Here is a 41,911-nt window from a genome sequence, read left to right as displayed (position 1 = left end):
TCGGCGGCGCAGTATGTTCTACCGCATCGGCGACCGGATCGATGGTTTCCGCGGGTGGTGAAACAGCGACCAGCAAAATACCCGACCCGAAAATAAAAATGCCAGTCAGCTTAACTGACTGGCATTAGCCCTGTGCCGGGCTTTTTCGTTTTTCATGAACCAGGTTCGCTAACCTGTCGCGGTCCCTGTGGGAGCGGGTTTACCCGCGAAGAGGGCAACGAGGTGGATGGCACCGGCTACGCCGGTGTTCGCGGGTGAACCCGCTCCCACAGGTAATATGCTTGCCTTCACTACCTGAGCTCAATTCAAGTTGCTTCCACATTACCAACCACAGGCCACACCTTGACCAGAGAACAACTCGAGACCCACCAGATCCCGATCTACTTCGCTGCCGTGCTCGCAGCCGTTGCCTTCGGCTTGATGGCCAGTGACAGCGGGCGCCACCTGGAGACCCTGGTCACCCCCGCCATTGCCGTGCTGATGTACGCGATGTTTCTGCAAATCCCTTTCCTCGACCTGCGCCAGGGCCTGGGTAATCGCCGTTTCATGGGCGCCCTGCTGCTCGCCAACTTCATTCTTGTGCCGCTGCTGGTCTGGGCCATCACCCGTGGGTTGGTCGAACACCCGGCGCTGCTCATCGGCGCCCTGCTGGTACTGCTTACACCCTGCATCGACTACGTGGTGGTGTTCACCCACATCGGCAAAGGCGACTCGCGCCTGACCCTGGCCGCCACCCCCGTGCTATTGCTGGTGCAATTGGCACTGCTGCCGATCTACCTGGCCCTGATGCTGGGAGACAGCAACAACGTGGCCATTTCCATCACCCCGTTCGTGGAAGCCTTCGTACTGCTGATCGTGGTGCCCATGCTGCTTGCGGTGCTGACCAGCGCCGGTGCCCGCCACTCGCGCACAGTCGCGACCTGGAACGACGCCTGGGCGTGGTTGCCCGTGCCGGCGATGGCCTTGGTGCTGGTGGTTGTGATCGCTTCGCAGATTGCCACGGTACTGCGTGATTTCGACCGCTTGCTGCCGGTGATTCCGGTGTACATCGGCTTCATGCTGCTGGCGCCAGCGCTCGGCTTCATCGCGGCGCGGCTGCTGCGCCTGCCGGCCACCGCAGCACGCTCGGTGACCTTCAGCGCCGCCACGCGTAATTCGCTGGTGGTGTTGCCGCTGGCGTTAGCGTTGCCGGAGGAGATTCGCGGGCTGGCCGCAGCGGCAGTGATTACCCAGACGCTGGTGGAACTGGTGAGTGAGCTGGTTTATGTGCGCGTAGTCCCCGCATTAGTGCGAGGCTGATGAGCAAAGGCAGGTTCAGGGAAGCTGAACCTTTTGCTTGTACGCGCGCGACCCTATCCTGATAGAATGCGATGAATTCTCATTAACATTCATTCTATCCCGTGCAATCCACTTCATCGGTAAACCACCCCCAACATCAGGCCATCGATCAGCTCTACAGCCACCATCACAGTTGGCTGCAGAGCTGGTTGCGCAAGCGCTTGGGCAGTGCCGCCGATGCCGCAGACCTGGCCCAGGACACGTTCGTGCGGCTTCTCTGCAGTGCGGCTGGCGAACCGCTGAACTGCTCGGCTCCACGCGCCTACCTGGCCACCATTGCCAATCGCCTGACCATCAACTTCTACCGCCGCCGGTCACTGGAACAAGCCTATCTGGCCGCGCTGGCGGAAACACCGGAAGCACTGGCACCGTCGTTGGAACATCAGGCGCTGGTGCTTGAAGCCCTCGACGAAGTTGACCAGGTACTTGCGTTGCTGCCAGCCCAAAGCCGGCAGGCGTTTCTGATGGCGCAGCTGGAAGGTTATACCCAAGAAGAGATCGCCAGCCGCCTCAAGCTCAGCGTACGCACGGTACAACGCCACCTTGCGCGGGCGTTTGAGGAATGCATAGTGCTCGCCAGCCTGTGTGTGCAACATGAGTAATACGCCCATCGACCGGCGCATTGCCCGTGAAGCGGCCAGTTGGTTCGTGCGCTTGCAGAACAGCAGCGCCGGCGCCGCAGAGCATGCGGCCGGTGCCGAGTGGCGAGCGCGGCACACTGACCATGAACGCGCCTGGCAACTGGCCGAGCGCTTCAGCAGCCGGGCCCAGCAGCTTACCGGTGAGCCCGCAAGGGCGGCCCTGGAGCGCCCGCGCAGCCTGGAACGCCGGAACGCGCTCAAAACCCTTGCGCTGCTGATCGCCGCCGCTCCGCTTGGTCTCGCTGCCTACCGAGGGCTGCCGTGGCGCGAATGGCAGGCGGACGCGCGCACCGCCGTCGGGGAGCTACGCACCGTGCACCTGCCGGATGGCGGGCAGATTCGTCTGAATACCGGCAGCGCCATCGATATCGCCTACGACGACAGTGCTCGCCGCGTGCACCTTATCACCGGTGAGATGCTGGTCGAGGTGCTGAGCGAGCCTGCAAGGCGCCCATTCATCGTCGATACCGCCGAAGCGCAAATCACCACGCTCGGTTGCCGTTTGCTAGTGCGTCATTACCCAGGCAGCACGTTACTCGCCGCACTGGAGGGCGCTGTCGAAGTGCGCCCGCGGTTGTCACCGGGTGATGATGGCCTGGTGCGCCTGGCTGCCGGCCAGCAAACCCATGTCAGCATCCACGCTGCACAGCCCCCCATGCCGCTGGCCCAGCATCATCTCGACTGGCTCAGCCATGTGCTGCGGGTAGAAAAGACGCGCCTGGATGACTTCATCAGCGAGCTGGGGCGCTATCGACCCGGCCTGTTGCGATGCGATCCGGCCGTGGCCGGGCTGCTGATTTCCGGCACCTTCCAGTTGCGCGACACCGATCAGATTCTGCGCGCCCTAAGCCAGACATTGCCGGTGGATGTCCACTACCGGACGCGTTACTGGGTCACCCTCACCGCGCGTGCCAACGCGTAGAAAGAATCGTTGTCGTGTTTTCCTGAAGCTGCGTGTCCCTTCCGTAAGCACATCACTTTCACAGGGCGGGGACGAACACATGGCGACGACACAGGGCATGCAACCATTGGCGCGGGCAGTGCATGCTGCTGCACTGGGCCTGATCATCTCAGGTGGCAGCCTGGCGGCAGTTGGGGCGCAAGCCGCCGGGCAGACCGCGCAGCAGAGCCGTACCTTTCAGGTACCAGCCGGTAACCTGAGCAGCGTCCTCGCCGAGTTCGCCAGCCAGGCGGATATCACCCTTCCCATCGAACCGGGGATGGTGGAAGGTTTGCGCAGCCCTGGCCTGAACGCCGCCACCAGCGTGCAAGACGGCCTGCACCAACTGCTGCAGGGCACAGGCCTGCAAGCTTCACCACAAGGCAATGGTCTGTACCTGCTGACACCGCAGGTTACAGGCACAGGCATGGAGCTGGGCGCTACCAGCATTACCGGGCAGGGCCTGTCGGCAACTACCGAGAACAGCGGCTCTTACACCACCGGCACGATGCAGACTGCCACCAAGCTGCCCCTGAGCCTGCGCGAAACGCCGCAGTCGGTCAGCGTGGTTACGCGCAAGCGCATGGACGACAAGGCCATGACGACTATCAGCGATGTGGTCAAAAGTGCGCCGGGGATTTTTCTCAGTAACTCCGGTGGCGCTGGGCGGCCATCTTTCAGCGCCCGCGGTTATGACGTCGACAACATCATGTACGACGGGTTTCCCACCAGCTTCCTGACCTACCTGCCCAGTGGGGAAGCAAACCTGGCCATGTATGACCGGGTGGAGATCGTACGCGGGGCCACCGGGCTGGCCCAAGGCGCCGGCAACCCCGGTGGTGCAATCAACCTGGTTCGCAAGCGCCCCACCCATGAATTTCAGGGCACGCTCACCGGCAGTGCTGGTAGTTGGGACGATTACACCGGCACGCTGGATGTCGGCGGCCCGCTCAATGAAAATGGCACCCTGCGTGCCCGTACCGTGGTATCGCGGCAGGACGCCAAAAGCTTCCGTGATTCGGTAGAGAGTGATCACGACCTGTTCTACGGCGTGGTCGACGCCGACCTGAGCGAAAGCACCACCCTGACCTTGGGAGCCTACCGCCAGAAGAACCACACCAACTATATCTGGGGCGGGTTGCCCATGGCCCGGGGCGGCGGTCACCTCGGGCTGCCGCGCGACACCTTCCTGGGCCATGACTGGGAATACTCGGACAATCGCACCACCGGCTATTTCGCCACCCTGGAACATGCCTTCGCCAACGACTGGTCGCTTCGCCTGGCGGCCATGCAGACGAAAACCGACACCGACGTATTGGCCTCTTCGGTATGGGAATACGATCGCCACTATCTATGGACAGAAGCCATGGAGCAAAAGGAAAAAGGCTACGACCTGGCACTCAGCGGCCCCTTCCAGTTGCTCGGCCAGACACATGACCTGACCCTGGGCGTCAGCAAGCGCCAGCTGGACTATCGCTCTGGCAAGGCCTGGAGCGACTACATCGACACGGGTAGCAACCCCTTCGAATGGAACCCCCGTGGTCATGCCAAACCGGATTACGTTACCGGCCCTGACGGCCTGCCCGAGACCACCACGCAGGACAGCGTTTATGCCAGCAGCCGCCTGCGCCTGACTGAACCACTGTCGCTGATTCTGGGTGGCCGTCTCGACTGGTATGAATTCGATGACAGCGAAAACAGTGAAGGCAACTACAAAATCACGCGTAACCTGACCCGCTATGCCGGCCTGATCTACGACCTGGACTCCCATCACTCGGTCTATGTCAGCTACACAGATATTTTCAAGCCGCAGACCAGTAAAGGCATGGACAGAAAAGTGCTCGACCCTGTGGTGGGTGAGAACTACGAGGTGGGCATCAAGGGCGAGTACTTTGGTGGCGCACTGAACGCCAGCCTGGCTGTTTTTCAAATTGACCAGAAGAACCGCGCCCAAGAGTTACCTGACAACAAGGGTTGCGGTTCAGGCGCCGCCAGCGCCTGCTACGAGGCGGCCGGCCTGGTACGCAGCAAGGGCATCGACCTGGAAATTCAAGGCGCCCTGACCGACAACTGGCAGCTGGCTGCGGGCTACACCTACACCCAGACCAAGTACGTCAGCGACGCCAACAAGGCCCGCGAAGGCGAAGACTTCGACCGTGCCAAACCGCGCCAGCTGTTCAAACTGTCCACGATCTACAACCTGCCCGGCGAGCTGCAGCGCTGGCGCGTTGGCGGTGATATCTACCAACAGAGCCGCATCCGTACCTCTGGGGGCGCCGGTGCTACTGCATGGCAAAACCAGCAGGGCTCGTACACGGTGGTCGGCCTGGTGGCAGGCTACAAGGCCAGCGAGCAGCTGGACCTGCAGGTGAACGTCAACAACCTGTTCGACCGTACCTACTACAGCAGTGTGGCCAACGGTGGATGGAGCCCATACGACATCTACGGTGACCCACGTAACGTGAAACTGACTGCCCGGTACAGTTTCTAGTAGCCGGTTAATCGCCGCGCACGTGCTGGAGGTGGCTGGTGCAGCGATGTCAGCGTTGCGGGAGTCAAGTCTGCCGGTTAGAACCGGGCCCGCAACGCCACGTTGAAGTTGCGTGGTTCGCCATAGAAGTTCCAGTAATTGGGGTTGCCCAAGGTCTGGTAGTACTTCTTGTCGAACACGTTATCCAGGTTGTACTGCACTTCAAGGTTCTTGTTGATCTCGTAGGTCGCATGCAGGTTGGTCAGGTGGTAAGCGTCCTGCTGGATCTTGTAGTCTGCCCCAACCTCGGTCTGGGTCATCTTGCTCTGCGCATAGAAGCTGCCAGGCTACGCGTAAGTGAAAATAATCAGCGCGGCGGCCAGCAGGATGTGAATTACCAACAGACTCACCAGCAGTCGTCTCATGCTTGAGGGGAAACGTTTGACTTCATCGAAGTCAATCAACCCCCTGCGCACGAAGAGGCTCGGTATAGCCAGCACCATGGAGATCAAACCCGTACGCATAACCTTGCCCAGAAGGCCTGCATGTTGAAACGTGATTTTATTGCCGGTCACGAAGCTACAGCGCGTTAGCAAAGACTCGTAGTACTCAGTGTATTTATGTGCGATGAAACACTGTACGACCATCGCCAGCATCATGGGTGCAAGAATCAGAATCGCAATTAGCCCAGGCTCAACTTCATTCACTCCGATACCTCGCCATACAAAAAGTCACCAAATATCTCGCCCCCCTTGCCCCCGGCATCTCCGAGGACTTTACCGCCCACTGCTCCTCCGACGACAGCACAAGCAAGTGCACCGGGGCCGCCTGTAGTGACCCCCAGAACGATGGCACAAATACCGGTGCCTGCCATACCCCCCAAATAGCCCCCAGCGCTACCGCCCGCCAGGCTACCCATCAACGTCGAGGTTTCGACATACTTGGCGCGCCGACACTGATCCTCCCGGCCCGTGGTGCAGGCCTTATGAATTGAGAGGCCGGTGGACGCCACATCCAGCGCAGTACCGATATAAGTGCCCCTCTTCACCAAGTTCGACGCCCTGGCAACGCCAGACACCTTTTCGGCATAACCCGAAATCTCGCCGGTATGCAGATAACTGCGGGTCGAGATGCCCAATGCCTGCTTGATCTTGCCCTGACGGCGTAAACCAGAACCATACGCAGCAACGTTGCCCAATTGCTTTTCAAGCTTCATGAAAAGTGCAGAGCGCTTGGCGTAGAAAGCATCACGGGCAGCGAGAGTGCCAGAACTGAGGTAGTCGCGGTGCAGTTTCTCGATTTCTTCAAGGGTGGTCTTGATATTGGTCAGGTGCTTGCTCCAGCCCTCGCTAGCGGCGCCCGCCCCAATCGAGGCGTTAGCCAGCAAGCTCTGCAGCAAGTCGAAGTGCTCGAGAAAAAAATCATCCGCGTCTACGCCGCTAGTCAGCAGGCCAGCGTGCACCTCGACAGCCTTGGCCATCAGAAATGCTTCGTGGCTGGTGCAGGAAGGAGTACCAGCGTCACCCAGGATGATCAACTCCCCGGCCATGACCACGCTGTTGGCAATGTGGGCATTCAACACATCGAACTTGCCTTTGGCATACCCCGACAACGGTGTGCTGGCTTTAAGCGACTGATAAGACTGGGTTCTGGGGTTGATGAAGCTGCGTGCTTCGGACATGGCCCTACCTCACGCGTACTTCTTGTTGTTGATCCGGTCCCAACCGCCGGCGACATTACCGCCACCGCTGCCGTCGGAGCGTTTCTGGCGGGTATATGTGGTCTTGATACGCCCATAGTTCAACTGGACGATTTCGATGGGAACGCCCGAGCTTGCGCTCTGCGAGTAGTCGGCGATTATGACCTCTTCCAGCACGATCTCGTAATATTTGAGTTTGTCGGTGCCTGCCCGGCAAAGCGCAAGTTTTACTTCCTTGAGATGCTGGCCCGAGCAGCTGGCTTCCAGCAGCTTGCAACTCGCGCTGTCGAGAAACTTGGTGAACGTGAAGTTGGTCAAGGTGGTACGTCCCGATGTTGCACCGCCGGAAGAGCTTGCGGTAGCCGACGTGCTTTGATTGACACCGAAGTTGTAGCCGTTGATCTCGATCCAGTTGGTGTACTGCTCATCCAGCGCTTCGCCAGCGATGTCGTCGATTTGGATGAAAGCGTCGAAAGCCATGCCTACCTCTCCTTGGTAATGGTGGGTCTGAACCCCAATGAACGGGTGTGACAGGTACGGAGGCAAAATGTTCCCCCACTGCCCGAGCCGCCACACCCGATGCATGACGCTTCAAGCCCTACAACGCCTTCATCTCGGCAATATCCCGCGCCACCTGGTCTGCAGAGTGGTCGAACATCGCCTGCTCCTGCGCATCCAGCGGCAATTCGATAATCCGCGCAAGCCCCCTCTCTGCCAGTACGCAGGGCACACCCATGGCGATATCCGTTCGCCCATACTCGCCCTCAAGAATCGCCACCGCCGGCAAAATACGGTTCCGCCCATTGGCGATGGCGTCGACCATCTGCGCGATGGCCACGCCCGGCGCATCGCAGGCGCTGCCCAGCTTCTTCAAGCCAAGAATCTCCCCGCCACCCTTGCGCGTGCGCTCGACAATCTGCTCGATCTGCTCGCTGGACAGGAAGTGCGACAGCGGCACCGAGCCGATCTGGCAGTAGCGCATCAGCGGGACCATGCTGTCGCCATGGCCGCCCAGCACCAGCGCGGTGATATCCCGGGCAGAAAACCCGGTTTGTTCGGCGATGAAACACTTCATGCGCGCGGTATCCAGCACCCCCGCTTGCCCGAACACCTTGTCCCGCCCAAGGCCGCTGACGCTCCAGGCGCGGTAGGTGAGCACGTCGACCGGGTTGGACACCACCAGCACCGTGGCTGCCGGCGCATGGTGCCTGATGTCGGCCATGATGCTGTCGAGGATTGGCAGGTTGATGCTCAGTACATCCTGGCGCGACTGGCCGGGCTTGCGCGGCACGCCTGCGGTAATTACCACCAGCTCGGAGCCGTCCAGCATGTCGGCTTTGCCCCCGCCGTAAACACGGGTATCGGAGCCTGATTCCACGGCTGCCTGCCACACGTCCAGCGCCTTGCCCTGCGCCAGCTCACCCTGCACGTCCATCAGCACCAGCTCACGGCACAACTCGTCCCGGGCAATGATCTGCGCCGCCGCCTCGCCGACCAAGCCGGCGCCCACGATTGTTAGCTTGTTCACCTGACACCTCCCAGCGGCGCGTGCCACCAGGAACACGCCTGCGTATATAGGGAAGTATTGACCGCTGAGGCGAAAAGACCACCCGGGATGATGCCTGGCTGAATCCAAGCCTCAACCTGGCTTTGCTGGCCTTGTCCTTCACCATCCCGAAGCCGCGCGGATCCAGTCCCGGATGGGCGCACCGTTCAGGTCAGCTTAGCCTGTCCGTCTTGATCACCAACCGGAAAAACACCATAGCCGATCACAAGAACCTGTCACTCACCGCAATCCTGCAAATTGCCGGCTGCCCCCTGAATACCCTGGGCAGCATGTGCACAGGGCTTATTATTCTCAGCAGTCCCATCGACAGCCTGGATCCTGCCATGGATGGCAGCCGCGCCATTGGCATGTTCAATTGCTCAGACGACGATTGGCAACTAGGTAAGGACAGCGGGCTGTTGACCTTTGACAGGCGTCCCAGTGCGCAATCGCTGCTTCTGTATTTCCGCCATTTTGATGGCGGCTATCGGCTTTACCTACGCAGCGGCGCGCATCTGGGCGAAGGCGTGTTCACCAATGCCAACGGCTTGATAACTGTGCAGCCCATAACAGCCAGTGATCCTTCCCTATGGAGCATTATCGATGCCCAAACCGGTCAACCTTTCGACCTGACGCAGTGCGAAGGCCCTGATTGTGATATCAAGCTTACAAGCGCCGACGGGCACCCAGTCGAAGCTCATTACCTCTACCCAGTCGGCGCATTCCTGGCTTGTTATTCCTCCGCCCATCAAAGTGACCTGAGCTTGATCATTCAGGAGCGGGAAGTCGACTGGCTCAATGCAGACTGACCAGCCTCGGCCAGAGCGTCCGCCGCTTCGATTTCAACGTAGTTTGACTCCCCACCACCCTGTGCCCCCGACAACCAACCCCATACAAAATGAAGCGTAGTACGCCCCGCATCATCGACCCCGACCCTGCCACGTGACCAACCGGCGAGCATTTCACCGTCGTTAGTGACGCAGTGGTAAAGCAGCTCGATGGTATCGGGGCCAGTTACTCGACCCACCTGATGGCCGGTCCGAATCCGGCCACCCTGGTAGGTGCTGGTGATCGCAACACCATCGACCTGGTAATGGAAAGCCGTGCCAGTGCCAGACAAGCCCTGGGAATTGTTGGCGACTGCGAAACGACGATTGTGCAGCCGGTCTTTGACTTGGGCGAAAGTGCTTTCCATAGCGATGTATTCTCGATGTTGGATGGAACTGGGGGCAGGTAGCTGCCGGTAAATCAACGGACCAAGCTACGAACCACAACAAACAGTACTACCAGGCCCACAAGCCCAGAAGCAACCAGCCACCCGGCCGAGGCCATTGCCTGGAAAAACCCCGGGAAGAAAGGAGTCCTCCCAAGCTTGACCAGCGCCAGGCAAAGCCATGGCATCAGGATGATGTAAAGCAGCGGGATATAAACGATTGCCTGAAGGACTAGCGTCAGTCCGCCGGCCCAGTCATTCCAGTGGTGATTGGACATGGTGATTTCCTTTTCTTGAATGTGACGGGGAATCGTCCGCCTCTTGTACCCATACCGCCGGTAGTACACAAGGCATGAGGTCGATGCGGCCGGTGTAGGCGCTGGCTTGCCTGCGATGGGCTGCGCAGCAGCCCCATTCACCATACCTGCAAAAATATCCCCAACTCGCCCCAACGCGGTCATTTGTAGGAGCGGCCTTGTGTCGCGAAAGGGCTGCAAAGCAGCCCCAGTAATCTATACCTCCGCACCAAACACCGGGTGTACGGCAGCTGCCCTGCTCAACGCCTGAGACCTGGCACGCTCCCTGTGGGAGCGAGCGAGCCCGCGAACACGGGCGCAGCCCGTGCCATCCACCGTGACGCCTGCTCAACGGCTAGCCGGCGGCGCACTGCGCAGGAAGCGCCAAACAGCAAAGGCCCAGCCTAACCAGCCGGGGCCTGACCACTCTGCTCCATCACCTTCCCACACTGCTCACTGGCCAATCGACTGATGATCCGGATTGCTTGGTGAATGCCGGCAGTGTTGCGGAAGCTCAGTTGCGGGTTGTGTTCGCATTCCAGCATTTCGTCATGCTGGACCAGGGCCTCGCCTAGCAGTTCGAGGGTCCAGGCGTAGCTTTGGATGGTGGATAGGCGTTCTTGATCAGTCATGGCGTGCCTCCGATTGGGCGGAGACGAAGCGGGATTGGCTAACGGTGAAATAGCTGAGGGTCGTCGAGGAACGACGGAGGAGAACGGATGCGAGGTTCAGTAACGGACTTACGGTGGTCATGCATGAGTTCCTTTCGTGATGGAACTGCCACCGCTCGCGGCCAAGCAAGTTAAGGTGGCAGCAGTACGCGGGTTGGCCGACCGGGACGAAAGGAGCCCGGCACACCCGAAGGTGTCCCGCGCACCACCGCCATAACACGACATCGCGGGCACAAAAAAAGCGCCTGCGATGAAGACTGGGCGCTGATGCGCCTTTCGATTCCGACCGGCCAAGGTCGCGTCGCCGATGCTTCGGCGACTGAGGGACTTTATTCCTGGGTGGCTGTTTTCGCAAGTTTTCGAGGATACGAAAGGGCTGCGCGTTTCGTAGGAAATTGCTCGCCACAAGTAACGCACACACTCCAGGCCATATGCGGTCCGTGTAGGAGCTGGCTTGCCTGCGATGGGCTGCGCAGCAGCCCCATACCCCGGCCTGGCAGGATTAACCCACCATCGGCCTTCAACAGAAAGAGCCAGCTGCAACCCCCGACATCTGGCCCACCACTCATCAACGACCTCCCCTATCCCTCCAACTCATGGCCGTTCCGCTCCATCACCTTCCCACACTGCTCACTGGCCAATCGACTGATGATCCGGATCGCCTGATGGATACCGGCCGTGTTGCGAAAGCTCAATTGCGGGTTGTGTTCGCACTCCAGCATTTCATCGTGCTGGACCAAGGCCTCGCCTAGCAGTTCGAGGGTCCAGGCGTAGCTTTGGATGGTGGATAGGCGTTCTTGGTCAGTCATGGCGTACCTCCGATTGGGCGGAGACGGAGCGGGATTGGCTGGCGGGGAAGTAGCTGATGGCCGTCGAAGAACGACGGTGGAGAACGTATGCGAGGATCCTGGATGGACTTGAGATGAGCATGCATGCGGTCCTTTTCGATTGAAGCACCACGCTAACCGTCGCCAAACGATTAGGGTGGCAGCTGTACGCAGGTTGGCGAACCGAGGAAAAGGAACTCGGCAGACCCGAAGGTCTCCCACGCACAGCCGCCATTACACGAAACTGCGGACGCAAAAAAAGCGCCTGCAATCGTGGTCGGGGGCGCCGATGCGCCTTTCCGTCCGGGTCGCCAAACCCGGTCGCGGAATTGTCCGCGACTGGAGTACGGTATGGCTACGGGGGTTACAGTGCAAGGTTCGGGGCTATGCGAATGGCCGCTGAGTATCGTAGGAAAAATCAGGGAGCATGGCGTCTGATGTCAAGCAGCAGGACCAAGTTCAGCAGACGGAGATCGTGATGAGAAGATGTGGCCATCTAAAAACTATCTCTAATCGGCAAACACTATCTCTAAATTGTCTGCAAAACAGCCTGTAGTCATTGGGCGAAATGCAGTTAGCTGCCAAGCAGTATCTCAAAAATCGTGCATCTCTAAGTGGAAATTCGCTAACGGCCAAGTTGAAAAAGTCACGGTAAGTGATTGGATGGAGGGCATAGCTGCGAATAGCAGAAACAAAAATGCCCGCGCTAGGCGGGCATTTTTGGGGAAGACAGTATGCAACCAAAGCTGCATAAACCTGCTGAACTGGTGCCGGAGACAGGAATCGAACCTGCGACCTTCGCGTTACGAGTGCGCTGCTCTACCGACTGAGCTACACCGGCGTGTAGCGCAACGTACCACTGCTCACACCCGCAACGCAAACCCCTGTTTCCGCTAGTTATTGCCCTGCCCTCAAGCCCCCTTGCACCCCTTGGGTGCCAGGTCTTCCTCGATGTCGGTGGTGCACGCCCAGCCGCTGGCCGAGCGGGTCAGGGTCAGTGCCTTGCCCAGCACGTTGGCCGGCGCATCCACCAGCGTGCAAGCAATGCTGGCGCTGCCATCCGCCGCCTTGCCGCTAGCGGTGATCGCACAATGCGCCGTCGCCGGCTGGCCACCCAGTTCGGCCACGGCCGCTACGTCTTTACCGTCATTCAACCGCAGGTCCATCGCCGTCTTCAGCGCGCTGATTTCCAGCAGGCCGGCCGCGGCCTTGGAGCGTGCCTGGTGGTTGGTGTACATCGGTAAGGCGATGGTCGCCAGAATGCCGATGATCGCGACAACGATCATCAGTTCGATCAGGGTGATACCGCGTTGCCCTTTCATGAACATCTTTCCTTTTTGATTCGCTTACACATTGAGGTGGGTTGCGCCCCAACCGGCAGCGGCGCAGTAGGCCTGAACAGACGCCTTTTGTCACCCCTGCCCGCTTGGGCGTCATCTTCGCTGAACTACTCTAGTGAGCATCACGGACGCGCGCCCTTGCATGGACGCGGCAAGCTGTTTCCAGGCTTGTCGCCGGGGCAGAAAAAGGACCTCTGCATGACTTCAACTTCACTGCTTTACCGCTGGCACGGCACCGACGCCAACGGCACGCCGGTCAGCGGCCAAACGCGTGGCCGCAGCCCGGCGTATGTGCGCGCCGGGCTGATTCGCCAGGGCATCACGGTGGCCAGTCTGCGGCCGGCCAGCGGGCTGGGGTTCAGTTTGCCGAAGCGGCGGGTGAAGGCGGACCCGGCGGGGTTCAGCCGGCAGTTGGCGACCTTGCTCAAGGCCGGGGTGCCGCTGTTGCAGGCGTTCGAGGTGATGGGGCGCAGTGGTTGCGATGCGGCGCAGGCGGCGTTGCTGGATAGATTGAAACAGGATGTGGCCTCGGGCCTGGGGCTGGCGGATGCGTTGCAGCGCCACCCGGTGTGGTTCGATGCGTTGTACTGCAACCTGGTGCGGGTGGGTGAGCAGTCCGGCACGCTGGACCGGCAGTTGGAGCAACTGGCGGGCATGCTGGAACAGCGCCGCGCGCTGCACAAGAAGGTGCGCAAGGCGATGGTCTATCCGCTATTGCTGTTGCTGACGGGGCTGGGGGTGTCAGCGATCTTGTTGCTGGAGGTGATCCCGAAGTTCGAGAGCATGTTCTCGGGCATGGGCGCGGCGTTGCCGGCATTTACCCAGTGGGTGATCGACTTGTCCACAGGGCTGAGCCGGTTTGCGCCGCTGTTGCTGGTGATGGGGGTGGTGCTGGGTTTTGCCGTGCGCCAGCTGTATCGGCAGCATGCGCCAGCGCGCCTGTGGATATCTCGACGGGTGCTGGGCTTGCCGGTGTTTGGCAAGTTGCTGAGGGAAGCGGCGCTGGCGCGGTTTGCGCGTAGCCTGGCAACGTCGTACGGCGCCGGGGTGCCGTTGCTGGATGCGCTGGGCACGGTGGCCCGGGTGACGGGGGGCGAGCTGCATGAGCAGGCGGTGTTGCGGCTGCGCCAGGGGATGGCCAATGGGCAGGGGCTGAACCAGGCGATGGCGGGCGAGTTGCTGTTCCCACCGCTGCTGGTGCAGCTGACGGCCATCGGTGAGTCCAGCGGCACGCTGGACCAGATGCTGGAAAAAGCCGCCAGCCATTACGAGGAACAGGTCAGCCAGGCGCTGGACCAGTTGACCAGCCTGCTGGAGCCGGCCATCGTGCTGATCCTGGGCCTGCTGGTGGGTGGCCTGGTGGTGGCGATGTACCTGCCGATCTTCCAGTTGGGTAGCTTGATCTGAACATGACTTTATGGACTTTGCTGGCTGAGCAGCCGGCGTACTTCCTCACCCTGGCCACGGTGCTCGGCCTGCTGGTGGGCAGCTTTCTCAACGTGCTGGTGTATCGCCTGCCGATCATGCTGGAGCGCCAATGGCAGCGTGAGGCGCAAGAGGTATTGGGGCTGCCGATTGCGCAACACGAACGGTTCGACCTGTGCCTGCCGGCATCCCGCTGCCCGCATTGCGCGCATCAGATTCGCGCGTGGGAGAACATTCCGGTGCTCAGCTACCTGGCGTTGCGCGGGCGGTGCTCAGCCTGCAAAGCCCGTATCAGCCCGCGCTACCCACTGGTTGAGGTGGCCAGCGCGCTGCTGTCGCTGGTGGTGGCCTGGCGTTTTGGCGCTTCGGCCGAAGCCTTGCTGGCATTGCCGCTCACCTGGTGCCTGCTGGCCCTGAGCCTGATCGATGCGGACCACCAGCTGTTGCCGGATGTGCTGGTGCTGCCGATGCTGTGGCTTGGGCTGATCGTGAACGCCTTTGGCCTCTATGTACCACTGGCCGACGCGTTGTGGGGCGCGGTGGCCGGGTATCTCAGCCTGTGGACGGTGTACTGGGTGTTCAAGCTGGTCACCGGCAAGGAAGGCATGGGCTACGGCGACTTCAAGCTGATGGCGCTGATCGGGGCCTGGGGCGGCTGGCAGGTGCTGCCGTTGACGCTGCTGCTGTCGTCGGTGGTGGGGGCGCTGGTTGGCCTGTGCCTGCTGCGTTTGCGCCGGCATGCGATGGGCACGGCGATACCGTTTGGCCCTTATCTGGCGATTGCGGGGTGGATTGCTGTGCTCTGGGGTGATGAAATGTACGCCTCTTACATGCAACTGCTTGGATACTGATGGCCACTGCAGCCTTTACCCCCTGGATTCTCGGCCTGACCGGCGGCATTGGTAGCGGCAAGAGCGCCGCTGCCGAGCGTTTTGTCGAGCTTGGCGTGCACCTGGTCGACGCCGACCAGGCGGCGCGCTGGGTTGTCGAACCTGGCCGCCCCGCCCTGGCCAGCATCGTCGAGCGCTTCGGCCCGGGTGTGCTGCAAGCTGACGGCCAGCTTGATCGCGCCGCCCTGCGCCAGCTGATCTTCGCCGACCCGGCGCAGCGCAAATGGCTGGAGCAGCTGCTGCACCCGCTGATCGGGCAGGAGATTTTCAGCTACCTGGCCAAGGCGCAGTCGCCGTATGCGGTGTATGTGTCGCCGCTGCTGATCGAATCGGGGCAGTACCAAAAGACCCAGCGCGTGCTGGTGATCGATGCGCCGCAGGAGCTGCAAATAGCCCGTACCCTGGCGCGGGACAACACCAGTGCCGAACAGGTGCAGGCGATTCTGCAGGCCCAGCTGGCCCGTGACGAACGCCTGCGCCATGCCGATGATGTGGTGGTCAACGACGGCGACCTGGCCACGCTGCATGAGCAGATTGACCGCCTGCACCACTTTTACCTGACTTTGAAAGGAGGCCAGCCATGAGCCAGCCGTTGACCGTCGATTGCCCTACTTGTGGCGCACCTGTGGAATGGGCCGAAAAAAGCGCGTTCCGGCCGTTTTGTTCGGACCGTTGCAAACTGATCGACCTGGGGGCCTGGGCGGCAGAGGAGCACAAGATTGCGGGGTCGGAAGAGTCCGAAGATGAGCTGTATTCGGGGGACCTGGAGCCGCGGCACTGAGCTGATTACAAGGTGGCTGCGCCGGCCCTTTCGCGGGTAAACCCGCTCCCACAAATATCGCGTGCGCCCGAAACCTGCGCGGTACCTGTGGGAGCGGGTTTACCCGCGAAGAGGCCGGCACAGCCACCACACATTTACCGCTCATCATCCTTCCAGGGCGCCTGCAGATACCGTGTGCGGTTGAAGGTTTCCAGCCACTCCGGGCAAAACACCACCAGCGCACTGATCACCATGCCGTTGATGAACGCCTCGGGGAACATCATCAGCCACAGGTAGCCGACAAAGTCGCTGAGCCACTCCGGCAGGGCAAAACGCCCGTCCAGCCACAACAACCCTAGCGCCGCCGGTACGCAAACCAGCACGGTGAGCGCTGCCGGGAAGAACCCCGAACAGAAGATATAAACGAACAGGTTTCGCGGCTGGGCACGCTCGACCGCTATCGCGCACACCTCGGTAATCAACACAGGCAAGGCAACCAGCAACAAGCCGTTCACTCCCAGCGCCGCCAGGTCCTGTCGCCCCAGTGCCAGCAAACCAAGCTGGGCCAGGAACCCGCCCAGCACCGCCAGCGGCCAGTCCAGCAACAGGGTGACAGCGGTCATGCCAATAAAGTGGTACGACACCCCGGTATCAAAATCGCGCCTCACCAGCCACAGCGCAAACAGGCAGAACACCGTGCCAAACAGCAAATGCTGGCGGCGCCGGTCGGTGAACAGTTCAACCCAGCGAACCCGGCTTACCGCCCAGATCAGCAACGGCACATAACCCAGCCAGCCAAGGCTTAGCGTGGTGCCGGACAACACCTGCGCGCTGATCACCTGATCAATACCCCTTGCAGCCATGTGGATAAGATCGAGTCTACACCCATTCTCCCTTTCCTTCGGCAGCGGTGGGTTGGCGCCCTCATTCCATACAGCAAGCATCGGTCATGCCGGAAGAAATCGGGCGCACCTGTGCAAGCGTTGCCAGTACTGCGCTGATTCCCACGCTTAAACAGCATCTTACCGTCATCGATTAGCGGCTAAGCTTGTCTGCATGGATGACTCAGACTACCTGCGCCTGCTTACCATCCAGGCCGAACAAGCTAACGCCTTTCTCTCCAACGCCCGCAAGTGGGAGCGGGAGCGTTGGGTGTGCCAGCGACTGTTGCAGGGGTTGAACATCCCCTACCGCAGCGAAGACTTCACCCCGGCCGGCCAAGAGCCGCCCGATGTGCTGTTCCGCGACGCGGCCTTCGAGGTGTTTTTCGTGCTCGACGAGGGCCGTCGGCTGAACGATGAGTGGCGCGAAGAACTACAGCGCCGGCGCAGTGCGTTTTCCCTGGCACAACTGGTGCGCCGTGAAGCGCGCCCGCGGCGCATCAGTGCCACCGAGCTGCTGGCGCGCCTGGCGCCGACCTTGCGCAAGAAAGCGCACAACTACCGGGAACGCGGGCTGGAGCTGAACGAGCTGGACATCATCGCCTTCGCCAGCCTCAAGCGCGAAGTGCTCGACCTCAACACCCACTTCCCGCCGCCCACCGAATACCTGCGCCAGGGCTGGCGCTCGTTGTCGCTGGTGGGGCCGACGTTTGCCCGGGTGCTGTTCGCCCACCCCGATGCGCCAGACTTCCTGCGCGGCAACCTGGGCCGCAGCATTGTCTTCGACGTGGGCATCAGTCTTTGATCCAGTGCAGCGAGTGTTTGCGATGGCGTACACTCGGCGCCAGGGATAGAAAGCATTATCATTTGTTTCAAGCGCCTGCGCGAACGCTGTAGCGTTTGCGCAGTCACAGACGTCTACCTGACGAGGCCCACCATGACCAGCCGCCTGAACCCGGAAGATCAGCGTCGTGTCGATGAGTATCTGCGAGCCCCCCAGCACCAAGTCGAGCGCAGGCCCTTCCGGCCGTGGCTGCTCCTTGTGCTGGTGGTGGCCGTGACCATCGGGTTGGGTCTCATCAGCCGCCTGCTGAGTGGACTGGTGCTATGAGCTGCTTCGCGCTCGCCCTCCCCTCGTGCAGTTTGCGGCCGGCCCCCAGGGCCACGAATTCCGTAAACCTTATGAGATATCCCCATGACTCATCGCATCGTGATTGTCGGCGGCGGCGCCGGCGGCCTGGAACTGGCGACCCGCCTGGGTAAAAGCCTGGGCAAGCGCAAGCAGGCCGAAATCACCTTGGTCGACGCCAACCTCACGCACATCTGGAAGCCACTGCTGCATGAAGTGGCCGCCGGCTCGCTGAACTCTTCGGAAGACGAACTGAACTACGTGGCCCAGGCCAAGTGGAACCACTTCAACTTCCAGCTGGGGCGCATGAGCGGCCTGGACCGTGAGGGCAAGCAGATTCAACTGGCTGCCACCCTCGATGATGAGGGCCGCGAGCTGCTGCCTGCGCGCACCCTGGGCTACGACACCCTGGTCATTGCCGTGGGTTCCAATACCAACGACTTCGGCACCCTGGGGGCGGCGCAGCACTGCCTGTTCCTCGACACGCGCAAGCAGGCCGAGCGTTTCCATCAGCAATTGCTCAACCACTACCTGCGCGCCCACGCCGGCGACGTGGCCAGCGAGCAGATCAGCGTAGCCATCGTCGGCGCCGGTGCCACCGGTGTGGAACTGGCGGCCGAGCTGCACCACGCCGCCCACGAGCTGGCGGCCTATGGCCTGGACCGCATCCAGCCCAAGGACATGCACATCACCCTCATCGAGGCAGGCCCGCGGGTGCTGCCGGCGCTGCCGGAGCGCATCAGCGTGCCGGTGCACAAGACCCTGGAAAAACTCGGGGTGAAAGTGATGACCAACGCGGCTGTCAGTGAAGTGACCGAGGATGGCCTGAAAACCAAGGACGGCGAGGTGATCCAGGCCAGCCTGAAAGTGTGGGCGGCGGGTATCCGTGCGCCGGGCTTCCTGAAGGACATCGATGGCCTGGAAACCAACCGCATCAACCAGCTGGTGGTGCGCCCTACCCTGCAGACCACCCGCGACGACAACATCTTCGCCTTCGGTGACTGCGCTGCCTGCCCGCAACCGGGTAGCGACCGCAACGTGCCGCCACGGGCCCAGGCGGCGCACCAGCAGGCTTCGATGCTGGCGCACAGCCTGAAGGCGCGGCTGGAGAACAAGACGCTGCCGACCTACGAGTACAAGGACTACGGCTCGCTGGTGTCACTGTCGCGCTTCTCGGCGGTGGGCAACCTGATGGGTAACCTGATGGGCAGCGTGAAGCTGGAAGGCTGGCTGGCGCGGATGTTCTACGTGTCGCTGTACCGCATGCACCAGATGGCGTTGTACGGGTTCTTCCGCACGGCGTTGATGATGCTGGGGAGCAAGATTGGCCGGGGTACCGAGCCGCGCCTGAAGCTGCACTGACAGGCACCCGCTCCTGCAGGCAATGCACTGACCTGTAGGAGCAGCCTTGTGCTGCGAAGAGGCCATTCCCAGCAGAGAAAATCTTTTGCCGTACCGGCCCTTGGGCAGCACAAGGCTGCTCCCACAAGGGCCCGTGTTGCGGTAAGAGGTGGGTTAAATTTGAGGCAAAAGAAAAAGGGCATCTCTTTCGAGATGCCCTTTATTCATGGTGGGTCGTGTAGGATTCGAACCTACGACCAATTGGTTAAAAGCCAACTGCTCTACCAACTGAGCTAACGACCCTAAAAATGGTCGGGGTGAGGGGATTCGAACTCCTGACATCCTGCTCCCAAAGCAGGCGCGCTACCGGACTGCGCTACACCCCGGGTCTTTCAAAAAAAAGGGCATCTCTTGGAGATGCCCTTCTTTACATGGTGGGTCGTGTAGGATTCGAACCTACGACCAATTGGTTAAAAGCCAACTGCTCTACCAACTGAGCTAACGACCCGGAAAATGGTCGGGGTGAGGGGATTCGAACTCCTGACATCCTGCTCCCAAAGCAGGCGCGCTACCGGACTGCGCTACACCCCGAGATTGGCTCCGCGACCTGGACTCGAACCAGGGACCCAATGATTAACAGTCATTTGCTCTACCGACTGAGCTATCGCGGAACTAAATTTCGGTACAACTTACCGATTTACTACTCCGAAGACTGTGTTCGCTTCGGACTCTTTAGCTTCTTAGCTTTCGCTTTGTCGCTGCTGAGGCCGGCTATTCTACATTCTTCGTTTTGCTTGTCAACCACTTTTTTTCATTCAACTTACTGATTTGTAAGTTGTTTTGCGGTCACTGATGCTGCTGGTGATTCGCTTAGTGCCTGACAACGCGGCGTATATTAGGGTCACCCGAATCTTGATGCAAGCAAAAATTTCAAAAATTTCAGCAAGTTATCCTGAATTCCCCGAAAGCCCCGGTTTTACTGGGCTGCACTGGCCTCTTCGCGGGCAAACCCGCTCCCACAGGGGACCCACAGCGGGTGTGAGTAAGCAAAAAAAAGCCCCGCAGAAGCGGGGCTCATGGTGCAACACATTAGCCAAAGACGATTTCGTCGCCTTCCACCGTGGCGGTAATCGACGTACCCGGCACAAACTGGCCTGCCAGGATCAGCTGCGCCAGCGGGTTTTCGATCCAGCGCTGGATAGCCCGCTTCAGCGGCCGTGCGCCATACACCGGGTCGTAACCCACGGCGATCAGCTTGTCCAACGCCTCCGGGCTCAGGCTCAGCGACAGTTCGCGCTCCAGCAGACGGCTGCGCAGGCGGCCGAGCTGGATCTCGGTAATGCCGGCAATCTGCTCGCGGCCCAGTGGCTCGAACACCACCACTTCGTCGATACGGTTGATGAACTCCGGACGGAAGTGAGCACCCACTGCATCCATCACCGCCGCACGCTGTGCCTCGCGGTCGCCTACCAGTTCCTGGATCTGCGCCGAGCCCAGGTTGGAGGTCATCACGATCACCGTGTTGCGGAAGTCCACGGTGCGCCCGTGGCTGTCGGTCAGGCGGCCGTCTTCCAGAACCTGCAGCAGCACGTTGAACACATCCGGGTGGGCTTTTTCCACCTCATCCAGCAGCACCACCGAGTATGGCTTGCGCCGTACGGCCTCGGTCAGGTAACCGCCCTCTTCATACCCTACATACCCTGGTGGTGCACCGATCAGGCGAGCCACGGAGTGTTTCTCCATGAACTCGGACATGTCGATGCGCACCATCGCCTCTTCGGTGTCGAACAGGAACTCGGCCAGCGCCTTGCACAGCTCGGTCTTGCCCACACCGGTGGGGCCGAGGAACAGGAACGAACCGCTTGGCCGGCTCGGGTCGGACAGCCCGGCACGCGAGCGGCGCACGGCGTTGGCCACGGCGGTTACCGCCTCGTTCTGGCCGATTACGCGCTGGTGCAGCAGTGCTTCCATCTTCAGCAGCTTCTCGCGCTCGCCTTCGAGCATCTTGGACACAGGTATACCTGTCCACTTCGACACGACCTCGGCGATTTCTTCCTCGGTCACCTTGTTGCGCAGCAACTGGTTTTCGGTCTTGCCGTGCTGGTCGACCATCTGCAGGCTGCGCTCCAGGTCGGGAATTACCCCGTACTGCAGCTCGGCCATGCGGCTCAGGTCGCCTTTGCGACGGGCGGCTTCCAGTTCCTGGCGGGCCTGTTCGATCTTTTGCTGGATCTGCGCAGAGCCCTGCACTTCGGCCTTTTCCGATGCCCAGATTTCTTCCAGGTCGGAATATTCACGCTCCAACCGCTCGATTTCTTCGGTCAGCTTCTCCAGGCGCTTTTTCGCGGCTTCGTCTTCTTCCTTCTTCAGCGCCTGGGATTCGACCTTCAGCTGGATCAGGCGGCGATCAAGGCGGTCAAGCACTTCCGGCTTGGAGTCGATCTCCATGCGGATACGGCTGGCCGCTTCGTCGATCAGGTCAATCGCCTTGTCCGGCAGCTGGCGGTCGGTGATGTAGCGGTGGCTGAGCTTGGCGGCTGCGATAATGGCACCGTCGGTGATGGCCACCTTGTGGTGCACTTCATAGCGCTCTTTCAGGCCACGCAGAATCGCGATGGTGTCTTCCTCGCTCGGCTCCTCCACCAGCACCTTCTGGAAGCGGCGCTCCAGGGCGGCGTCCTTCTCGATGAACTGGCGGTACTCGTTCAGCGTGGTGGCGCCGACGCAGTGCAATTCGCCACGGGCCAGGGCAGGCTTGAGCATGTTACCCGCGTCCATGGCGCCCTCGCCTTTGCCGGCGCCGACCATGGTGTGCAGTTCGTCGATGAACAGGATGATCTGGCCTTCCTGCTTGGACAGCTCGTTCAGCAGCGATTTGAGGCGTTCTTCGAACTCGCCGCGGTACTTGGCACCGGCAATCAGCGCGCCCATGTCCAAGGCCAGCAGGCGCTTGCCCTTGAGGCCGTCAGGCACTTCACCATTGATGATGCGCTGGGCCAGGCCTTCGGCGATGGCGGTTTTACCCACGCCAGGCTCACCGATCAGCACCGGGTTGTTCTTGGTACGGCGTTGCAGCACCTGCACGGTACGGCGGATTTCGTCGTCACGGCCAATCACCGGGTCCAGCTTGCCTTCTTCGGCACGCTTGGTGAGGTCGACGGTGTACTTGTCCAGCGCCTGGCGCGACTCTTCGGCGTTCGGGTCATTCACCGCCGCACCGCCACGCAGGTTGTTGATGGCGTTTTCCAGGGCCTTCTTGCTCACGCCCTGGCTCAGCAGCAGCTTGCCGAGCTTGCTGTTCTCGTCCATGGCGGCCAGCAGCACCAGTTCGCTGGAAATGAACTGGTCGCCCTTCTGCTGGGCCAGGCGGTCGGCCTGGTTAAGCAGGCGCGCCAGGTCTTGCGACATGTTCACGTCGCCGGTGGGGTTCTGGATTTTCGGTAGCTGGTCGAGCTCTTTCACCAGCGCTTGGCGCAGGTTGTTGATGTCGAAGCCAACCTGCATCAGCAGCGGCTTGATCGAACCGCCCTGCTGTTCAAGCAGTGCCTGCATCAGGTGCACGGGCTCGATGGCTGGGTGGTCCATGCCAACGGCCAGGGATTGAGCATCGGATATTGCTAATTGCAGCTTGCTGGTCAAACGGTCTATTCGCATGGTGTACCTTCCTTTAAAGGGCAGGTCGGAGCGATGGACAGCGCCTGTTTATAAAGAAACCTGCCTGAGATGACCTTATAGATAAGGCTGATTCTGGAAGATTCAAGCGTAGCGGGGTTGACCGGGGTCAGCTTTTGGAATGCTGGGGCCGCTGTGCGCCCCTTTCGCGACACAAGGCCGCTCCTACAAGAGATCGCATTCCCCTGTAGGAGCGGCCTTGTGTCGCGAAAGGGCCGCGCGGCGGCCCCAGTTTCTTGAATTCAGCGAGGTTGCAGCCACACCAAAGAAGCAAACCGCCCACCCTGCGGGGTACGGCGATAGGAGAAGAACCGCGCATCACTCACCGTGCACAAGCCACCGCCATAAACAGCAGTCACCCCACAGGCAGCCAGGCGAATACGCGCCAGCTCATAGATATCCGCCATCAGCTTGCCCGGCCGTTCGCCTTCGACGAATGCCCGAGCCGCCTGTGGGTGCACGGCGGTAAAGGCATCACGCACTTCCAGCCCCACTTCGAAAGCCTGTGGGCCAATGGCCGGCCCCAACCACACCAGCACTTCTTCAGGCGGCAGTGCCAGGCGGTCCAAGGTGGCTTCCAGCACGCCGCCAGCCAACCCGCGCCAGCCCGCATGCGCCGCCGCCACGCGAGTACCGGCCCGGTCGCAAAACAGCGCGGGCAGGCAATCGGCGGTCATCACGGTGCAGGCAATGCCAGGCTGGTCGGTCCAGCTGGCGTCGGCCTCGGCCACCACGGCCGGGTCGGCATCCGCCACCACCAGCCCATGCACCTGCTTGAGCCAGGCCGGCCGGATGGCGAACGCGTCGCTCAGGCGGCGGCGGTTCTCGGCAACGGCAGCAGGGTCATCCCCTACGTGGTCGCCAAGATTGAAGGTTTCGTAAGGCAGCAGGCTAACGCCGCCCTGACGGGTGGTGACACAGGCGCGAACCGAGGCCGGGGCAGGCCAGTCGGGAAACAGCAGCGACTGCGTCAGGCCACTCATCCGATAAAGCTCTCGCGGTCTTCGCTCAGCAGCGACAGCAACCAGAGGAAGTCATCGGGCAGTGGCGACTCCCACTTCATGATTTCACCGGTGATCGGGTGAGCCAACGCCAGGAAGCGTGCATGCAGCGCCTGGCGCGGGAAGGTTTTCACGGCCTCGACCATGGTCGGGCTGGCAGCCGGTGGAATGCGGAAGCGCCCACCGTACGTCTGGTCGCCGACCAGCGGGAAGCCAACGTGGGCCATGTGCACACGAATCTGGTGGGTACGGCCGGTTTCCAGCTTTACCCGCACGTGGGTGTGCGAGCGGAAGCGCTTGAGCACGCGGTAGTGGCTGACCGCCGGCTTGCCGCCGTCGGTGACTGCCATGCGCTGGCGCATACCGCCGTGGCGGCCGATCGGGGCATCGATCTTGCCACCGGAAGTTACCACGCCGATCACGATGCATTCATATATGCGGCTGACCTTGCGCGCCTGCATCTGCTCGACCAGCCTGGTCTGCGCCTGCAAGGTCTTGGCCACCACCATCAGGCCGGTGGTGTCTTTATCCAGGCGGTGAACGATACCGGCGCGCGGTACGTTGACGATGTCTGGCACGTGGTGCAGCAACGCATTGAGCAGCGTACCACTGGCATGACCGGCGGCCGGGTGCACAACCAGCCCGGCAGGCTTGTTGATTACCATGATATGGTCGTCTTCGTAGACGATATCCAGTTCGATATCTTCTGCGATCCACTCGCCCTGGGCCTCTTGTTCGGCCTGCAGTGCCAGCAGCGAGCCACCATAGACGGTGTCTCGAGGGCGCACAACGGCGCCATCGACCGTCAGGCGGCCCTCTTTGATCCACGAAGTAAGCCGCGAACGCGAGTACTCAGCGAACAATTGGGCGGCGACCTGGTCGAGGCGTTGGCCGCCCAGTTCGGACGGTACCTCTGCGCTAAGTTGAATGATCTCGGACATGCTCGATTCGGCGGGCGCACAGCCTTTGGTTTCGGCTGCGAGCTTGTGGTTAAATACGGCTTCTTTTGTCCCGGGGTTGGCCGGGGCGCTCATCATAACAGGACGGCACCGCCCAAGACAGCGGCCGTCAAAGGGACGCAAGCCGCCATGCAAGTGAAACACCTGCTGCTGATCGCCATCCTCGGGCTTACCGCGGCCTGTTCCTCTAATAAAGAGGTCATTGACGAGAACCTCAGCGAAGCCGAGCTGTACCAGCAGGCGCAAGCTGACCTGGACAACTCCAGCTACACCAGCGCCGTGAACAAGCTCAAGGCCCTGGAATCGCGCTACCCGTTCGGCCGCTATGCCGACCAGGCGCAGCTCGAGCTGATCTACGCCAACTACAAGAACTCCGAGCCCGAGGCTGCCAAGTCGGCCGCCGAGCGCTTCATCCGTCTGCACCCGCAGCACCCGAACGTCGACTACGCCTACTACCTCAAAGGCCTGACCTCGTTCGACCAGGACCGTGGCCTGCTGGCGCGTTTCCTGCCGCTGGACATGACCAAGCGTGACCCGGGTGCCGCCCGCGACTCGTACAACGAGTTCGCCCAGCTGACCAGCCGCTTCCCCAACAGCCGCTACTCGCCCGACGCCAAGCAGCGCATGATCTACCTGCGCAACCTGCTGGCTTCGTATGAAATTCACGTGGCCGACTACTACCTGAGCCGCCAGGCTTATGTGGCCGCCGCCAACCGTGGCCGCTACGTGGTAGAAAACTTCCAGGAAACCCCATCGGTCGGCGACGGCCTGGCGGTAATGGTCGAGTCGTATCAGAAGATGCATCTGGACGAGCTGGCCGCCACCAGCCTGGAAACCCTCAAGCTCAACTACCCTGACCACCCGAGCCTGGTCGATGGCGAGTTCCAGCCCAAGCAGACCGAGTCTGACGGGCGCGGCTGGCTGTCCAAGGCCACCCTGGGCCTGATCGAAACCGATACCCCGCTGCCGCCGGGCGAAACCCGCGCCAACCAGGACGTGGTCAAGCAGTTCCAGGACGCGCGTGACGAGATGCCGCAAGAGCTGCTGCCGAAAGACGAAAACGGCGATCCGATCGTGCCGGAAGGCCCGAAACAAGCCGAAAATGACCGCTCCTGGTTCAGCTACATGACCTTTGGTCTGTTCGACTGACCCACAGCGGTACATGAAAGGGAGGCCTTGGGCCTCCCTTTTTTATTGGCCGCGCCCTAGACTGTCAGCTTCTTCAACCGACAAGCTGGACACCATGGTTCGCCTACTTTTCTGGATCGCCCTGATCGCCGCCGCGTTCTGGCTGTGGCGCAAGTTCAAAGTCAGCCAACAGTCTCACCCCGAGGCGAAGCTGGATGCGCCACTGCAGATGGTGCGCTGCGCCCATTGCGGCGTGCACCTGCCCAACGACCGGGCGCTGCAGCAGGGCAAAGAGTGGTATTGCAGCCAGGCGCACCTGCAACAAGGCCCAGGCCGACAAAACTGAATACAAAACCTGTGGAGGAGCGGCCTTGCCGGGGCGCCGGACCGGCAGGCCGCTCCTACAAGGGATCGCGTAACTTCAGGCCAACCGCGTTGCTGGCGCATACGGCGCCGGGTCGATAATCGGCTCGGCCCCGGTCAGCAAGTCGGTAAACAGTTGGCACGAAGCTGGCGCCAGCACCAGCCCGTTGCGGTAATGCCCGCAGTTCAGCCACAGCCCCTTGTGCCCCGGCACGGGCCCGATGTAGGGGATGCCTTCTGGCGACCCCGGTCGCAGCCCGGCCCAGTGCCCCACCACGGTGGCCCCTTCGAGTCCAGGCAGCAATTCCACCGCCGAAGCCTTCAGACTCTCCAGGGCATCAGGGGTCGGGGTTTTGTCATACCCGGCATGCTCCAGCGTACTACCCACCAGAATGTGCCCATCCCGCCGCGGAATCGCATAGCGCCCCTTGGCCAGCACCATGCTCGGTAAAAAGTCCTCGGCGCACTTGAACAGGATCATCTGGCCCTTCACCGGCTCTACCGGCAGCTCAAGGCCCAAGGTACGCAACAGGTCGCCACTCCAAGCCCCGGCACTGAGCACCACCTCATCCGCCGCCAGCACGCCTTCAGCGGTCTGCACGCCGGTCACGCGCCCGCCCTGCTGAACGAAACCCGTGATCTGGCAATTTTCGCGCAAGGTGACGTTGGGCAGCGCCAGCAGCGCCGCCTTCAGCGACTTCACCAGGCGCGGGTTGCGCACGTTGGCTACACCGGCCATGTAGATGGCGCGCTTGAAACCCGGGCCCAGCACCGGCACCGCGTCGTAGGCCGCCGAGATATCCACGGCACTGAGCGGCCGCTGCTCACGTTCGGCCCAGGCCAGCGCTTCGGCTTCGTCATCCAGGTCGAGCCAGTACAAGCCCGTGGTGTGCACTTCCGGGTCGATACCGGTACTGGCGAACAAACGCTCGCCCAGCTGTGGATAAAAGTCCTGCGACCAGTGCGCCAGGGCGGTCACGGCCGGGCTGTAGCGCCACGGGTACAGCGGCGAAACGATGCCCCCACCGGCCCACGACGACTCACGCCCCACCTCACCCTGGTCACACACCACCACCTGCCCGACCTTGGCCGCCAGGTTGAACGCCGTCAGCAGGCCGATCACCCCGCCGCCGACCACCACTACTTGCTTGCTCATCTGTCGATCCAACACCTGAAGTAAAACCGCGATGCACCGGGCATCATTCAACCTTCAGCTCCCCCAGCAGTGCTCGCTGCCGCCAACGGCACCCGGATTGCGCTGCACGCCGGCGTGGTCCAGCTGGAAGTCGCCGCAGCCATCCTGCGCCATCAGCCCATGCGGCAGCCGCCGTGCGCGCAGCGTGAAAGTGTCGCTGTCGCGCTGGGCCTGCAGGCTGTAATAGCGGGTACCGTCGGGCAAGGCTGGGTCGCCCTCGGCATATTGGCCGGTACGCACGCGGTGGCGCTCCAGGCGCAAGGCAGCATCATGCAGCAGGCCAACCACTTCGCTGCGTGCGGCTCGCCGAAGCTGGTCGCTGTAACTGGGGTAGGCAATGGCTGCCAGAATGCCGGTCACGGCCAACACAATCAACAACTCGATCAGGCTCAAGCCTTGCTGCATGTCAGTCTCCTCTCAGTCTTTGCCGCCAGGTGATGCGCCGGGTTGTGTCGCCGGCCACGGCGTAGACGGCTTCCAGCACGTGGCGTGACTGGGTTTGCTTGCTGACTGTGGTTATCCGGAACAGGGTGGCCTGGGCGCGCTTACTCGGGCCAAGATTCTGCAGGTGGAAATAGCCATGTTGCGTGCCCTGCCACTGCCCAGCCAGATCGTGCGGTCGAGCTGGCGGCATGCACGCGGTACACCGATCGGGAGGTGCACGCTTGAGCTCGCCCTCCCCTACTTGCAACGCGGCCTCAGCTTCTTCGAGCGCCAGCAGACCATCGCGCATGTGGCCGGTCATTCGTGTTTCCATCAAGGCATTGCTGAGGGCTGAGGTCGCCAGCAAACCGAGCAGCAGGCTCAGTACCAACGCCGACAGCAGCACGACACCGCGTTGACGCTTCATGGCTGCGGCACCGGGTTGCGCAGCGCCACACTAAGCTCATGGCGCTGTTCGAGTTTGAGCGTGGGTTCGTACAATGTCAGCGTGATATCTACCCTCTCTCCTTGCAGCGTTTGCACACGTTCGAAACGCGCCTCTCGCACATTCTCGACCAGCGGTTGGAAATTGCCTTTTCGCTTGAACCTCAGCCTGTTGTCATGGAACTGATAAACGTACTGGCTGATGGGGAACGTTAGCGGGTAACCCTCTACTGGCTTTTCATCCACGCGCACTTTTTCGATGCAGTCCGTCTGCAAAACCCAGTCACTCTCGCCAGCCTGTCCGGGCAACTCCGCCACAACCAGGCGGAGGGTGGTGGAATCAACTTCCAACGGCCGGGCGAAAGCCAACTGTGAGCCCGGGGCCTTAAAATCGTCTGGCCCGATCTGAAGGCAGCCAAACATCCCCGTCATTCGGATGTCCTGCGCCATACGCAACAACGCATGACGCGCTTCATCCTGCATGCGCACTGCCGTACTTTGCAGACGCCAGGTCTGGTGTGCGGAGGTAAAGAGCTGGCTGGCCGCTGCCAGTAGCATCAACCCGATGGCCAGCGCCATCACCACCTCAACCAGACCGAACCCAATCTGGCGGCGTCTCATCGCCGCCTCCGTTCATGCTCGCTGTGCACCGCCATCGCGGCCTGCCCATCGCGACGCGCGCTGTCCGCAGCCTGCAATGCCTGCAACTGTATCGCTGCCGTTGCGAACATGCCCACGGCCACAACCACGACGGCCAGCAACACTTCCATGAGCGTCATGCCCCGTTGTCTTGCGTGCATCCCTGCACCTCCTGCGACTTTTCCTGCAATAGCCCTGAACCTGGCCGACTAGACCGCTTGGCCAGCGAACGTGAAGCTATAGCCAAGCACTTCCAGGGAGGAATGCACGGTGAAGCAACGAGGGGTAACACTGATACAAATGTTGTCGGCCTTGGCCGTGGCTGTCTTGCTGACACAGCTCGGCGTGCCGGCCTACGCCAGGATGAGCGACGACCTACACCGGGCAGCCGCTGCCCGTGATTTGGCACAGGCACTGCGCAGCGCACGCAGCCACGCCATGCTGCAAAGCCAACCGGTGCTGGTGCAGGCGCTGGACGGTAACTGGGGGAAGGGTTGGCGGGTGGTGCTTGAGCATAACCAGCAGCTGCTGCGCGAGCAGCGCCTTTCGAGGCCGCTCAAGATTACGAGCAATCGCGGGGAACAGTTCAAGTTCAGTGCGCTGGGCGTTCCAATGACGCTGAACAACAGCTGGTTGGGAACAACGCTGGAAGTGTGTGAACGCTCATCTGCCAGCAGCCGATATCAAGTGGTGCTGGCATCGACCGGGAGAGTCAGATTGCTTGCGGAGGACCGAAACAATACTCGCTGTGCAAGTACATAGCCTTGAGCCGACCTTGCCGGCGATGAGGCCAGTACAGGCTTCAGTCAGATCAGCGAGCGAACCCGCAGCTCTTTGGGCATCGAGAAGGTGATGTTCTCTTCACGCCCGTCCAGCTCTTCAGCGCCGGTAGCGCCCCAGGCCTTGAGCTGCTCGATCACGCCACGTACCAGCACTTCAGGGGCCGAAGCACCCGCAGTGATGCCAATACGCGCCGACTGTTCAAACCAGCCCTGTTGCATGTCCTCGGCACCGTCGATCAGGTAGGCCGGGGTGCCCATGCGCTCGGCCAGCTCACGCAGGCGGTTTGAGTTGGAGCTGTTCGGGCTGCCGACTACCAGCACCACGTCGCACTCGCCCGCCAGTTGCTTGACGGCGTCCTGGCGGTTCTGGGTGGCGTAGCAGATGTCGTCCTTGCGCGGGCCACCGATGTTCGGGAAGCGCGCACGCAGGGCGTCGATGACGCGGCTGGTGTCGTCCATCGACAAGGTGGTCTGGGTCACGAAGGCCAGGTGGTCAGGGTCGCGCACCTGCAGCCTGGCTACATCATCTTCGTCTTCGACGAGGTAGATGGAACCACCGTTGCTGGCGTCGTACTGGCCCATGGTGCCTTCGACTTCCGGGTGCCCTTCGTGGCCGATGAGGATGCACTCACGGCCGTCGCGGCTGTACTTGGCCACCTCGATGTGCACCTTGGTCACCAGCGGGCAGGTGGCATCGAACACTTTCAGGCCACGGCCAGCCGCTTCCTGGCGCACGGCCTGGGAAACACCGTGGGCACTGAAGATGACGATGACATCGTCCGGCACCTGGTCCAGCTCTTCGACGAAGATGGCGCCGCGGTTGCGCAGGTCTTCGACCACGAACTTGTTGTGCACCACTTCGTGACGCACATAGATCGGCGGGCCGAAGACTTCCAGCGCGCGGTTGACGATCTCGATCGCCCGGTCGACCCCCGCGCAGAAGCCGCGAGGGTTGGCGAGTTTGATTTGCATGCTCGGCTCCAGGCTTACAGGGCCTTCACCTCGAGGATCTCCACCTCGAAGGTCAGGGTCTTGCCAGCCAGTGGGTGATTGAAGTCGATGGTCACCTGGTCGTCATCGAACGCTTTGACCACACCCGGCAGCTCGGCGTTGGCGGCATCGTTGAAGATGATCAGCAGCCCTTCGGACAATTCCATGCCTTCGAAGTTGGACCGTGGCATGACCTGCACGTTCTGCGGGTTGGGCTGGCCGAAGGCGTTCTCCGGGGCCACCACCACTGTACGCTTGTCACCGGCCTTGAAGCCGAACAGCGCGCTTTCGAAGCCCGGCAACAGGTTGCCATCGCCTACCTTGAAGGTGGCCGGGGCTTTGTCGAACGTGCTGTCTACGGTGTCGCCGTTTTCCAGGTGCAGCGCGAAGTGCAGGGTGACTTCGGTGTTCTGGCCGATACGGGTGTCAGTCATGGACCGGATCCTCGGACTTCTTGCTCTTGAACATATCCAGCGCCAGCATCACCGCACCAACGGTGATGGCGCTGTCGGCCACGTTGAAGGCCGGGAAGTAATGGCGGTTCTGCCAGTGCACCAGGATGAAGTCGACCACATGGCCCAGCACGACGCGGTCGTACAGGTTGCCAATGGCGCCACCCAGCACCAGCGCCAGCGCCACGGCCAGCCAGGTCTCGTTGCGCCCCAGGCGCTTGAGCCACACCACCAGTACGGCACTGACCACCACGGCGATCAGGGCGAACAACCAGCGCTGCCAGCCGGCACCATCAGCGAGGAAGCTGAAAGCGGCACCGGTGTTGTAGGCCAGGGTCCAGCTGAAGTAGTCAGGGATGACGACTATCTGCTGGTACATGGTCAGGGCGTTGTTGAAATACAGCTTGGTGGCCTGGTCGAGGACCAGCACCAGCAAGCTCAGCCAAAGCCATGCAAGGCGCCCGAAGCGCCCCACTGCCGGGTTAGGCATAGTGACGCACCTCGCCCGAGCCGGTCAGGTTGTCGACGCAACGGCTGCAGATTTCCGGGTGCTCCGGGTGGCTGCCGACGTCGGCGCGGAAGTGCCAGCAACGGCCGCACTTGGCATGGCCGGACTTGACCACTTTCAGCTTGAGGCCTTCGACTTCGGTGGCCACGGCGTCCGCCGGTGCCTGCACGAACGGCACCACGCTGGCGGCCGAGGTGATCAGCACGAAGCGCAGCTCGTCGCCCAGCTTGCCCAGGTCGGCGCTCAGGCCTTCGTCGGCGTACAGAGTGACTTCGGCCTGCAGGTTGCCGCCGATGACCTTGGCGGTACGCTGGTTTTCCAGCTCCTTGTTGACCGATGCCTTCACCGCCATTACGCGGTCCCAGTAGGCGCGGTCCAGCTCGGTGCCTTCTGGCAGCTCGCTCAGGCCCTGGTACCAGCCGTTGAGCATCACCGACTCGTTGCGCTCGCCCGGCAGGTATTGCCAGATTTCGTCAGCGGTAAACGCCAGGATCGGCGCGATCCAGCGCACCAGCGCTTCGCTGATGTGGTACAGCGCAGTCTGGCAGGAACGGCGGGCGACACTGTTGGCGCCGGTGGTGTACTGGCGGTCCTTGATGATGTCGAGGTAGAAGCCGCCCAGCTCCTGCACGCAGAAGTTGTGCACCTTGGAGTAGACGTTCCAGAAACGGTACTCGCTGTAGTGCTCTTCCAGCTCGCGTTGCAGTAGCAGGGTACGGTCCACCGCCCAGCGGTCCAGTGCCAGCATGTCTTGCGGGGCCAGCAGGTCGCGGGCCGGGTCGAAACCGGACAGGTTGGACAGCAGGAAGCGGGCGGTATTGCGGATACGGCGGTAGGCGTCGGCGCTGCGCTGCAGGATCTGCTCGGAAACCGCCATTTCACCGGAATAGTCGGTGGCCGAAACCCACAGGCGCAGGATGTCGGCACCCAGGGTGTTGTTGACCTTCTCCGGCTCGATGGTGTTGCCCAGCGACTTGGACATCTTGCGGCCGTTCTCGTCCACGGTGAAGCCGTGGGTCAGCAGCTCGCGATACGGCGCGTGGTTGTCGATGGCGCAACCGGTGAGCAACGACGAGTGGAACCAGCCACGATGCTGGTCGGAGCCTTCCAGGTACAGGTCGGCAACCGGGCCGGTGGCGTGGCCGATGTCGTGCGAGCCGCGCAGCACGTGCCAGTGGGTGGTACCAGAGTCGAACCACACGTCCAGGGTATCGGTGATCTTGTCGTACTGGCCGGCTTCGTCACCCAGCAGTTCGACAGCATCCAGCTTGAACCAGGCTTCGATACCTTCCTGTTCGACGCGCTTGGCCACAGCCTCCATCAGTTCGACGGTACGTGGGTGCAGCTCGCCGGTCTGCTTGTGCAGGAAGAACGGGATCGGCACACCCCAGTTGCGCTGACGCGAGATGCACCAGTCCGGGCGGTTGGCGATCATCGAGTGCAGGCGCGCCTGGCCCCAGGCCGGCACGAACTTGGTCTCTTCGATGGCCTTGAGTGCGCGCTCACGCAGCGGCTCGCCAGTGCTTGGCTGCTTGTCCATGCCCACGAACCACTGCGCGGTGGCGCGGTAGATCAGTGGGGTCTTGTGGCGCCAGCAGTGCATGTAGCTGTGGCTGATGGTTTCGGTGTGCATCAGCGCACCGACTTCGCTCAGCTTCTCGACGATGGCCGGGTTGGCCTTCCAGATGAACTGGCCGCCGAAGAACTCCAGCGACTCGACGTACACGCCGTTGCTCTGCACCGGCGTGAGGATGTCGTCGTTGACCATGCCGTAGCGCTTGCAGGTGACGAAGTCGTCTTCACCGTAGGCAGGCGCGGAGTGAACCACACCGGTACCGGCGCCCAGTTCGACGTAGTCGGCCAGGTAGACAGGCGACAGGCGGTCGTAGAACGGGTGGCGGAAGTTGATCAGCTCCAGGGCCGAACCCTGGGCAGTGGCGATGACCGAGCCTTCCAGGTTGTAGCGCTTGAGGCACGACTCGACCAGCTCTTCGGCCAGCACCAGCAGACGCTCGCCGGTATCGACCAGGGCGTACTTGAACTCCGGGTGGATGTTCAGCGCCTGGTTGGCGGGGATGGTCCACGCGGTGGTGGTCCAGATTACGATGGCGGCTGGCTTGGCCAGCGCGTCCAGCCCGAAGGCGGCAGCCAGCTTGGCCTCGTCGGCAATCGGGAAGGCCACGTCGATGGTCTGGGATTTCTTGTCGGCGTACTCGACTTCCGCTTCAGCCAAGGCCGAACCGCAATCGAAGCACCAGTTCACAGGCTTGAGGCCCTTGAACACGAAGCCTTGCTTGACCATCTCGGCCAGGGCACGGATTTCGCCGGCCTCGTTGGCGAAGTTCATGGTCTTGTACGGGTTGTCCCAGTCACCCAGCACACCCAGGCGAATGAACTCGGTCTTCTGCCCTTCGATCTGCTCGGCGGCGTACTCGCGGCACAGCTCGCGGGTGCGGTCGGCAGACAGGTGCTTGCCGTGGGTCACCTCGACCTTGTGTTCGATCGGCAGGCCATGGCAGTCCCAGCCCGGGACATACGGCGCATCGTAGCCGGCCAAGGTCTTGGAGCGGACGATCATGTCCTTGAGGATCTTGTTCAGCGCATGACCGATGTGAATCTTGCCGTTGGCATAGGGCGGGCCGTCGTGCAGGACGAACTTGGGACGATCCTTGCCAATCTCGCGCAGCTTCTGGTACAGGCCAATGCTGTCCCAGCGCTGCAGGATCTGCGGTTCGCGCTGAGGCAGGCCGGCCTTCATGGGGAAGGCGGTGTCCGGAAGGTTAAGCGTGGCTTTGTAGTCGGTCATTTCAGGCTCTTCGTTAGCGGTTGAGCGTGCCAATGTGCACGTGCGGCGGCGATATCCGCATCGATCGCCGACTTCAGCGCCTCCAGGGAGGCGAATCGCTGCTCTTCACGCAGCTTGTGGTGGAACTCCACCGTCAGACGCCGGCCATACAGGTCGCCGGCATAATCCAGAAGATGAATCTCCAGGTGCGGGCGCCCATCACCGGCAACGGTGGGACGCACGCCAATATTGCCCACACCCGGCCAGGCCTTGCCGTCGATTTCGATGCTGGCCAGGTAGACCCCGGACAGCGGCACGCGGCGGCGCTTGAGCTGGATGTTGGCGGTAGGTGTGCCGAGCTGGCGGGCCAGCTTCTGGCCATGCAGCACGCGGCCGGTGATGCTGTACGGGCGGCCCAGCAGGTGCTCGGCCAGCTCGAAATTGGCTTCGGACAAGGCCTTGCGCACTTCGGTGCTGCTGACCCGCAGGCCGTCCTGGATCACCGTGTTGGCGGCCTCGACGGTGAAGCCGTACTGCTTGCCGGCCTCGATCAGGAAGGCGAAGTCGCCGGCGCGGTCGCAGCCAAAGCGGAAGTCATCACCCACTTCGAGGTGGCGCACGCCCAGGCCGTCGACCAGGATGGCCTTGACGAAGGCATCGGCGCTGAGCTTGCTCAAGCGCTGGTTGAACGCCAGGCACAGCACCCGGTCAATGCCCTCGGCGGCCAGCAGTTCGACCTTGTCGCGCAGGCGGGCCAGGCGCGCCGGCGCGGTATCAGGGGCGAAGTACTCGCGTGGTTGCGGTTCGAAGATCACCACGCAGGTCGGCAGGCCCAAGGCCTGACCGCGCTCGCGCAGGCGCGCCAGGATTGCCTGGTGGCCGCGGTGAACCCCGTCGAAGTTGCCAATGGTGGCGACACAGCCCCGGTGCTCGGGGCGCAGGTTGTGAAGACCTCGAACCAGCTGCATAACGCGCTTCTTGCTCATAAAGTGGCCGATTATAACCACACCCGGGCGCCGGTGACAGGCAGCAACGCCCAAGGGCGGCGTGGAATGCGAAAAACCGACGCCTGACCCGCCTGAAGCCTCAGTGCAGGGCCTTGCGGGCGAAATGCCGGGGCCGGAAGCCGCACAGGTACAGGCAGCCGAAATACGTCACGACGCCTGCCAGGATAAGTGCGCCAAGCCGCATGAAGCGCTCAAGCATGATGCCCTGCTCCCAGGCCGGCATATAGTGCATGCCCGCCAACAGCACTGCCGACATCAGCGCCACTGCCAAGACAAGCTTGAGCAGGAACATTGCCCAGCCTGGCTGTGGCTCGAACAACTGCTGGCTGCGCAGCTTCCAGAACAGCAAGCCGGCATTCAGGCAGGCACCGAGGCTGATCGCCAATGCCAGGCCGGCGTGCGCAAGCGGGCCGACCAGGGCGAGGTTGAACAGCTGGGTGCAGACCAGGGTGAAAATCGCGATCTTCACCGGTGTGCGGATATTCTGCTGCGCATAAAAGCCGGGTGCCAGTACCTTGACCAGAATGATCGCCAGCAAGCCTACGGAATAGGCCACCAGCGCCCGCTGGGTCATGGCCGCATCGAACGCACTGAACTTGCCATATTGAAAGAGCGCAACGGTCAGCGGCTCGGCAAGAATGGCCAACGCCAGGGTGCACGGCAGCACCAGCAGGAAACACAGGCGCAGGCCCCAGTCGAGGATCCGCGAGTACTCCTCGCGGTCCTTGTTGGCGTAGGTCTTGGCCAGGGTCGGCAACAGGATGGTGCCCAGGGCCACGCCCAGCACCCCTGACGGCAGCTCCATGAGGCGGTCGGCGTAATACATCCACGACACCGAGCCGGCCACCAGGAAAGAGGCGAAGATGGTGTTGATGATCAGCGAGATCTGGCTCACCGATACCCCGAGAATCGCCGGCAACATCTGCTTCAATACCCGCCACACCCCCGCGTCCTTCAGGTTCAGACGCGGCAGCACGAGCATGCCGATCCTCTTCAACGCGGGTAGCTGGTACAGCAACTGCGCCAGGCCACCCGCCAGCACGCCCCAGGCCAGGGCCATGATCGGCGGGTTGAAGTACGGCGTCAGCAGCACGGCGAAGGCGATCATCGCCACATTCAGCAGGGTCGGGGTGAAGGCGGGTACCGAGAAACGGTTCCAGGTATTGAGGATTGCACCGGCCAGGGAGGACAGCGAGATCAGCAATATATAAGGGAAGGTCACCCGCAACAGCGCGGTGGTCAGCTCGTATTTTTCCGCATTGTCGACAAAACCCGGGGCTGTTGCCCACACCACCCACGGCGCCGCCAGGATGCCGATGGCAGTCACTAGGGCGAGGACCAGGGTCAGCAGGCCGCTGACGTAGGCAATGAAGGTGCGCGTCGCTTCCTCGCCCTGCTGGGTCTTGTATTCGGCCAGGATCGGCACAAAGGCCTGGGAGAACGCGCCCTCGGCGAAAATGCGCCGCAACAGGTTGGGCAATTTGAACGCGATGAAGAAGGCGTCAGTGGCGACGCCGGCACCAAAGATGCGAGCCAGGATGGTGTCACGCACGAAGCCCAGCACCCGGGAAATCATGGTGATCGAGCTTACTGCAGCCAGGGATTTGAGCAGGTTCATCGAAAAGATTCACGCCAAAGGCAGAGGACGCTGCCAGACAGCGTCCGAATGTGCGATACTCCCGCGCCTTCGCAGGGGAGCCAAAAATTCCCGAGTGTACAGGTCGCGCAGCAGAAAGGAATCTTTCCCTCTTGTTGGCGCACCGCTCGGCGGAACCTTGCAGGTGGCCTTGACAATCGATCTACTGATCGGCATGATTCGCGGCCTATTTTGTTTGCTATTTACCTAAAGTCTTTCGAGGAGCTCGACGGTGGCCAACACACCTTCCGCCAAGAAACGTGCAAAACAGGCTGAGAAGCGTCGCAGCCACAACGCCAGCCTGCGTTCCATGGTCCGCACCTACATCAAGAATGTAGTTAAAGCCATTGACGCAAAAGACGCCGACAAAGCGCAAGCCGCTTACGTTCTGGCTGTACCTGTAATCGACCGTATGGCCGACAAAGGTATCATCCACAAGAACAAAGCTGCTCGTCACAAAGGCCGTCTGAATGGCCACATCAAGGCGCTGAAAGAAGCTGCAGCTGCCTAAGCGACGCGCTATTCGAAAAACCGACCCTAGGGTCGGTTTTTTGTTGCCTGCGATTTATACAAGCATCCCTATGACAGCACTGACCCGCTTTGTGTAGGAGCGGCCTTGTGTCGCGATCGGGCTGCACGGCAGCCCCAGCAATATCAGCATCGACGCTATTACAGAGGGGCCGCTGCGCAGCCCGATCGCGACACAAGGCCGCTCCTACACAAAGCAGGGCGGCGTTGGCCTCTGAGTTACTTGGCTATCTGAATCTTCGGCGCCCACTGCAGCCAGTCATCCTCGGCCTTGTCGAACAAGGCGAAGGTCTGCTGCGGCCGTGCCGGGTTACCCATCTGCTCGCCATCCGGCGTTGCGAAGGCGATACCGCCATCGATCAGAGTCTCCACCGACTCGGTACGCACGGTAGCCCCCTTGAACAGCCCCCAGTCGAAACCGAAGCCACTGCTGTTCCAGAAGCGGCTGCCACTGCGTACCAGGGCTGCATAGCGCGGCTCGATGAGGATATGGATCAGCACGCGGTCAGCGCTCTGGCCCAACTCGAAGCCCGTCACCTTGCCAACCGCAACCTCTCGATAGGTCACTGGCACACCCGGCTTGATAGACCCACGCCGTGGGGCACTGAGCGTCAGTGGCAAGCCCACCTCAGGCCCAGCCACTTGCGGGGCATCGGCCAAGGCGATGAAATCGCGCTGCGGGCCACGGTCCTTGGTGGCCGGCTGCACCTCCAGGTACTGCCCGCCAATCAGGGTGTCGAGGTTCTCGGTGCGTACCAGGCCCAATGCTGGCTTGACCACCCAGAACTGCGTGCCGGCCCGGGCAATACGGTTCGCCGCCTCGGTGATACGTGCCCGCAGCAGCACAGCCTGCAAGTCATCAGTCAGGTCGACGCTTTCGATACTGCCAACATCCAGACCACGGAAGCGGATCGGCGTACCCGGCTTCAGGCCATCTGCACGGTCTACACGGACGGTAATCAAGGTACCCGCACGGTTTACCGCCTCCTGGCTGTCATGCAGACGGAAGCGTGGGATGTGGCGCTTCAGCGCCACATCCGGGCGTGGCGTGTCGAACGCAATACCGCCGGCCATCAGCGTTTGCAGCGACTCACTCTTGATCTTGATGCCCGACAGGCCGCCCGTCAGGGTAATGCCACTGACGTTCCAGAAGCGCGACGAACCGTTAACCAGCTTTTCGTATTCCTTTTCGATATGCACACCGATCAGGATGCGGTTGCTGTTACGCGCAAACTGATAGCTCTGCACGCTACCCACCTTGACCTGGCGGTACATCACCGGGCTGCCGATTTCCAGCGAACCCAAGGTATCGGCAAACAACACCATGTGCAGGCCCGGCGCCTTGAGGTCGAGCGGCGGCGCCTTGGCACGGGCCTCGAACTCACGCTCGGGCCGCTCCCCTTTCTCACCCGGGCGAATGGCGATGTAGTTGCCTTTGACCAACGCTTCCAGGCCAGTGATACCTGCCAGGGAAATCGACGGCTTGACCACCCAGAACTGCGTGCCCTCGACCAGGTAGTCCTCGGTCAGCGGGTCCAGCGTCAGCTCGGCCGATGCACTGGCCAGGTTGTCTTCCATCTTCAGGGCTTTCAGCGAACCCACCTGAATGCCCTTGTACATCACCGGTGTACGGCCTGCTTGCAGCCCCTCGTAATCGCTCAGCTTCACCTTGACCCGGATACCCGCCTGGGCGGCGTCGAAGTCTTCATACAGGCGGAACGGCAGGCTCGGGTCGGTGGGTGGGCTGTCCTTGCGGTACTCCGGCGTGGCAAAGGCGATACCACCGGCCACGATGCTCGACAGCGACTCGCTGCGCACCTTCACACCTGACAGCGAAGCATCAATGCTGACACCGCTGGCGTTCCAGAAACGCGTGTGCTTGCGCACCAGGCTGGCATAGCCCGGCTCGATGAAAACCTTGATCTCGACGGTGCTCTGGTCCTCGGAAAGACGGTAGCTTTTCACCCGACCCACCTGGATCTGCTTGTAGAAAATCGGGCTATCACGGTTGAGCGAACCCAGCCTGTCGGCTTTGAGGATCAGATGCAGGCCAGGCTCCGAATCCGAGAGCGGAGGCGCCACCTTCAACGCGGTAAAGCGCTTGGTACGCTCCCCCTCGCCCGGGCTGACGGCGATGTAGTTACCCGATACCAGTGTTTCAAGGCCGGTAATACCCGCCAGGCTGACACTCGGTTTTACCAGCCAGAAGCGTGTGCCCTTGGTCAGGTGAGGCTCGGCGGCCTTGTTCATCTCGATGGTGGCGATCACCCCTTGGTTGTCGCCCTTGGCGTCGAGCACCAGGCTCTTCACTTTGCCTACCGGCATGCCCTTGTAGATGACTTCGGTCTTGTTGGCGACGATTCCTTCACCCGACTCGAAGCGGACTTCAATTTCTACGCCGGCCTCGCTGTAGGCCTGCCATGCGAGCCAGCCACCGATCATCAGAGCAATCAAAGGCAGGATCCAGATGGCCGACCAGTTCGAGGCTGGGCGGGTTTTAGCCGTTGGCAGGTCACTCATGGTCGTCATCCGACTCCGTGTTATCCCAAATCAGTCGGGGATCGAAAGTTAAAGCGGCAAGCATTGTCAGGATCACCACAGTTGCGAAGGCGACAGCGCCCAGATTGGCTTCGACACTGGCTATTCGGCCGAAATTCACCACCGCCACCAGGATGGCGATGACGAAGATATCGAGCATGGACCAGCGCCCAATGAATTCGATGAAGCGGTACATCAGTATCCGTTGCCGCGCTGAAAGCGGCTGGTGACGCTGAACGGAGTACAACAGCAAGCCGATGCCCACCAGCTTGAATGTGGGCACCAGGATACTGGCAATGAACACCACTGCGGCAATCGGCACCATGCCGTGCTTGAGCAGGGTGATGACACCGGACATGATCGTGTCGGGGCTGCCCTGGCCGAGTGTACTCACGGTCATGATCGGCAGCAGGTTGGCCGGGATATACAGGATCGACGCGGCAACCAGCAGCGCCCAGGTACGCACGATACTGTTAGGGCGGCGAGCATGCACAACGGCGCCGCAGCGCGTGCACGTCTGCGAAGTGCCATCTGGCACTTGCCTGTTCAGTTCATGACATTCATTGCAGACAACAATGCCTGCATCAATCGCCCGCATGCAGGTCCTCCCCCGATAGCGCACTCCAGATCTGGTGTGGTGACATCACCACTTCCAGCCATACCTGGACCAGTAGCAGGCTGATGAAGCAGAACAGCCCCAGGCCCACGGTCAGTTCGGCCAGGTCCACCAGCTTGACGATGGCCACCAGCACACCCATGAAATACACCTCGAGCATGCCCCAGTCACGCAAGTGGTGATAGATGCGGTAGAACAGCAGGCCGAAGTTGCGCCCCACGTTCAAGCGGATACTCAGCAATACCGCCAGCTGGCAGAGCAGTTTTGCCAGGGGGATGGCCATGCTGCAAAGGAACACGACCACCGCCACACCACGCATCTGCGAATTGTACAGGCCTAGTACGCCACTCCAGACAGTGTCGTCCGAGGTCTGGCCAAGCAGGTGCAGCTGCATGATCGGTAGAAAATTGGCCGGTATAAACAGCAACAGGGCGGTCAGTACCAGGGCCAGGCTGCGGTTGACTACATTGTGCCGGTGGGCATAAAGCTCGTAGCCACAGCGTGGGCATTGGGCTTTTTCATCGTGCTGGAGCACAGGCTTGCGCAGCAGCAGGTCGCATTCGTGGCAGGCGACAAGCTCGTCCAACGGCAATTGGGCCAGGGCTTGGGGTTCGTCAGGATTGGGCATATGGCGCTTCTGGATAGGTGCGTGGGCCTATTCTAGTGTTCTGGCTCAAATTGTGGGAGGCGACTTACCACAGATCCCTGTAGGAGCAGGGCCGGATTTTTCGCCCACAAAGACAAAACCCCTACCTGCATGCGCAGATAGGGGTTTTGCGAAATGAATCTTGACGATGACCTACTCTCACATGGGGAAACCCCACACTACCATCGGCGA

Annotated in this window: 44 protein-coding genes and 6 tRNA genes; 16 read left to right on the top strand and 34 right to left on the bottom strand. The window is 61.5% G+C overall.

The genetic code is table 11. From position 1 onward, the window contains the following. Positions 1 to 342 precede the first annotated feature (342 nt). The 4 genes from JOY50_RS27285 (at position 343) to JOY50_RS27270 (ending at position 5,410) form a co-directional block, all read left to right on the top strand. Entirely contained in the window at positions 343 to 1,299 is a 957-nt protein-coding gene (locus JOY50_RS27285; RefSeq protein ID WP_243056118.1) for an arsenic resistance protein, read from the top strand. Positions 1,300 to 1,400: 101 nt separating this feature from the next. Further along, positions 1,401 to 1,940: a sigma-70 family RNA polymerase sigma factor gene (locus tag JOY50_RS27280; RefSeq protein WP_138737556.1), complete on the top strand. Its 540-nt coding sequence runs from the start codon at positions 1,401 to 1,403 to the stop codon at positions 1,938 to 1,940. Continuing rightward, positions 1,933 to 2,901, top strand: coding sequence for a FecR domain-containing protein (locus JOY50_RS27275; protein WP_138737555.1), 969 nt, complete (start codon positions 1,933 to 1,935; stop codon positions 2,899 to 2,901). Before JOY50_RS27280 ends, JOY50_RS27275 begins: the two co-directional genes overlap by 8 nt. 79 nt (positions 2,902 to 2,980) lie before the next feature. Next, positions 2,981 to 5,410, top strand: a complete 2,430-nt coding sequence (locus JOY50_RS27270; RefSeq protein ID WP_243056117.1) for a TonB-dependent receptor — start codon at positions 2,981 to 2,983, stop codon at positions 5,408 to 5,410. 77 nt (positions 5,411 to 5,487) lie between these two features. Here JOY50_RS27270 and JOY50_RS27265 read toward each other — a convergent pair whose 3' ends face one another. The 5 genes from JOY50_RS27265 to JOY50_RS27245 form a co-directional block, all read right to left on the bottom strand. Then, complete coding sequence (locus tag JOY50_RS27265) at positions 5,488 to 5,709, bottom strand: TonB-dependent receptor (protein WP_238342561.1); 222 nt, start codon at positions 5,707 to 5,709, stop codon at positions 5,488 to 5,490. A 27-nt stretch (positions 5,710 to 5,736) separates the two neighbouring features. Then, on the bottom strand, positions 5,737 to 6,096 hold the full coding sequence (locus tag JOY50_RS27260; RefSeq protein WP_132847054.1) for a hypothetical protein: 360 nt from the start codon (positions 6,094 to 6,096) through the stop codon (positions 5,737 to 5,739). After that, on the bottom strand, positions 6,093 to 7,070 hold the full coding sequence (locus JOY50_RS27255; RefSeq protein WP_243056116.1) for a hypothetical protein: 978 nt from the start codon (positions 7,068 to 7,070) through the stop codon (positions 6,093 to 6,095). Before JOY50_RS27255 ends, JOY50_RS27260 begins: the two co-directional genes overlap by 4 nt. Positions 7,071 to 7,079: 9 nt before the next feature. Further along, complete coding sequence (locus JOY50_RS27250; RefSeq protein WP_132847056.1) at positions 7,080 to 7,568, bottom strand: type VI secretion system tube protein Hcp; 489 nt, start codon at positions 7,566 to 7,568, stop codon at positions 7,080 to 7,082. 118 nt (positions 7,569 to 7,686) lie between these two features. Beyond that, a complete protein-coding gene (locus tag JOY50_RS27245) occupies positions 7,687 to 8,616 on the bottom strand; it encodes a malate dehydrogenase (protein ID WP_138737553.1) in 930 nt (309 codons plus the stop codon). 131 nt (positions 8,617 to 8,747) lie between these two features. On the opposite strand from JOY50_RS27245, the gene JOY50_RS27240 reads away from it, so the two are divergent. Beyond that, positions 8,748 to 9,443, top strand: a complete 696-nt coding sequence (locus tag JOY50_RS27240) for a hypothetical protein (RefSeq protein ID WP_243056115.1) — start codon at positions 8,748 to 8,750, stop codon at positions 9,441 to 9,443. Here the strand turns inward: JOY50_RS27240 and JOY50_RS27235 are convergent. The 6 genes from JOY50_RS27235 to JOY50_RS27210 all read right to left on the bottom strand — a co-directional run bounded on the left by JOY50_RS27235 (position 9,407) and on the right by JOY50_RS27210 (position 12,963). After that, a complete protein-coding gene (locus JOY50_RS27235; RefSeq protein WP_243056114.1) occupies positions 9,407 to 9,829 on the bottom strand; it encodes a hypothetical protein in 423 nt (140 codons plus the stop codon). The genes JOY50_RS27240 and JOY50_RS27235 overlap by 37 nt on opposite strands. Positions 9,830 to 9,882: 53 nt before the next feature. After that, positions 9,883 to 10,125: a hypothetical protein gene (locus tag JOY50_RS27230; protein WP_132847060.1), complete on the bottom strand. Its 243-nt coding sequence runs from the start codon at positions 10,123 to 10,125 to the stop codon at positions 9,883 to 9,885. Between the two features lie 422 nt (positions 10,126 to 10,547). Continuing rightward, positions 10,548 to 10,775, bottom strand: coding sequence for a hypothetical protein (locus JOY50_RS27225; protein WP_138737550.1), 228 nt, complete (start codon positions 10,773 to 10,775; stop codon positions 10,548 to 10,550). A gap of 620 nt (positions 10,776 to 11,395) precedes the next feature. Then, positions 11,396 to 11,623, bottom strand: a complete 228-nt coding sequence (locus JOY50_RS27220; RefSeq protein WP_019471225.1) for a hypothetical protein — start codon at positions 11,621 to 11,623, stop codon at positions 11,396 to 11,398. A gap of 783 nt (positions 11,624 to 12,406) precedes the next feature. Beyond that, a tRNA-Thr gene (locus JOY50_RS27215) sits at positions 12,407 to 12,482 on the bottom strand. Between the two features lie 70 nt (positions 12,483 to 12,552). After that, positions 12,553 to 12,963, bottom strand: a complete 411-nt coding sequence (locus JOY50_RS27210) for a pilin (protein ID WP_132847062.1) — start codon at positions 12,961 to 12,963, stop codon at positions 12,553 to 12,555. 216 nt (positions 12,964 to 13,179) lie between these two features. Between JOY50_RS27210 and JOY50_RS27205 the strand changes: the two genes are divergently transcribed. Genes JOY50_RS27205 through yacG form a run of 4 tightly spaced genes read left to right on the top strand, consistent with a single transcriptional unit; the run spans position 13,180 to position 16,077 of the window. Next, positions 13,180 to 14,388: a type II secretion system F family protein gene (locus JOY50_RS27205; protein WP_243056113.1), complete on the top strand. Its 1,209-nt coding sequence runs from the start codon at positions 13,180 to 13,182 to the stop codon at positions 14,386 to 14,388. 2 nt (positions 14,389 to 14,390) lie between these two features. Beyond that, positions 14,391 to 15,257 carry an A24 family peptidase gene (locus JOY50_RS27200; RefSeq protein ID WP_243056112.1) on the top strand — a complete coding sequence of 289 codons (867 nt, stop codon included), beginning with the start codon at positions 14,391 to 14,393 and terminating at the stop codon, positions 15,255 to 15,257. Then, positions 15,257 to 15,880, top strand: a complete 624-nt coding sequence (gene coaE / locus JOY50_RS27195) for a dephospho-CoA kinase (protein WP_132847065.1) — start codon at positions 15,257 to 15,259, stop codon at positions 15,878 to 15,880. The genes JOY50_RS27200 and coaE overlap by 1 nt, the downstream gene beginning before the upstream one ends. Further along, positions 15,877 to 16,077, top strand: coding sequence for a DNA gyrase inhibitor YacG (gene yacG / locus JOY50_RS27190; protein WP_016501579.1), 201 nt, complete (start codon positions 15,877 to 15,879; stop codon positions 16,075 to 16,077). Before coaE ends, yacG begins: the two co-directional genes overlap by 4 nt. 134 nt (positions 16,078 to 16,211) lie before the next feature. Here the strand turns inward: yacG and JOY50_RS27185 are convergent, their stop codons facing one another. After that, entirely contained in the window at positions 16,212 to 16,919 is a 708-nt protein-coding gene (locus tag JOY50_RS27185; protein WP_243056111.1) for an energy-coupling factor ABC transporter permease, read from the bottom strand. 193 nt (positions 16,920 to 17,112) lie between these two features. Here JOY50_RS27185 and JOY50_RS27180 point away from each other — a divergent pair, with 193 nt between their 5' ends. The 3 genes from JOY50_RS27180 to JOY50_RS27170 all read left to right on the top strand — a co-directional run bounded on the left by JOY50_RS27180 (position 17,113) and on the right by JOY50_RS27170 (position 19,428). Further along, a complete protein-coding gene (locus tag JOY50_RS27180; RefSeq protein ID WP_019473259.1) occupies positions 17,113 to 17,742 on the top strand; it encodes a DUF1780 domain-containing protein in 630 nt (209 codons plus the stop codon). Between the two features lie 132 nt (positions 17,743 to 17,874). Beyond that, complete coding sequence (locus tag JOY50_RS27175; RefSeq protein WP_013970765.1) at positions 17,875 to 18,048, top strand: DUF3094 family protein; 174 nt, start codon at positions 17,875 to 17,877, stop codon at positions 18,046 to 18,048. An 84-nt stretch (positions 18,049 to 18,132) separates the two neighbouring features. Then, a complete protein-coding gene (locus tag JOY50_RS27170) occupies positions 18,133 to 19,428 on the top strand; it encodes an NAD(P)/FAD-dependent oxidoreductase (RefSeq protein ID WP_132847067.1) in 1,296 nt (431 codons plus the stop codon). A 206-nt stretch (positions 19,429 to 19,634) separates the two neighbouring features. Here the strand turns inward: JOY50_RS27170 and JOY50_RS27165 are convergent. From JOY50_RS27165 to rluD, 8 genes are all read right to left on the bottom strand, one after another. Then, positions 19,635 to 19,710: transfer RNA gene (locus JOY50_RS27165), tRNA-Lys, on the bottom strand. Between the two features lie 6 nt (positions 19,711 to 19,716). Next, positions 19,717 to 19,793, bottom strand: a tRNA-Pro gene (locus JOY50_RS27160). 46 nt (positions 19,794 to 19,839) lie between these two features. After that, positions 19,840 to 19,915: transfer RNA gene (locus JOY50_RS27155), tRNA-Lys, on the bottom strand. A gap of 6 nt (positions 19,916 to 19,921) precedes the next feature. Beyond that, a tRNA-Pro gene (locus JOY50_RS27150) sits at positions 19,922 to 19,998 on the bottom strand. Between the two features lie 4 nt (positions 19,999 to 20,002). Beyond that, positions 20,003 to 20,078: transfer RNA gene (locus tag JOY50_RS27145), tRNA-Asn, on the bottom strand. A gap of 418 nt (positions 20,079 to 20,496) precedes the next feature. After that, a complete protein-coding gene (gene clpB, locus JOY50_RS27140; RefSeq protein ID WP_132847068.1) occupies positions 20,497 to 23,061 on the bottom strand; it encodes an ATP-dependent chaperone ClpB in 2,565 nt (854 codons plus the stop codon). A gap of 260 nt (positions 23,062 to 23,321) precedes the next feature. Further along, positions 23,322 to 24,062: a peptidoglycan editing factor PgeF gene (gene pgeF / locus JOY50_RS27135; RefSeq protein ID WP_243056110.1), complete on the bottom strand. Its 741-nt coding sequence runs from the start codon at positions 24,060 to 24,062 to the stop codon at positions 23,322 to 23,324. Next, positions 24,059 to 25,021, bottom strand: coding sequence for a 23S rRNA pseudouridine(1911/1915/1917) synthase RluD (rluD, locus tag JOY50_RS27130; protein ID WP_026034652.1), 963 nt, complete (start codon positions 25,019 to 25,021; stop codon positions 24,059 to 24,061). Before rluD ends, pgeF begins: the two co-directional genes overlap by 4 nt. Before the next feature lie 147 nt (positions 25,022 to 25,168). On the opposite strand from rluD, the gene JOY50_RS27125 reads away from it, so the two are divergent. Beyond that, positions 25,169 to 26,188 carry an outer membrane protein assembly factor BamD gene (locus tag JOY50_RS27125; protein WP_019473254.1) on the top strand — a complete coding sequence of 340 codons (1,020 nt, stop codon included), beginning with the start codon at positions 25,169 to 25,171 and terminating at the stop codon, positions 26,186 to 26,188. Between the two features lie 94 nt (positions 26,189 to 26,282). After that, positions 26,283 to 26,513, top strand: a complete 231-nt coding sequence (locus JOY50_RS27120) for a PP0621 family protein (protein WP_019473253.1) — start codon at positions 26,283 to 26,285, stop codon at positions 26,511 to 26,513. A 75-nt stretch (positions 26,514 to 26,588) separates the two neighbouring features. Here the strand turns inward: JOY50_RS27120 and thiO are convergent, their stop codons facing one another. From thiO to JOY50_RS27095, 5 genes are read right to left on the bottom strand one after another with little or no spacing between them, the layout of a single operon-like run. After that, entirely contained in the window at positions 26,589 to 27,686 is a 1,098-nt protein-coding gene (gene thiO, locus JOY50_RS27115) for a glycine oxidase ThiO (RefSeq protein WP_019473252.1), read from the bottom strand. Between the two features lie 54 nt (positions 27,687 to 27,740). Next, positions 27,741 to 28,130, bottom strand: a complete 390-nt coding sequence (locus tag JOY50_RS27110; protein ID WP_019473251.1) for a type IV pilin protein — start codon at positions 28,128 to 28,130, stop codon at positions 27,741 to 27,743. Between the two features lies 1 nt (position 28,131). Next, on the bottom strand, positions 28,132 to 28,575 hold the full coding sequence (locus tag JOY50_RS27105) for a hypothetical protein (protein ID WP_138737851.1): 444 nt from the start codon (positions 28,573 to 28,575) through the stop codon (positions 28,132 to 28,134). Beyond that, positions 28,572 to 29,213, bottom strand: a complete 642-nt coding sequence (locus tag JOY50_RS27100; protein WP_132847071.1) for a PilW family protein — start codon at positions 29,211 to 29,213, stop codon at positions 28,572 to 28,574. Before JOY50_RS27100 ends, JOY50_RS27105 begins: the two co-directional genes overlap by 4 nt. Beyond that, the gene (locus JOY50_RS27095; protein WP_132847072.1) at positions 29,210 to 29,392 is read right to left on the bottom strand and encodes a prepilin-type N-terminal cleavage/methylation domain-containing protein; all 183 of its coding nucleotides are present in this window, start codon (positions 29,390 to 29,392) and stop codon (positions 29,210 to 29,212) included. Before JOY50_RS27095 ends, JOY50_RS27100 begins: the two co-directional genes overlap by 4 nt. Before the next feature lie 109 nt (positions 29,393 to 29,501). On the opposite strand from JOY50_RS27095, the gene JOY50_RS27090 reads away from it, so the two are divergent. Then, positions 29,502 to 29,993: a GspH/FimT family pseudopilin gene (locus JOY50_RS27090; protein WP_028614146.1), complete on the top strand. Its 492-nt coding sequence runs from the start codon at positions 29,502 to 29,504 to the stop codon at positions 29,991 to 29,993. A 44-nt stretch (positions 29,994 to 30,037) separates the two neighbouring features. Here JOY50_RS27090 and ispH read toward each other — a convergent pair whose 3' ends face one another. The 6 genes from ispH to murJ form a co-directional block, all read right to left on the bottom strand. Next, a complete protein-coding gene (ispH, locus tag JOY50_RS27085; RefSeq protein ID WP_019473246.1) occupies positions 30,038 to 30,985 on the bottom strand; it encodes a 4-hydroxy-3-methylbut-2-enyl diphosphate reductase in 948 nt (315 codons plus the stop codon). Positions 30,986 to 30,999: 14 nt separating this feature from the next. Beyond that, entirely contained in the window at positions 31,000 to 31,437 is a 438-nt protein-coding gene (gene fkpB, locus JOY50_RS27080) for an FKBP-type peptidyl-prolyl cis-trans isomerase (protein ID WP_086978271.1), read from the bottom strand. Then, complete coding sequence (gene lspA / locus JOY50_RS27075) at positions 31,430 to 31,945, bottom strand: signal peptidase II (protein WP_019473244.1); 516 nt, start codon at positions 31,943 to 31,945, stop codon at positions 31,430 to 31,432. Before lspA ends, fkpB begins: the two co-directional genes overlap by 8 nt. After that, positions 31,938 to 34,769 carry an isoleucine--tRNA ligase gene (gene ileS, locus JOY50_RS27070; RefSeq protein ID WP_138737853.1) on the bottom strand — a complete coding sequence of 944 codons (2,832 nt, stop codon included), beginning with the start codon at positions 34,767 to 34,769 and terminating at the stop codon, positions 31,938 to 31,940. Before ileS ends, lspA begins: the two co-directional genes overlap by 8 nt. Next, a complete protein-coding gene (gene ribF / locus JOY50_RS27065) occupies positions 34,766 to 35,716 on the bottom strand; it encodes a bifunctional riboflavin kinase/FAD synthetase (RefSeq protein WP_243056109.1) in 951 nt (316 codons plus the stop codon). The genes ileS and ribF overlap by 4 nt, the downstream gene beginning before the upstream one ends. Before the next feature lie 118 nt (positions 35,717 to 35,834). Continuing rightward, positions 35,835 to 37,373: a murein biosynthesis integral membrane protein MurJ gene (gene murJ, locus JOY50_RS27060; RefSeq protein ID WP_132847095.1), complete on the bottom strand. Its 1,539-nt coding sequence runs from the start codon at positions 37,371 to 37,373 to the stop codon at positions 35,835 to 35,837. Positions 37,374 to 37,623: 250 nt separating this feature from the next. On the opposite strand from murJ, the gene rpsT reads away from it, so the two are divergent. Next, positions 37,624 to 37,902 carry a 30S ribosomal protein S20 gene (rpsT, locus tag JOY50_RS27055; RefSeq protein WP_016484776.1) on the top strand — a complete coding sequence of 93 codons (279 nt, stop codon included), beginning with the start codon at positions 37,624 to 37,626 and terminating at the stop codon, positions 37,900 to 37,902. Positions 37,903 to 38,138: 236 nt separating this feature from the next. Here rpsT and JOY50_RS27050 read toward each other — a convergent pair whose 3' ends face one another. From JOY50_RS27050 to JOY50_RS27040, 3 genes are read right to left on the bottom strand one after another with little or no spacing between them, the layout of a single operon-like run. Continuing rightward, complete coding sequence (locus JOY50_RS27050; protein WP_132847096.1) at positions 38,139 to 40,439, bottom strand: PqiB family protein; 2,301 nt, start codon at positions 40,437 to 40,439, stop codon at positions 38,139 to 38,141. Beyond that, a complete protein-coding gene (locus tag JOY50_RS27045) occupies positions 40,432 to 41,055 on the bottom strand; it encodes a paraquat-inducible protein A (protein ID WP_132847097.1) in 624 nt (207 codons plus the stop codon). The genes JOY50_RS27050 and JOY50_RS27045 overlap by 8 nt, the downstream gene beginning before the upstream one ends. Next, complete coding sequence (locus JOY50_RS27040) at positions 41,042 to 41,701, bottom strand: paraquat-inducible protein A (RefSeq protein ID WP_132847098.1); 660 nt, start codon at positions 41,699 to 41,701, stop codon at positions 41,042 to 41,044. The genes JOY50_RS27045 and JOY50_RS27040 overlap by 14 nt, the downstream gene beginning before the upstream one ends. Positions 41,702 to 41,911 lie beyond the last annotated feature (210 nt).

Origin of the sequence: Pseudomonas sp. BP01 (assembly GCF_022760795.1) — a bacterium.
Lineage (GTDB): Bacteria > Pseudomonadota > Gammaproteobacteria > Pseudomonadales > Pseudomonadaceae > Aquipseudomonas > Aquipseudomonas putida_Q.
This window is presented reverse-complemented; position numbering and strand designations above follow the sequence as displayed.

What these genes read in the sequence shown, in the direction of transcription:
- ispH (WP_019473246.1), bottom strand. Translation starts at nt 30,985, where the DNA reads ATGCAAATCAAACTCGCCAACCCTCGCGGCTTCTGCGCGGGGGTCGAC.
- JOY50_RS27220 (WP_019471225.1), bottom strand. Translation starts at nt 11,623, where the DNA reads ATGACTGACCAAGAACGCCTATCCACCATCCAAAGCTACGCCTGGACC.
- JOY50_RS27200 (WP_243056112.1), top strand. Translation starts at nt 14,391, where the DNA reads ATGACTTTATGGACTTTGCTGGCTGAGCAGCCGGCGTACTTCCTCACC.
- JOY50_RS27095 (WP_132847072.1), bottom strand. Translation starts at nt 29,392, where the DNA reads ATGCACGCAAGACAACGGGGCATGACGCTCATGGAAGTGTTGCTGGCC.
- JOY50_RS27045 (WP_132847097.1), bottom strand. Translation starts at nt 41,055, where the DNA reads ATGCGGGCGATTGATGCAGGCATTGTTGTCTGCAATGAATGTCATGAA.
- pgeF (WP_243056110.1), bottom strand. Translation starts at nt 24,062, where the DNA reads ATGAGTGGCCTGACGCAGTCGCTGCTGTTTCCCGACTGGCCTGCCCCG.
- JOY50_RS27175 (WP_013970765.1), top strand. Translation starts at nt 17,875, where the DNA reads ATGACCAGCCGCCTGAACCCGGAAGATCAGCGTCGTGTCGATGAGTAT.
- JOY50_RS27270 (WP_243056117.1), top strand. Translation starts at nt 2,981, where the DNA reads ATGGCGACGACACAGGGCATGCAACCATTGGCGCGGGCAGTGCATGCT.
- JOY50_RS27105 (WP_138737851.1), bottom strand. Translation starts at nt 28,575, where the DNA reads ATGAAGCGTCAACGCGGTGTCGTGCTGCTGTCGGCGTTGGTACTGAGC.
- clpB (WP_132847068.1), bottom strand. Translation starts at nt 23,061, where the DNA reads ATGCGAATAGACCGTTTGACCAGCAAGCTGCAATTAGCAATATCCGAT.
- ileS (WP_138737853.1), bottom strand. Translation starts at nt 34,769, where the DNA reads ATGACCGACTACAAAGCCACGCTTAACCTTCCGGACACCGCCTTCCCC.
- JOY50_RS27185 (WP_243056111.1), bottom strand. Translation starts at nt 16,919, where the DNA reads ATGGCTGCAAGGGGTATTGATCAGGTGATCAGCGCGCAGGTGTTGTCC.
- JOY50_RS27050 (WP_132847096.1), bottom strand. Translation starts at nt 40,439, where the DNA reads ATGAGTGACCTGCCAACGGCTAAAACCCGCCCAGCCTCGAACTGGTCG.
- murJ (WP_132847095.1), bottom strand. Translation starts at nt 37,373, where the DNA reads ATGAACCTGCTCAAATCCCTGGCTGCAGTAAGCTCGATCACCATGATT.
- JOY50_RS27225 (WP_138737550.1), bottom strand. Translation starts at nt 10,775, where the DNA reads ATGACTGATCAAGAACGCCTATCCACCATCCAAAGCTACGCCTGGACC.
- JOY50_RS27230 (WP_132847060.1), bottom strand. Translation starts at nt 10,125, where the DNA reads ATGTCCAATCACCACTGGAATGACTGGGCCGGCGGACTGACGCTAGTC.
- JOY50_RS27255 (WP_243056116.1), bottom strand. Translation starts at nt 7,070, where the DNA reads ATGTCCGAAGCACGCAGCTTCATCAACCCCAGAACCCAGTCTTATCAG.
- JOY50_RS27210 (WP_132847062.1), bottom strand. Translation starts at nt 12,963, where the DNA reads ATGAAAGGGCAACGCGGTATCACCCTGATCGAACTGATGATCGTTGTC.
- thiO (WP_019473252.1), bottom strand. Translation starts at nt 27,686, where the DNA reads ATGAGCAAGCAAGTAGTGGTGGTCGGCGGCGGGGTGATCGGCCTGCTG.
- rluD (WP_026034652.1), bottom strand. Translation starts at nt 25,021, where the DNA reads ATGTCCGAGATCATTCAACTTAGCGCAGAGGTACCGTCCGAACTGGGC.
- JOY50_RS27120 (WP_019473253.1), top strand. Translation starts at nt 26,283, where the DNA reads ATGGTTCGCCTACTTTTCTGGATCGCCCTGATCGCCGCCGCGTTCTGG.
- lspA (WP_019473244.1), bottom strand. Translation starts at nt 31,945, where the DNA reads ATGCCTAACCCGGCAGTGGGGCGCTTCGGGCGCCTTGCATGGCTTTGG.
- JOY50_RS27170 (WP_132847067.1), top strand. Translation starts at nt 18,133, where the DNA reads ATGACTCATCGCATCGTGATTGTCGGCGGCGGCGCCGGCGGCCTGGAA.
- JOY50_RS27180 (WP_019473259.1), top strand. Translation starts at nt 17,113, where the DNA reads ATGGATGACTCAGACTACCTGCGCCTGCTTACCATCCAGGCCGAACAA.
- JOY50_RS27250 (WP_132847056.1), bottom strand. Translation starts at nt 7,568, where the DNA reads ATGGCTTTCGACGCTTTCATCCAAATCGACGACATCGCTGGCGAAGCG.
- JOY50_RS27265 (WP_238342561.1), bottom strand. Translation starts at nt 5,709, where the DNA reads ATGACCCAGACCGAGGTTGGGGCAGACTACAAGATCCAGCAGGACGCT.
- coaE (WP_132847065.1), top strand. Translation starts at nt 15,257, where the DNA reads ATGGCCACTGCAGCCTTTACCCCCTGGATTCTCGGCCTGACCGGCGGC.
- yacG (WP_016501579.1), top strand. Translation starts at nt 15,877, where the DNA reads ATGAGCCAGCCGTTGACCGTCGATTGCCCTACTTGTGGCGCACCTGTG.
- JOY50_RS27235 (WP_243056114.1), bottom strand. Translation starts at nt 9,829, where the DNA reads ATGGAAAGCACTTTCGCCCAAGTCAAAGACCGGCTGCACAATCGTCGT.
- fkpB (WP_086978271.1), bottom strand. Translation starts at nt 31,437, where the DNA reads ATGACTGACACCCGTATCGGCCAGAACACCGAAGTCACCCTGCACTTC.
- JOY50_RS27040 (WP_132847098.1), bottom strand. Translation starts at nt 41,701, where the DNA reads ATGCCCAATCCTGACGAACCCCAAGCCCTGGCCCAATTGCCGTTGGAC.
- ribF (WP_243056109.1), bottom strand. Translation starts at nt 35,716, where the DNA reads ATGCAGCTGGTTCGAGGTCTTCACAACCTGCGCCCCGAGCACCGGGGC.
- JOY50_RS27125 (WP_019473254.1), top strand. Translation starts at nt 25,169, where the DNA reads ATGCAAGTGAAACACCTGCTGCTGATCGCCATCCTCGGGCTTACCGCG.
- JOY50_RS27110 (WP_019473251.1), bottom strand. Translation starts at nt 28,130, where the DNA reads ATGCAGCAAGGCTTGAGCCTGATCGAGTTGTTGATTGTGTTGGCCGTG.
- JOY50_RS27205 (WP_243056113.1), top strand. Translation starts at nt 13,180, where the DNA reads ATGACTTCAACTTCACTGCTTTACCGCTGGCACGGCACCGACGCCAAC.
- JOY50_RS27100 (WP_132847071.1), bottom strand. Translation starts at nt 29,213, where the DNA reads ATGAGACGCCGCCAGATTGGGTTCGGTCTGGTTGAGGTGGTGATGGCG.
- JOY50_RS27275 (WP_138737555.1), top strand. Translation starts at nt 1,933, where the DNA reads ATGAGTAATACGCCCATCGACCGGCGCATTGCCCGTGAAGCGGCCAGT.